This window comes from Mycobacterium appelbergii (genome assembly GCF_032883035.1).
In the GTDB taxonomy this organism is placed as follows: Bacteria; Actinomycetota; Actinomycetes; order Mycobacteriales; family Mycobacteriaceae; genus Mycobacterium; species Mycobacterium appelbergii.
The window spans coordinates 1-57,671 of sequence record NZ_JAMQTH010000010.1 but is presented as its reverse complement, the minus strand read 5'-3'; the positions used below and the strand labels follow the sequence as shown (position 1 = coordinate 57,671).

50 protein-coding genes, 3 tRNA genes and 1 riboswitch (1 of these 54 running past the window's edge) are annotated in these 57,671 nt (G+C 66.3%); of the genes, 37 read left to right on the top strand and 16 right to left on the bottom strand.

Annotation, left to right across the window (positions count from 1 at the left end; all coding sequences use genetic code 11):
* From M1247_RS22715 to M1247_RS22685, 7 genes are all read left to right on the top strand, one after another.
* Window positions 1-578: the final stretch of an ATP-binding protein gene (locus M1247_RS22715; RefSeq protein ID WP_317158653.1), read on the top strand. 1,408 nt of this gene lie to the left of the window's left edge; only the last 578 of its 1,986 coding nucleotides appear in the window; its start codon lies off the left edge, out of view; it ends in the stop codon at window positions 576-578.
* The gene (locus M1247_RS22710) at window positions 575-1,735 is read left to right on the top strand and encodes an acyl-CoA dehydrogenase family protein (RefSeq protein ID WP_317158652.1); all 1,161 of its coding nucleotides are present in this window, start codon (window positions 575-577) and stop codon (window positions 1,733-1,735) included. Before M1247_RS22715 ends, M1247_RS22710 begins: the two co-directional genes overlap by 4 nt.
* A complete protein-coding gene (locus tag M1247_RS22705) occupies window positions 1,732-2,226 on the top strand; it encodes a MaoC family dehydratase (RefSeq protein ID WP_317158651.1) in 495 nt (164 codons plus the stop codon). The genes M1247_RS22710 and M1247_RS22705 overlap by 4 nt, the downstream gene beginning before the upstream one ends.
* Complete coding sequence (locus tag M1247_RS22700; protein ID WP_317158650.1) at window positions 2,226-3,041, top strand: HpcH/HpaI aldolase/citrate lyase family protein; 816 nt, start codon at window positions 2,226-2,228, stop codon at window positions 3,039-3,041. Before M1247_RS22705 ends, M1247_RS22700 begins: the two co-directional genes overlap by 1 nt.
* A gap of 95 nt (window positions 3,042-3,136) precedes the next feature.
* Entirely contained in the window at window positions 3,137-4,216 is a 1,080-nt protein-coding gene (gene pdhA / locus M1247_RS22695; RefSeq protein WP_317158649.1) for a pyruvate dehydrogenase (acetyl-transferring) E1 component subunit alpha, read from the top strand.
* A gap of 1 nt (window position 4,217) precedes the next feature.
* Window positions 4,218-5,276, top strand: coding sequence for an alpha-ketoacid dehydrogenase subunit beta (locus tag M1247_RS22690; protein ID WP_410506922.1), 1,059 nt, complete (start codon window positions 4,218-4,220; stop codon window positions 5,274-5,276).
* Window positions 5,273-6,454: a dihydrolipoamide acetyltransferase family protein gene (locus M1247_RS22685; RefSeq protein ID WP_317158648.1), complete on the top strand. Its 1,182-nt coding sequence runs from the start codon at window positions 5,273-5,275 to the stop codon at window positions 6,452-6,454. The genes M1247_RS22690 and M1247_RS22685 overlap by 4 nt, the downstream gene beginning before the upstream one ends.
* Here M1247_RS22685 and M1247_RS22680 read toward each other — a convergent pair whose 3' ends face one another.
* Complete coding sequence (locus M1247_RS22680) at window positions 6,455-7,207, bottom strand: enoyl-CoA hydratase (RefSeq protein WP_317158647.1); 753 nt, start codon at window positions 7,205-7,207, stop codon at window positions 6,455-6,457.
* 67 nt (window positions 7,208-7,274) lie between these two features.
* A riboswitch (cobalamin riboswitch) is annotated at window positions 7,275-7,497 on the top strand.
* Window positions 7,498-7,632: 135 nt separating this feature from the next.
* Between M1247_RS22680 and metE the strand changes: the two genes are divergently transcribed.
* Both metE and M1247_RS22670 read left to right on the top strand, forming a co-directional pair.
* Window positions 7,633-9,912 (top strand): 5-methyltetrahydropteroyltriglutamate--homocysteine S-methyltransferase, encoded by a 2,280-nt coding sequence (gene metE, locus M1247_RS22675; RefSeq protein ID WP_317158646.1) that lies wholly within the window; start codon window positions 7,633-7,635, stop codon window positions 9,910-9,912.
* An 86-nt stretch (window positions 9,913-9,998) separates the two neighbouring features.
* Window positions 9,999-11,630: an FAD-dependent monooxygenase gene (locus M1247_RS22670; RefSeq protein WP_317158645.1), complete on the top strand. Its 1,632-nt coding sequence runs from the start codon at window positions 9,999-10,001 to the stop codon at window positions 11,628-11,630.
* Between the two features lie 28 nt (window positions 11,631-11,658).
* On the opposite strand, the gene M1247_RS22665 is transcribed toward M1247_RS22670, so the two are convergent.
* The 3 genes from M1247_RS22665 to M1247_RS22655 all read right to left on the bottom strand — a co-directional run bounded on the left by M1247_RS22665 (window position 11,659) and on the right by M1247_RS22655 (window position 14,082).
* Window positions 11,659-13,113 (bottom strand): SDR family NAD(P)-dependent oxidoreductase, encoded by a 1,455-nt coding sequence (locus M1247_RS22665; protein WP_317158644.1) that lies wholly within the window; start codon window positions 13,111-13,113, stop codon window positions 11,659-11,661.
* 53 nt (window positions 13,114-13,166) lie between these two features.
* Entirely contained in the window at window positions 13,167-13,922 is a 756-nt protein-coding gene (locus tag M1247_RS22660) for a hypothetical protein (protein WP_317158643.1), read from the bottom strand.
* 87 nt (window positions 13,923-14,009) lie between these two features.
* Window positions 14,010-14,082: transfer RNA gene (locus tag M1247_RS22655), tRNA-Arg, on the bottom strand.
* Between the two features lie 141 nt (window positions 14,083-14,223).
* Here M1247_RS22655 and M1247_RS22650 point away from each other — a divergent pair.
* The 9 genes from M1247_RS22650 to M1247_RS22610 all read left to right on the top strand — a co-directional run bounded on the left by M1247_RS22650 (window position 14,224) and on the right by M1247_RS22610 (window position 30,200).
* Window positions 14,224-15,693: a wax ester/triacylglycerol synthase family O-acyltransferase gene (locus M1247_RS22650; protein WP_317158642.1), complete on the top strand. Its 1,470-nt coding sequence runs from the start codon at window positions 14,224-14,226 to the stop codon at window positions 15,691-15,693.
* Between the two features lie 26 nt (window positions 15,694-15,719).
* On the top strand, window positions 15,720-17,288 hold the full coding sequence (locus M1247_RS22645; RefSeq protein WP_317158856.1) for an HAD-IB family hydrolase/lysophospholipid acyltransferase family protein: 1,569 nt from the start codon (window positions 15,720-15,722) through the stop codon (window positions 17,286-17,288).
* Window positions 17,285-19,711 (top strand): glycerol-3-phosphate 1-O-acyltransferase, encoded by a 2,427-nt coding sequence (locus tag M1247_RS22640; RefSeq protein WP_317158641.1) that lies wholly within the window; start codon window positions 17,285-17,287, stop codon window positions 19,709-19,711. Before M1247_RS22645 ends, M1247_RS22640 begins: the two co-directional genes overlap by 4 nt.
* A gap of 40 nt (window positions 19,712-19,751) precedes the next feature.
* Window positions 19,752-21,767: a bifunctional copper resistance protein CopD/cytochrome c oxidase assembly protein gene (locus tag M1247_RS22635; protein ID WP_317158640.1), complete on the top strand. Its 2,016-nt coding sequence runs from the start codon at window positions 19,752-19,754 to the stop codon at window positions 21,765-21,767.
* Between the two features lie 151 nt (window positions 21,768-21,918).
* Window positions 21,919-22,425 (top strand): single-stranded DNA-binding protein, encoded by a 507-nt coding sequence (locus M1247_RS22630; protein WP_317158639.1) that lies wholly within the window; start codon window positions 21,919-21,921, stop codon window positions 22,423-22,425.
* 110 nt (window positions 22,426-22,535) lie between these two features.
* The gene (gene ettA, locus M1247_RS22625) at window positions 22,536-24,209 is read left to right on the top strand and encodes an energy-dependent translational throttle protein EttA (RefSeq protein WP_317158638.1); all 1,674 of its coding nucleotides are present in this window, start codon (window positions 22,536-22,538) and stop codon (window positions 24,207-24,209) included.
* Window positions 24,210-24,298: 89 nt separating this feature from the next.
* Window positions 24,299-29,131, top strand: a complete 4,833-nt coding sequence (locus tag M1247_RS22620; RefSeq protein WP_317158637.1) for an NAD-glutamate dehydrogenase — start codon at window positions 24,299-24,301, stop codon at window positions 29,129-29,131.
* Complete coding sequence (locus M1247_RS22615; protein ID WP_317158636.1) at window positions 29,128-29,541, top strand: acyl-CoA thioesterase; 414 nt, start codon at window positions 29,128-29,130, stop codon at window positions 29,539-29,541. The genes M1247_RS22620 and M1247_RS22615 overlap by 4 nt, the downstream gene beginning before the upstream one ends.
* The gene (locus M1247_RS22610) at window positions 29,538-30,200 is read left to right on the top strand and encodes a DUF8010 domain-containing protein (RefSeq protein ID WP_317158635.1); all 663 of its coding nucleotides are present in this window, start codon (window positions 29,538-29,540) and stop codon (window positions 30,198-30,200) included. Before M1247_RS22615 ends, M1247_RS22610 begins: the two co-directional genes overlap by 4 nt.
* Before the next feature lie 76 nt (window positions 30,201-30,276).
* On the opposite strand, the gene M1247_RS22605 is transcribed toward M1247_RS22610, so the two are convergent.
* The gene (locus tag M1247_RS22605; protein ID WP_317158634.1) at window positions 30,277-31,806 is read right to left on the bottom strand and encodes a glycoside hydrolase family 13 protein; all 1,530 of its coding nucleotides are present in this window, start codon (window positions 31,804-31,806) and stop codon (window positions 30,277-30,279) included.
* A complete protein-coding gene (locus tag M1247_RS22600) occupies window positions 31,806-32,201 on the bottom strand; it encodes a globin (protein WP_317158633.1) in 396 nt (131 codons plus the stop codon). Before M1247_RS22600 ends, M1247_RS22605 begins: the two co-directional genes overlap by 1 nt.
* A gap of 142 nt (window positions 32,202-32,343) precedes the next feature.
* Here M1247_RS22600 and M1247_RS22595 point away from each other — a divergent pair, with 142 nt between their 5' ends.
* The 3 genes from M1247_RS22595 to M1247_RS22585 are packed head-to-tail and all read left to right on the top strand — an operon-like array spanning window position 32,344 to window position 33,739.
* The gene (locus M1247_RS22595) at window positions 32,344-32,988 is read left to right on the top strand and encodes an HNH endonuclease (protein ID WP_317158632.1); all 645 of its coding nucleotides are present in this window, start codon (window positions 32,344-32,346) and stop codon (window positions 32,986-32,988) included.
* Between the two features lie 54 nt (window positions 32,989-33,042).
* Window positions 33,043-33,276: an aa3-type cytochrome oxidase subunit CtaJ gene (gene ctaJ / locus M1247_RS22590; protein ID WP_317158631.1), complete on the top strand. Its 234-nt coding sequence runs from the start codon at window positions 33,043-33,045 to the stop codon at window positions 33,274-33,276.
* Window positions 33,263-33,739: a DUF5130 domain-containing protein gene (locus M1247_RS22585; RefSeq protein WP_317158630.1), complete on the top strand. Its 477-nt coding sequence runs from the start codon at window positions 33,263-33,265 to the stop codon at window positions 33,737-33,739. The genes ctaJ and M1247_RS22585 overlap by 14 nt, the downstream gene beginning before the upstream one ends.
* Window positions 33,740-33,778: 39 nt before the next feature.
* Here the strand turns inward: M1247_RS22585 and M1247_RS22580 are convergent, their stop codons facing one another.
* The 3 genes from M1247_RS22580 to M1247_RS22570 all read right to left on the bottom strand — a co-directional run bounded on the left by M1247_RS22580 (window position 33,779) and on the right by M1247_RS22570 (window position 37,288).
* Window positions 33,779-34,126 (bottom strand): HNH endonuclease, encoded by a 348-nt coding sequence (locus M1247_RS22580; protein WP_317158629.1) that lies wholly within the window; start codon window positions 34,124-34,126, stop codon window positions 33,779-33,781.
* Between the two features lie 94 nt (window positions 34,127-34,220).
* Window positions 34,221-36,803, bottom strand: coding sequence for an aminopeptidase N (pepN, locus tag M1247_RS22575; protein WP_317158628.1), 2,583 nt, complete (start codon window positions 36,801-36,803; stop codon window positions 34,221-34,223).
* A gap of 38 nt (window positions 36,804-36,841) precedes the next feature.
* On the bottom strand, window positions 36,842-37,288 hold the full coding sequence (locus M1247_RS22570; protein ID WP_317158627.1) for a DUF732 domain-containing protein: 447 nt from the start codon (window positions 37,286-37,288) through the stop codon (window positions 36,842-36,844).
* Between the two features lie 235 nt (window positions 37,289-37,523).
* On the opposite strand from M1247_RS22570, the gene M1247_RS22565 reads away from it, so the two are divergent.
* From M1247_RS22565 to M1247_RS22550, 4 genes are all read left to right on the top strand, one after another.
* Window positions 37,524-38,132, top strand: a complete 609-nt coding sequence (locus M1247_RS22565; RefSeq protein WP_317158626.1) for a mycothiol-dependent nitroreductase Rv2466c family protein — start codon at window positions 37,524-37,526, stop codon at window positions 38,130-38,132.
* Between the two features lie 62 nt (window positions 38,133-38,194).
* Entirely contained in the window at window positions 38,195-39,589 is a 1,395-nt protein-coding gene (locus tag M1247_RS22560) for a purine-cytosine permease family protein (RefSeq protein WP_317158625.1), read from the top strand.
* Complete coding sequence (locus tag M1247_RS22555) at window positions 39,586-40,026, top strand: nucleoside deaminase (protein WP_317158624.1); 441 nt, start codon at window positions 39,586-39,588, stop codon at window positions 40,024-40,026. Before M1247_RS22560 ends, M1247_RS22555 begins: the two co-directional genes overlap by 4 nt.
* Window positions 40,023-40,982 (top strand): isopenicillin N synthase family dioxygenase, encoded by a 960-nt coding sequence (locus tag M1247_RS22550; RefSeq protein ID WP_317158623.1) that lies wholly within the window; start codon window positions 40,023-40,025, stop codon window positions 40,980-40,982. The genes M1247_RS22555 and M1247_RS22550 overlap by 4 nt, the downstream gene beginning before the upstream one ends.
* On the opposite strand, the gene M1247_RS22545 is transcribed toward M1247_RS22550, so the two are convergent.
* Entirely contained in the window at window positions 40,935-41,861 is a 927-nt protein-coding gene (locus M1247_RS22545; RefSeq protein ID WP_317158622.1) for an aldo/keto reductase, read from the bottom strand. The genes M1247_RS22550 and M1247_RS22545 overlap by 48 nt on opposite strands.
* Before the next feature lie 84 nt (window positions 41,862-41,945).
* Here M1247_RS22545 and M1247_RS22540 point away from each other — a divergent pair, with 84 nt between their 5' ends.
* Genes M1247_RS22540 through M1247_RS22530 form a run of 3 tightly spaced genes read left to right on the top strand, consistent with a single transcriptional unit; the run spans window position 41,946 to window position 43,799 of the window.
* Window positions 41,946-42,503 (top strand): TetR/AcrR family transcriptional regulator, encoded by a 558-nt coding sequence (locus M1247_RS22540; protein ID WP_317158621.1) that lies wholly within the window; start codon window positions 41,946-41,948, stop codon window positions 42,501-42,503.
* An 18-nt stretch (window positions 42,504-42,521) separates the two neighbouring features.
* Window positions 42,522-43,001 (top strand): ribose-5-phosphate isomerase, encoded by a 480-nt coding sequence (locus M1247_RS22535; RefSeq protein ID WP_317158620.1) that lies wholly within the window; start codon window positions 42,522-42,524, stop codon window positions 42,999-43,001.
* Between the two features lie 3 nt (window positions 43,002-43,004).
* Window positions 43,005-43,799 carry an Fpg/Nei family DNA glycosylase gene (locus M1247_RS22530; RefSeq protein WP_317158619.1) on the top strand — a complete coding sequence of 265 codons (795 nt, stop codon included), beginning with the start codon at window positions 43,005-43,007 and terminating at the stop codon, window positions 43,797-43,799.
* A 13-nt stretch (window positions 43,800-43,812) separates the two neighbouring features.
* Here M1247_RS22530 and M1247_RS22525 read toward each other — a convergent pair whose 3' ends face one another.
* Both M1247_RS22525 and M1247_RS22520 read right to left on the bottom strand, forming a co-directional pair.
* Complete coding sequence (locus M1247_RS22525; protein WP_317158618.1) at window positions 43,813-44,634, bottom strand: DUF1542 domain-containing protein; 822 nt, start codon at window positions 44,632-44,634, stop codon at window positions 43,813-43,815.
* Between the two features lie 49 nt (window positions 44,635-44,683).
* Window positions 44,684-45,865, bottom strand: a complete 1,182-nt coding sequence (locus M1247_RS22520) for a serine hydrolase domain-containing protein (protein ID WP_317158617.1) — start codon at window positions 45,863-45,865, stop codon at window positions 44,684-44,686.
* Window positions 45,866-46,003: 138 nt separating this feature from the next.
* Between M1247_RS22520 and M1247_RS36540 the strand changes: the two genes are divergently transcribed.
* Together M1247_RS36540 and M1247_RS36535 are read left to right on the top strand one after the other, a co-directional pair.
* On the top strand, window positions 46,004-46,402 hold the full coding sequence (locus tag M1247_RS36540; protein WP_458695247.1) for an Rv2253/PknI dimerization domain-containing protein: 399 nt from the start codon (window positions 46,004-46,006) through the stop codon (window positions 46,400-46,402).
* Window positions 46,329-46,613 (top strand): MBOE_33420 family protein, encoded by a 285-nt coding sequence (locus tag M1247_RS36535; protein ID WP_458695249.1) that lies wholly within the window; start codon window positions 46,329-46,331, stop codon window positions 46,611-46,613. The genes M1247_RS36540 and M1247_RS36535 overlap by 74 nt, the downstream gene beginning before the upstream one ends.
* Window positions 46,614-46,654: 41 nt before the next feature.
* Here M1247_RS36535 and M1247_RS22510 read toward each other — a convergent pair.
* Window positions 46,655-46,728 (bottom strand) — tRNA-Gly (locus tag M1247_RS22510).
* Between the two features lie 124 nt (window positions 46,729-46,852).
* Between M1247_RS22510 and M1247_RS22505 the strand changes: the two genes are divergently transcribed.
* The 5 genes from M1247_RS22505 to clpX all read left to right on the top strand — a co-directional run bounded on the left by M1247_RS22505 (window position 46,853) and on the right by clpX (window position 51,251).
* Window positions 46,853-46,929, top strand: a tRNA-Pro gene (locus tag M1247_RS22505).
* Between the two features lie 48 nt (window positions 46,930-46,977).
* Complete coding sequence (tig, locus tag M1247_RS22500; RefSeq protein ID WP_317158615.1) at window positions 46,978-48,384, top strand: trigger factor; 1,407 nt, start codon at window positions 46,978-46,980, stop codon at window positions 48,382-48,384.
* 106 nt (window positions 48,385-48,490) lie between these two features.
* Window positions 48,491-49,093 (top strand): ATP-dependent Clp protease proteolytic subunit, encoded by a 603-nt coding sequence (locus M1247_RS22495; RefSeq protein WP_317158855.1) that lies wholly within the window; start codon window positions 48,491-48,493, stop codon window positions 49,091-49,093.
* Window positions 49,090-49,737 (top strand): ATP-dependent CLP protease proteolytic subunit ClpP2, encoded by a 648-nt coding sequence (clpP2, locus tag M1247_RS22490; protein ID WP_317158614.1) that lies wholly within the window; start codon window positions 49,090-49,092, stop codon window positions 49,735-49,737. The genes M1247_RS22495 and clpP2 overlap by 4 nt, the downstream gene beginning before the upstream one ends.
* Window positions 49,738-49,970: 233 nt before the next feature.
* On the top strand, window positions 49,971-51,251 hold the full coding sequence (clpX, locus tag M1247_RS22485; RefSeq protein ID WP_317158613.1) for an ATP-dependent Clp protease ATP-binding subunit ClpX: 1,281 nt from the start codon (window positions 49,971-49,973) through the stop codon (window positions 51,249-51,251).
* Window positions 51,252-51,270: 19 nt separating this feature from the next.
* On the opposite strand, the gene M1247_RS22480 is transcribed toward clpX, so the two are convergent.
* Window positions 51,271-51,900, bottom strand: a complete 630-nt coding sequence (locus M1247_RS22480) for a TetR/AcrR family transcriptional regulator C-terminal domain-containing protein (RefSeq protein WP_317158612.1) — start codon at window positions 51,898-51,900, stop codon at window positions 51,271-51,273.
* A gap of 55 nt (window positions 51,901-51,955) precedes the next feature.
* Between M1247_RS22480 and M1247_RS22475 the strand changes: the two genes are divergently transcribed.
* Window positions 51,956-53,485 carry an FAD-dependent monooxygenase gene (locus M1247_RS22475; protein ID WP_317158611.1) on the top strand — a complete coding sequence of 510 codons (1,530 nt, stop codon included), beginning with the start codon at window positions 51,956-51,958 and terminating at the stop codon, window positions 53,483-53,485.
* Here M1247_RS22475 and fdhD read toward each other — a convergent pair.
* A complete protein-coding gene (gene fdhD / locus M1247_RS22470; protein WP_317158610.1) occupies window positions 53,408-54,232 on the bottom strand; it encodes a formate dehydrogenase accessory sulfurtransferase FdhD in 825 nt (274 codons plus the stop codon). The two genes, M1247_RS22475 and fdhD, sit on opposite strands and share 78 nt — an antisense overlap.
* A complete protein-coding gene (locus M1247_RS22465; RefSeq protein WP_317158609.1) occupies window positions 54,232-56,523 on the bottom strand; it encodes an FdhF/YdeP family oxidoreductase in 2,292 nt (763 codons plus the stop codon). Before M1247_RS22465 ends, fdhD begins: the two co-directional genes overlap by 1 nt.
* 116 nt (window positions 56,524-56,639) lie before the next feature.
* Between M1247_RS22465 and M1247_RS22460 the strand changes: the two genes are divergently transcribed.
* The gene (locus M1247_RS22460; RefSeq protein WP_317158608.1) at window positions 56,640-57,593 is read left to right on the top strand and encodes a LysR family transcriptional regulator; all 954 of its coding nucleotides are present in this window, start codon (window positions 56,640-56,642) and stop codon (window positions 57,591-57,593) included.
* Window positions 57,594-57,671 lie beyond the last annotated feature (78 nt).

Sequence of the window (57,671 nt, the reverse complement as noted above, 5' to 3'; positions counted from 1 at the left end):
AGACCTGGGACGCCGCAGGCGACAGCCTCTGGGATATGCCCTCGGGGTGGCGGGTCGGCCTGCGGGCACCGACAACGCTGCGTCTGCGTGCCGGCGATCGTATCGATCACGTGTACCTGACCGGTAACCCGCAACGCGCCACCGCGATCGTCGAAGACGGCGAAACACACACGGTGGCTGCCACTTTCACTGACGAACGCTTCACGGTGACCCTCGACGGCCTGCGCACGGAGTACCTCGTGGCTACCACGGACGGGCAGATCTGGTTGTCCGGCGGTGGACGCAGCTGCCTCGTCGAAGAGGTGCGCGAGGCACCTGTGCGTCCCGACGACGAGCACAGCGGTGACGCCGAACTGGTCAGCCCGATGCCGGGATCCGTGGTGGCCGTGGGCGTCAACAGCGGCGACGACGTCACCGTAGGCGTGGTGGTCGTCACCGTGGAGGCCATGAAGATGGAGCACGCACTGACCGCACCGGTCGACGGTGTGGCCGAACTACTCGTCGCCACAGGCGATCAGGTCAAGGTGGGCCAGCCGCTGGCCCGAATCACCGCTCACACACAGGAGAGCCGATCATGACTGACTTCTTGTCCACCGGCACATTGCCGGACGACTACGCGCAACTGGCCAAGACGGTCCGCGACTTCGCCCAGGGCGTGGTGGCGCCCGTGGCGGCCAAACACGATGAGGAACATTCGTTCCCCTACGAGGTCGTCGCGGGCATGGCCGACATGGGGTTGTTCGGGCTGCCGTTCCCCGAGGAGTTCGGCGGCATGGGCGGTGATTACTTCGCGCTGTGCCTGGCACTGGAGGAACTCGGCAAGGTCGATCAGAGCGTGGCGATCACGCTGGAAGCGGGCGTTTCGCTGGGGGCGATGCCGGTGTACCGCTTCGGCAACGACGCCCAGAAGCAGGAATGGCTACCACTGCTGGCCAGTGGTAAAGCACTCGGCGCATTCGGTCTGACCGAGGCGGGCGGCGGCAGCGACGCGGGCGCCACCAAGACCACTGCCAAACTCGATGACGGGCACTGGCTTATCAACGGCTCCAAGCAGTTCATCACCAACTCGGGCACCGACATCACCAAGCTGGTCACGGTCACTGCCGTCACCGGCGAAATTGAGGGCAAAAAGCAGATCTCGTCGATTCTGGTACCGGTGCCGATCGAGGGATTCACCGCCGAACCCGCGTACAACAAGGTCGGCTGGAACGCCTCGGACACCCACCCGTTGAGTTTCGACGACGTGCGGGTGCCGCAGGAGAATCTGCTCGGTGAGCTGGGCCGTGGCTACGCGAACTTCCTGCGCATCCTCGACGAGGGCCGCATCGCGATCGCCGCGCTGTCGGTCGGTGTCGCGCAGGGTTGTGTGGACGAATGTGTCCGTTATGCCAAGGAACGTCAGGCGTTCGGCGCGGCCATCGGTACCTATCAGGCGATCGCGTTCAAGATCGCGCGGATGGAAACCCGGGCCCATGTCGCCCGCACCGCCTATTACGATGCGGCGGCGCTCATGCTGGCAGGCAAGCCGTTCAAGAAGGCTGCGTCGGTGGCCAAGCTGGTCTCCAGTGAGGCCGCGATGGACAACGCCCGCGATGCCACGCAGATCTTCGGCGGCTACGGCTTCATGAATGAGTACCCCGTGGCCCGCCACTACCGGGACAGCAAGATCCTCGAAATCGGCGAAGGCACAACCGAAGTACAGCTGATGCTGATCGCCAGGGAGGCCGGCCTGTGACCGAGGCGAACAAGGTGATCGAACAGCGCGGGCTGTGGTTCGAGGAGTTCGAGACCGGTGTGCGTTACCTGCACCGCCCCGGCCGCACGATCACCGAGGCCGACAACGTCCTGTTCACCACGCTGACCATGAACACCCAGGCGCTGCACCTGGATGCGGCGTTCTCCGACGCGCTGCCGCCGTTCAATGCGCGCCTGGTCAATTCGATGCTCACCCTCTCGACCCTGGTGGGTCTGTCGGTGGCCCAGCTGACCCAGGGCACCATCGTCGGAAATCTCGGATTCTCCGAGATCGCTTTCCCCAAGCCACTGTTCCACGGCGACACGCTCTACGCCGAGACCGAGATCACCGAGAAACGGGCATCCAAGAGTCGTCCGGGTGAGGGCATCGTGACGTTCGCGCATACCGGCCGCAACCAGCACGGCGACGTCGTCGCGACAGCGTCGCGCAAGACGATGGTGCGCATGCGCCCGGAAGGGCAGGAGCAGTGATGTTGACCGCAACCGGGCCGGGTTGGCTGTTCTGCCCGGCAGATCGACCGGAACGCTTCGCGAAGGCCGCCGCGGCAGCCGATGTGGTGATTCTCGATCTCGAGGACGGGGTGGCTGCCAAGGATCGCGAGGCCGCGCGTCAGGCGCTGATCGACACTCGGCTCGACCCCGGCCGTACCGTCGTGCGCGTCAACCCGAGCGGCACCGCCGATCACGAACTGGACCTCAAGGCCGTGGCGGCCACGGACTACACCACGGTGATGCTGGCCAAGTCGGAACACCCCGGACAGGTGGCCGCTTTGGCGCCGCTGCAGGTCGTGGTGCTCATCGAGACACCGCTGGCGGCTCTCAACGTCGTGCAGTTGGTGCAGCCCGACAACGCGTTCGCGGTGATGTGGGGCGCCGAGGATCTGTTTGCGGTCACCGGCGGCACCGCCAACCGGCGCGCTGACGGCAGCTACCGCGACGTCGCACAACATGTGCGTTCGCAGACCCTGCTCGCAGCCAAGGCCTACGGACGCATGGCGCTGGACTCGGTGTACCTGGACATCGTGGACCTCGCCGGCCTGCGTACCGAGGCCGACGATGCGGTCGCGGTCGGCTTCGACGCCAAAGTGGCCATTCATCCCACGCAGGTTTCGGTGATCCGGGCGGCCTATGAACCAACTGATGAACAGGTGCAGTGGGCGCGACACGTGCTCGCCGAGGCCCGCGTTCAGCGGGGCGTTTTCCAGTTCGCTGGCATAATGGTGGATGCCCCAGTGCTGCGACGAGCAGAGCGGATCGTCCAGCTAGCGCCTCACCCCGGCGACTAGCAGGCAACCCCTCACCAGGGGTTTGCTCGTACCGCCGCCGCGCTGAGCACCTCGCGGACTGACGGCCGAACATGCCGTCACCGGAAGGAGGCGGTATGGTTCTGAGCTCTGCTATCGAGCTGGATCCGGTGCGGCTGGTCAACGCCGACGGATCCCCCACCACCGAGACGCGGTACAGCCGCGATCTGCCACCCGAGACGCTCGGCTGGCTGTATGAGTCGATGGTGGTCACCCGCGACCTGGACATCGAGTTCGTCAACCTGCAACGACAGGGTGAGTTGGCGCTGTTCGCCTCGTGCCGCGGTCAGGAGGCCGCGCAGATCGGTGCGGCAGCCTGCCTGCGCAAAACGGACTGGCTGTTCCCGCAGTACCGGGAGATCGGTGCGTTCCTGCTGCGCGGGATCACCCCGGCACAGATGGGTGCGGTGTGGCGGGGCAAGTGGCACGGCGGGTTGGAGTTCACCAGCCGCTGCGTCGCCCCGATCGCCATTCCGATCGGCACCCACGGGTTGCACGCGGTCGGCGCCGCGATGGCCGCGCAACGGCTCGGCGAGGACTCAGTTACGGTCGCTTTCCTGGGTGACGGCGCCACCAGCGAAGGTGATGCCCACGAGGCACTGAACCTGGCTTCGGTGTTCGATGCGCCGTGCGTGTTCTTCGTGCAGAACAACCAGTGGGCCATCTCGGTGCCGGTGGCCCGTCAGATGGCCGGGCCGTCGCTGGCGCACCGGGCCATCGGCTACGGCATGCCGGGTGTGCGGGTCGACGGCAATGATGTGCTGGCCTGCTACGCCGTGATGGCCGAGGCGGCCGAACGGGCCCGCCACGGTGGCGGTCCGACGCTCATCGAGGCGATCACCTACCGGATGGGCCCCCACACCACCTCTGACGACCCGACCAGATATCAGCCGGCCGACGAGGTCGATGACTGGCGGGCGCGTGATCCCATTGCGCGCTACCGCACCTATCTCGAGGCAGTGGGGGTGTGGTCGGAACGCCTGCAGGAGCGGGTGGCCGCCCGATCCGCCCGGTTGTGCGCCGATCTGCGCGATGCCGCGGTCGGCGCTGCCGATTTCGACCCCGCTGAGATGTTCGACCATGTGTACGCCGAGATCACCCCGGATCTGGTGCGGCAACGGGATCAGCTGATCGCGGAACTGGCGAAGGAGGCGTGACATGACCCAGATCATCGATCGGCCCACTGCACAAGGTGATTCGCCGGAGCCGTGGGGGCCGATACTCCGATCGATGCCTGTTGCCACGGAGCTGACCATGGTGCAGGCGATCAACCGGGCACTGCATGACGCGATGGCTGCCGATGACCGGGTGCTGGTCTTCGGAGAGGATGTCGCGACGCTTGGCGGCGTGTTCCGCGTGACGGAAGGATTGAGCGAAACCTTCGGAACTGAAAGGTGTTTCGACACTCCACTGGCAGAGTCGGCGATCATCGGGATCGCGATCGGGATGGCAATCCGGGGTTTGATCCCGGTCCCCGAGATGCAGTTCGACGGCTTCAGCTATCCGGCGTTCGATCAGATCGTCAGCCATCTGGCCAAGTACCGGATGCGGACCCACGGTGACGTCGACATGCCGGTCACGGTGCGCATCCCGTCGTTCGGCGGGATCGGCGCGGTCGAGCATCATTCGGAATCCACGGAGAGCTACTGGCTGCACACCGCCGGGCTCAAGGTGGTGGTGCCATCGACCCCGTCGGATGCGTACTGGCTGCTCCGGCAATCGATCATCCATCCGGACCCGGTGATCTTCCTTGAACCGAAACGCCGGTACTGGGCGCGCGAGGTGGTCGACACCGGCGTGCCTGCGCTGCCGATCGGCCGGGCCGCGGTGCGGCGCACCGGAACCGATGTCACGGTGCTGACGTACGGCGGACTGGTCGCCACGGCGCTGAACGCGGCCGAGTTGGCAGCAGAGCGGGGCTGGAGCCTGGAGGTCGTCGACCTCCGCTCGCTCAATCCGCTCGATTTCGACACGGTCACCGAGTCGGTGCGGCGCACCGGGCGTGCGGTGGTGATGCACGAAGGCCCACGGACCCTGGGTTTCGGCGCCGAGTTGGCGGCCCGGATATCCGAGGATCTGTTCTACGACCTGGAGGCGCCGGTGTTGCGTGCCACCGGTTTTGACACGCCGTATCCGCCTGCGCGGTTGGAGAAGCTGTGGCTGCCCGGCGTCGACCGATTATTGGATTGCGTCGAGCGCGCCATGGGGCAGCCGTGAATCGCGAGTTTCTGGTCCCCGATCTCGGTGAGGGGCTCCAGGATGCCACCATCACCAGTTGGAGTGTCGCGGTGGGGGACACCGTCGCGTTGAACCAGACGTTGTGCACAGTGGAGACCAACAAAGCCGAGGTGGAGATCCCCAGTCCCTACCCGGGTCGGATACTCGAACTCGGCGGCTCTGCCGGTGACACGCTCGCGGTCGGGGCGGTGCTGGCACGGATCGCCACCGAGGAGACCGCACCGGTCACCAACGCCGGCAACGGCCACGGCACACCGCGCAAACCGGTTCTGGTCGGTTACGGCGCCGACGAGGCCATGGACACCAGCAGACGTTCAGCGCCCGCCGAGCGCCCCCGGGCCAAACCCATGGTGCGCAAACTGGCCGCCGACCTGCATGTCGAACTGGCGGGCCTGTCGGGTTCGGGACCGGACGGCATCGTCACCCGCGAGGACGTACTGGCCGCGGCAGGCGACGGCGGTTCGGAGCTGCTCGACGTGCGAGGCGTCCAGGCGGAGATGGCCCGCCGGATGACGTTGTCGCGTAAGGAGATCCCGGACGCGCACGCCCGCGTTGATGTGGACTGCTCGGCGCTGCTGCGGTTGCGCGACCGGATCCGGGTGATCGACGACGAGCTGGCGGTGACGCCGTTCGTGCTGACGCTGCGACTGCTGGCGTTGGCGCTGGTGCGTCACCCGATACTCAATTCCACCTGGGTGGTGAACGAGGACGAGCCGCGCATCCATCAGCATCCGGCAGTACACCTGGGTTTCGGTGTCGCGGCACCGCGTGGCCTGCTGGTCCCCGTCGTCACCGATGCCCACCACCGCACCACACGCGAGCTTGCGCAGGAGGTTTCGCGGCTCACCGAGGCGGCCCGCGCCGGCAGGCTGACGCCCGCGGAGTTGGCCGGGTCGACGTTCACGGTGTCGAACTTCGGTGCGCTCGGCCTCGACGACGGGGTGCCGGTGATCAACTATCCGGAGGCGGCGATCCTCGGCATGGGGTCGGTCAAACCTCGTCCGGTGGTGGTCGACGGCGCGGTTGCGGCCCGCCCGACCATGTCGCTGACATGCGCTTTCGATCACCGCATCGCGGATGGTGCGCAGGCCGCCGCATTCCTCGTGGAGCTGCGGGACCTGATCGAGGCGCCGGAATCGGCCCTGCTCGAGCTGTAACTAGCTGCGTTTGGCGGCAGCCAGCCGGCGCGCGAACTCAGGAGATTCGATCGACGCGGCCTGCGGGCCCAATTCGATGTCGACAGCGATCCGGTGTTGGTCCGCGTCGACGGTCCCGGGATTGGCGGTGGCCCGCATCGACGCCTTGGTGGCGATGACCACCTCGCGTGGCGCGGCCGCGGGACCGGCGGCCAGGTCACGCGCCGCCGCCACCGGATCCTCGGCCACACTCAATGCCAATCCGTGTCGCACCGCCGCCTCGGCGTCGAACCGCATGCCGAACAGCAACGAGGCGCGGGCCACCTGTGGCCCCACGGCACGCTGCATCATCCAGGTGGCACCGCCACCGGGATGGATGCCGAGCTTCTGGAACCGCGGATCGAACAAGGCAGCGGGGCCGGCGACGCGGACATCGGCGGCCAGCGCCAGATTCAGGCCCGCACCCACTGCGGCACCGTTGACGGCGGCGATCGTGGGCAGCGCGCAGTTCGCGATGGCCAGGAATCCGTCGTAGATCGCGCGCAGGCCGTCTTCGGTGGCTTCGCCGAGCGCGGTGAGATTCGCTCCCGCACAGAAGGCTTTGCCTGCACCGGTGACGATCACGGCGTGCACGTCGGCGTTGGCCTCGGCCTCGTCGACCGCGGCGCGCAGCGCGGTCGATATCTCCAGCGTCACCGCATTGCGGTGGTCGGGATCGTTGATGGTGATGAGGGCGACGTGGTCTGCGACGTCGCTGAGAACAGATTCGGCCACGGGTCGAGACTAGCCGTGCCGGTGTTTCGTCACGGGTAGTCTGGGCATCGCAGCTGGTTCGTCGGCGCGGATTTCGGTTCGTGTCGGCGTCGAACGCCGCATGCCGATTGCGGTGTGGCGTGAGAGGGAACCCGGTGGGAATCCGGGACTGTCCCGCAGCGGTGTGCAGGAACGACCGCCGTCATCAGCACTGGCGCGCAGATCTCTGCAGCTGGGAAGCGACGGCCATTAGGTGTACGACAACGTGCGTGCCTGCGAGTCCGAAGACCTGCCGGCTGTACCGGGCGCGCCGCGCCCGGTGGTTCATCGCCTCGCGGAATGGGCGCGTGACCGACGTCGTCGCTGCACGCAATGGCGCGCCGCGTCAGCGATCGGTCAGGTCCCTGGTGGCGGTGACCATCCCCGTCGCAGTTGAAGGACGTCATATGAGGACAACCGCCACACCGTTCACCGCCACGATCACCGGCTCTCCGCGGATCGGCCCCAACCGCGAGCTCAAGTGGGCCGTCGAAAAGTACTGGGCCGGCCGCATCGACCGCGCCGAACTCGAATCTGTTGCGGCGGCATTGCGAAGCGACACCTGGAAGTCGCTGTCCGCGGCCGGGTTGGATTCCGTACCGGTCAACACCTTCTCCTACTACGACCAGATGCTCGACACGGCTGTCCTGGTCGGCGCGCTACCACCCCGGGTGACCGGTATCGGCGATGAGTTGGAGCGCTACTTCGTGGCGGCGCGCGGCAACGACGAGATCGCGCCGTTGGAAATGACGAAGTGGTTCGACACCAACTACCACTACCTGGTGCCCGAGATCGGCACCGAGACTCGATTCTCGCTCAATCCGGCCAAGGTCCTCGCCGAGCTGGAGGAGACTCGCGCACAAGACATCACGTCGCGCCCGGTGATCATCGGCCCGATCACGTTCCTTACGCTGTCCAAGGCGGTCGACGGTGGTCCGGCTCCGATCGAGCGCCTCGACGAACTTCTCGACTCGTATGCCGCGCTGCTCGATCTGCTCGCCGAACGCGGCGTGCAGTGGGTGCAACTCGACGAACCGGTACTGGTCACCGACATGCTCGACACCACCGCGGAACTGGCCGAGCGAACCTATGCCCGGCTCGGTGGTCTGGCCAAGCGGCCCCCTATCTTCGTCGCGACCTACTTCGGCGAATTGACCGATGCGCTCCCTGCACTGGCTCGCACGCCCGTCGAGGCCATCGGCGTGGACCTGGCCGCGGGCGGCATCTCAACCGTTGCAGCAGTACCGGAGCTGCAGGACAAGACCGTCGTCGCGGGCATCGTCGACGGCCGCAACATCTGGCGGACCGACCTGGAAGCCGCGTTGGGAACACTGGCCACCCTGTCGGGATCGGCGGGGGCCGTGGCGGTGTCGACATCCTGCTCGACGCTGCATGTTCCGTACACGCTGGAAGCCGAGCCGGATCTGGACGCGGCGCTGCGCAGCTGGCTGGCGTTCGGGTTTGAGAAGGTCACCGAGGTGGTCGCGTTGGCACGGGGCCTCAAAGAGGGTCGTGAAGCGATTGCGGGACAGGTGGCCGCCTCCAATGCGGCGATCGCGTCACGTCGGTCCGATCCACGGCTGAACAACAACCGCGTCCGTTCCCGCATCGCCTCGATCATCGCGTCGGGCACCGAGCGCGGCCCGGCCGCCGGACGTCGCAAGGCACAGAACGAGCGCCTGCACCTTCCTGACCTGCCGACCACGACCATCGGCTCGTATCCGCAGACGTCTGCCATCCGGGTGGCGCGCGCGGCCCTGCGATCCGGGGAGATCGACGCTGCCGAGTACGAGCGGCGGATGAAGTCCGAGATCGCCGATGTCATTGCGCTGCAGGAAAAGCTCGGCCTGGATGTGCTCGTGCATGGGGAACCGGAACGCAACGACATGGTGCAGTACTTCGCCGAGCAACTCGAGGGGTTCTTCGCCACCCAGAACGGTTGGGTGCAGTCCTACGGCAGCCGGTGCGTGCGCCCGCCGATCCTGTACGGCGATGTCCACCGGCCCCGCCCCATGACCGTCGACTGGATCACCTACGCGCAATCACTGACCGACAAGCCGGTCAAGGGCATGCTCACCGGTCCGGTGACGATCCTGGCGTGGTCGTTCGTCCGCAATGACCAGCCCCTGGCCGACACCGCCGCGCAGGTGGCCCTGGCCATCCGCGACGAGACGATCGATCTGCAGTCCGCGGGGATCGCAATCATCCAGGTCGATGAGCCCGCGCTGCGTGAGTTGCTGCCGCTGCGATCGAAAGACAAAGAGGCTTACCTGCGTTGGGCTGTTGACGCGTTCCGGCTGTCCACCTCCGGCGTCGCCGACTCCACCCAGATCCACACGCACCTGTGCTATTCGGAGTTCGGCGAGGTGATCGGGGCGATCGCCGATCTGGATGCCGATGTGACATCGATCGAGGCAGCCCGCTCGCACATGGAGGTGCTCGGCGACCTCAACGAAGCCGGGTTCGCCAACAGCGTCGGCCCGGGTGTCTATGACATCCACTCGCCACGGGTTCCCGGGGTGGACGAGATCACGTCATCGCTGCGGGAGGCACTGGAATCCGTTCCTGCCGATCGGCTCTGGGTCAACCCCGACTGCGGCCTGAAGACGCGCAGCACCGAGGAGGTGACGGCGTCGCTGCAACACCTGGTGGCCGCCGCGGCGGCAGTGCGCTCCGACACAACGTAACCGTCGACCGTGGCGCCGGTGCACGCGATCAGGCTGGTTCCCGCGCATAAGCCCCACACTCGGCCGCATTGCCGCATAATCGCGGAGTGACTGACACGGATGTGCTCATCGCGGGAGCCGGGCCGATCGGGCTGACCGCAGCCATCGAACTGGCGCGAAACGGTGTCGCATGCCGTATCGTCGACCCGCTCCTGGAACCGCCGCAGTATGCCAAAGCGGTTGGTGTGCAACCGCGCACCCTGGAACTGTTCGAGCGGATGGGCATCGTGCGGCAGGTGCTGGACGCTGCGGTGCAGATGCGCGGACAGTTGGTCTATGTGAACGGTGAGCAGGCCGGGCGGATGGAATTGGCGCTGCCCGACGACGTTCCCTTCGAGTTCATCGGGTTGCCGCAGTACGCCACCGAACGCATCCTGCGGCAGGAGGCGACGGCGCGCGGAGTGGTGATCGAGCGCGGGTTGCGGCTCACCGGGTTCGAGCAGAACACCGACGGGGTCACCGCGACGCTGGCAACCGGCGACGGTGAGCAGCAGACCGTGCATGCCGGCTATCTGATCGGCGCGGACGGCGCCCATTCGGTGGTGCGCAAGACGCTCGGGCTTACCTTCGAGGGCGCTGCGTTCGAAGAGCAGTACATGCTGGGCGATCTCGACGTCGACTGGTCGTTACCACCGGGCTACGCGATTCGGGCGATGCACCAGACCGACGGGAAGACCGACGACCTGCTGGTCTGCATTCCGCTGCCGGGACGCGGTCGCTACCGGATGTCGATGCTGGTGCCTGCAGAACTGGACGCCGCCACAGGCGCCGCACCGTCCGGTGACGGCGTGCAACACGGCTTCGAAAGCGGCAGGAAGCCGGAGCTGTCACACATCCAGGCGGTTCTGGACCGGCTGTCCCCGGAGCCAACGACTGCGCGCAACCTGCGGTGGGCATCGGTGTTCCGGATCAGCCACCGCATCGTCAACGCCTACGGCAGGGGCCGCGTGTTCGTGGCGGGCGATGCGGCACATATTCATCCACCCACCGGTGCGCAGGGCATGAACACCGGCATCCAGGATGCGCAGAACCTGGCCTGGAAGCTCGCGCTCGCGGTGTCCGGTCAGGCCGCTGACGGGCTGCTGGACAGCTACGACGCGGAGCGCAGGCCGGTAGGTGAGGAGGTCGTGGGCCGAACCGTGCGCAGCGCAAGGGAAGGCATCGGAGCGGATTCCACCGACCCCGGCTACATCGCGCGCCGCGAGGCCCAGCTGCTGATCGACTATGCGGGCAGCCCGATCGTCGCCCCGACGGTCGATGCGGTGCCGGGGCCCCGTGCGGGTGCCAGGGCGCCCGACGCGCGGACGCTGACGCGGGACGCGGTGACGGCACCGGCGCGCCTGTTCACGCTGTTGACCGGTCCGCACCACACATTGCTGTGTTATGCGGGTCCTGATTGCGGTCCCGAAGCGGTGGAGCGTCTGGAGCAGGCGGCCGCCGCGGCCGTGCAGGCCGCGCATGACCGGTTGGACGTCTACGTCGTCGCCCATCCCGATGCGAAGGTGGACGCGACCGTGCTGCCGCTGCTTCGCGACCGCGACGGCAATTTTGCTCATGCCTATGCCGCGGAAGGAGTTTCGGCGTTCGTCGTCCGCCCCGACGGGTATCTCGGTTATGCCGCCCGCGGAGCGCTCGATCCTGACGAACTCGGCGCGCACCTGAAGCTGACGTTCCGTTGATCGGGCAAGGGGCCGCGCTGAGGCTGCTCTACCAGTTGCTTGGGGCGTAGTCCTTCAGGAAGCATCCGTGCAGGTCTTCGCCGGACTCCCCGCGCACGATCGGGTCGTACACCCGCGCGGCACCGTCGACGAGATCGAGCGGGGCGTGGAAGCCCTCTTCGGCCAGGCGCAACTTGGTCGGGTGCGGACGCTCGTCGGTGATCCAGCCGGTGTCGACGGCGGTCATGAGAATGCCGTCGCGCTCGAGCATCTCGGCGGAGCTGGTGCGGGTCAGCATGTTCAGCGCAGCCTTGGCCATGTTGGTGTGCGGGTGCCCCGGCCCCTTGTATCCACGGCTGAACTGACCCTCCATCGCCGACACGTTGACGACGTACTTGCGGCGGGCGGTCGAGGCGGCCATCGCCGGGCGCAGGCGGCTCACCAGGATGAAGGGTGCGGTCTGGTTGCAGAGCTGCACCTCGAGCAGCTCCATCGGATCGACCTCGTGCACGCGCTGAGTCCAGCTGTTGACCGCAGCGGTGTCGGGCAGCAGGCCACCCGCGTCGATGGCGGTTCCGGCGGCGATCCGTTCCGGTGACGCGCTGCGGGCGGTCAGGGCCAGCTCGGTGACCGGAGGGCAGGAGGCAAGCGACCCGCGAGATGACGGCGCGTGCGGCCTCTGGTGGTCGGCGAGGCTTCCGGCCAGTGCGGCCGGGTGGGCGTCACTGATGTGGTCGAACGTGATCACGTCCACGAGTTCTGACAGCGGGGTGCGTTCCGCCTCGACCAGGGCCGCATAGGAGCCGGGAGACCGTCGCACGGTCTGGGCGGCGTTGTTGATCAGAATGTCCAGCGGACCGCGGGCGGCGACCGTGTCCGCGAGCGCGACGACCTGAGCCGGGTCGCGGAGGTCGATGCCCACCACCCGCAGCCGGTGTAGCCAGTCCGCACTGTCAGGCATGGCGGCGAAGCGGCGTACGGCGTCGTTCGGAAAGCGGGTGGTGATTGTCGTGTGCGCACCGTCACGCAGCAGCCGCAGCGCGATGTACATGCCGATTTTGGCGCGCCCGCCGGTGAGCAGGGCACTGCGGCCGCTCAGATCGGTACGGGCGTCGCGCTTGGCCCGGTTGAATGCGGCGCACTGCGGGCAGAGTTGGTGATAGAACGCATCGACCACGGTGTAGCGGAGCTTGCACGTGTAGCAGGCCCGCGAGCGCTGCAGCGTGCCCGCGCTCACCCCGACCGCGGTGGATACCAGCGGCAGACCCTGCGTCTCATCGTCGATGCGCCCCGGGGCGCCGGTGGCGGTGGCCGCGGTGACGGCGTGATCCGCGGCAGCCACCGCATCCCGCTTGGCGTGGCGGCGGGCCTGCTTGACCGACTTCCACAATGCGGCCGTCGCCCGGCGTACCGCCACCGCGTCGGGGTGCTCGGGAGGCAGCGCCTCGACCTCGGACAGCACCTTGAGGCACGTGCTGAGCTGCTGCGGATCGATCTCGGTCACCGTCGAAGAGTACGGGGACACCGGTGCGTCTCCGTAATCGTTCTGCGTCGCCGTCAGGCTCCGACGTACTCGGCGATCCAGGCTTCCCCCTGCTCGGCAGCCCGCCGCAGGGCGCCGTATTCACCGAGGTAGTCGGCGATCGCGCCGACCGCGGGCAGCATGCCGAAATAGTGGAAGATGCGTTGCGGGTGCGGCCGCTTGGCGAGTTCCGCACTGATCGCTCGCATGACGGCGGCGAGCTCCCACAGCTTCTTGGCCAGCGCCAACGGCGTCGGGTCGGAGGAGGATTCCGGTTGCGGGAGCGGGGTCGCCCCACCATCGGCACCGTCGGCGGTGAGATCGCGCTCACACAACACCGCGCCCAACAGCCGCACCTGCGAATCGCGGTCGGTGACGCCGTGCTCGCGGGCGACCGCACACAGCACCATCGCCTGGTTGGAGAACCCGAGGAAGTCCTGGATCGGCAAGCGGTCCGCGATCGCACCATAGACCCCGGGGAAGGCGACCAGCACCGTGTCCAGCGCACCCACGCGCCGAACCCACCAGTTGATGCGCTCCGACCGGTCCATACGATCCCACGACCGGGTCCCGGGTACATCGGCGATGTCGAGCACGGCGGCCGCGGCGTCGAGCACCTTGCCCGCTACACCGCCGGAAGAATTCCGGTGGTGGGTCCGTCCCCGCAACCCGAGCGGATCGAAACCGGACAGCGCATCGAGTAACAGATCGATGAGACCCACCGTCCGCTCCAGCGCCGCCGCAACATCCTCGTCAGACAGCTGGGTGCTCGGCAACGCAACAAAGCTCATGTGTCCGAGTCTCACCGATCGGCTCGCGGTGTCGGACGTCGGGTTGGTGCGGCGTGCACAAAAGTCACGGTGACACACCACCGAAAGCGCCCCCGGCAGGGATCGAACCTGCGACCAACCGCTTAGAAGGCGGCTGCTCTATCCGCTGAGCTACGGAGGCAAGCGCCGGAGGAGTCTATCGTGTCGTGCCCGCGCGCCCGGCGAGCTGGGACACCCCGGCAAAGGTGACCCGTGGGTAGCGGTGTCGGACTAGCGTGGACGCTGCACTGAGTCGTCTGGGTGAGGGGAGAGGGACCACGCTATGAGCGACGTGCCGGAGTTGGATGCGTCCGGACTCCCAGAGGAACTGAGTGCGGTGGATCAACTGTTGCATCGCGGCGAAGCCAACCCGCGCACCCGTTCAGGCATCATGGGTGTCGAGATCCTCGACAGCACACCGGATTGGGAGCATTTTCGGAACCGTTTCGAGCAGGCCTCGCGCAAAGTTCTGCGGCTGCGGCAGAAGGTGGTGATGCCCACATTGCCGACGGCAGCGCCGCGCTGGGTGGTCGATCCGGATTTCAACCTGGACTATCACGTGCGCCGGGTGCGTGTTCCCGAGCCGGGCACGGTGCGCGAATTGCTCGACCTGGCCGAGGTCGCGGTTCAGTCCCCGATGGACATTTCGCGCCCGTTGTGGAGCGCGACCTTGGTCGAAGGCCTGGCAGGGGGGCGGGCAGGCACCATCCTCCATCTGAGCCACGCCGTGACCGACGGCGTGGGCGGGGTCGAGATGTTCGCCAGCATCTACGACCTGGAACCTGAGCCGGAGGCCACGGCGACGCCACCGCTGCCGATTCCGCAGGATCTCTCACCCAACGACCTGATGCGCCAAGGGCTCAACCGGCTTCCCGGCTCGATCGCGGGCGGGGTGCTCGGCGCGCTCGGCGGCGCGGCGCGCGTCGCGACCCGGGTTGTTCGGGATCCCGTCTCGGCGGTCAGCGGTGTCGTGGATTACGCCATGTCGGGTGCCAGGGTGATGGGCCCGGCCGCCGATCCGTCGCCGCTGTTGCGCCGGCGCAGCCTCGCTTCGCGCAGCGAGGCGATCGACATCCCGTTCGGCGATCTGCATCGTGCGGCCAAAGCCGCAGGCGGTTCGATCAACGACGCGTATCTGGCCGGGCTGTGCGGCGCGCTGCGGCTCTACCACGAAGCGATGGGCATACCGGTGCAGAATCTGCCGATGGCGGTGCCGGTGAATCTGCGCTCGCAGGACGACCCGGCCGGTGGCAACCGGTTCGCGGGAATCAATCTCGCGGCGCCGATCGGTATCAGCGATCCGGAAACCCGCATCAAGGCGATCAGATCGCAGATGACGAGCAAACGTGAAGAACGAGCGATCGACATGGTCGGGGCCATCGCACCGGTGTTGAGTCTGCTGCCCGACACGTTCCTGGAGTCCATGGCGGGCTCGGTGGTCAACTCCGATGTGCAGGCGAGCAATGTGCCGGTATTCGCCGGCGACACCTATATCGCGGGGGCGAAGATACTGCGGCACTACGGGTTGGGGCCGTTGCCGGGGGTGGCGATGATGGTCGTGCTGATCTCGCGATCCGGGTATGTCACCGTCACCGCCCGTTACGACCGCGCCGCGGTCACCGATGAACCGCTGTTCGCCCGGTGCCTGCAGGCGGGATTTGACGAGGTGCTCGCGCTGGGCGGCGACGCGCGCTGTACTCCTGCGTCGTTCACCGCCGACGAGTCTGCGACGAACGGGAGTGCTACACAGTGACTTCAGCGCCTGGCAATCCCAAGCCCATGCGGCTACCAGGGACACTGGCCGAGATCGAGATGAGTCCCGAAGGCCCGCAGATCGGTGCGTTCTTCGATCTGGACGGCACCCTGGTGGCCGGGTTCACCGGGGTGATCATGACCCGTGATCGGTTGCGTCGTCGCCAGATGGGTATCGGGGAGTTCATCGGCATGGTGCAGGCCGGACTGAACCATCAGCTGGGCCGTTCGGAATTCGAGGATCTCATTGGCAGGGGCGCCCGGATGCTGCGCGGTAATTCGCTCAGCGATCTCGACGAACTGGGGGAGCGGCTGTTCGCCCAGCACGTCCAGGGCAGGATCTATCCGGAGATGCGGGCGATGGTCCGCGCGCACATGGCCCGCGGGCACACCGTGGTGCTCAGCTCATCGGCACTGACGGTGCAGGTGGAGCCCGTTGCCCGGTTCCTGGGAATCAACAACGTGTTGAGCAACAAGTTCGAGACCGATGACGACGGCCTGATCACCGGCGAGGTGCAGACACCGATCATCTGGGGGCCTGGCAAAGCCCGTGCGGTGCAGGCATTCTCGTCGGCCAACGGGGTTGATCTCAGCAAGAGCTATTTCTACGCCGACGGTGACGAGGACGTCGCGCTGATGTATCTGGTGGGCAACCCACGCCCCACCAACCCGGCCGGAAAACTGGCGGCGGTCGCCGGCAAACGCGGGTGGCCGATCCTGAAGTTCAGCAGCCGCAGCGGGAGCAGCCCGATCTCGCAACTACGGACCGCGGCCGGGGTGGCGTCCCTGATGCCCGTGGCGGCCGGCGCCATCGGCTGGGGTCTGCTCAACCGCAACCGGCGCTCCGGCGTCAACTTCTTCACCTCCGCCTGGAGCCGGGTGTTGTTGGCCACCACCGGTGTCCACCTCAATGTGCTCGGTGAGGAGAACCTCACCGCAGCGCGGCCTGCGGTGTTCATCTTCAACCACCGCAATCAAGCCGACCCGATCATCGCTGGCACACTCGTGCGGGACAACTTCACCGGCGTCGCCAAGAAGGAACTGGCCAACGATCCACTGGTCGGAACGCTCGGCAGGGTCATGGACGCGGCGTTCATCGACCGCGAAGACCCACAGCAAGCCGTCGAAGGCCTACGCAAGGTGGAAGAGCTTGCCCGCAAAGGCCTGTCGATCCTCATCGCCCCCGAGGGCACCCGGCTGGACACCACCGCGGTGGGGCCGTTCAAGAAGGGGCCGTTCCGCATCGCCATGGCCGCGGGCATCCCGATCGTGCCCATCGTGATCCGCAATGCGGAAGTGATCGCGGCCCGCGATTCCAGCACGTTCAACCCGGGCACGGTGGACATCGCTGTGTACCCGCCGATCCCGGTCGAGGACTGGACCGCCGATACGCTGTCCGACCGGATCGCCGAGGTACGCCAGCTCTACCTCGACACGTTGCTGTCCTGGCCGCAGGACGAACTACCGGAGCTCGCGCCCTATACGCGTCCCAAACCGGCGCGCAAGGCTCCCGCCCGTAAGGCGGCGAAGAAGGCGCCCGCGAAAACCGCTGCGGCGAAGAAAGACAAACCGAACACCGCGAAGGGCCGCCCGTGACGGCGCCCACCGACTACTTCGCCAGCTTCAGCACCGCTGACGATGCGTTGGTGCTCGCGTCGGTGTCCTCACCCGCTGAACTGGAACTGCTCAACGACTGGCTGAAAACCCACCGGCGCGACCATCCCGAATCCAAGATCGAGGTGTTACAGCTGCCCACCGGTGGCGATCCGGCACCGGGCGTGCTGGCCCGGCTCGTCGAGGAGCTGGAGGCCGACGAAGATCGACAGGTCGTGCCGGTGCGGGTGTTCTGGGTGCCGGGCGGACTGCCGACCCGGCTGAAGGTGGTGGCGCTGATCTCCGGGCGCGACACCTACCGCCCGCCGGACATGCTGCAGCGGCGCATCCTGCGTAAGGATCGGTCCCGCGCCCGGGTGGTGGCAGGCGAACCGGCCAAGGTGTCCGAGCTGCGTCAGCAGTGGAGCGATACCACCGTCGCCGAAAACCCCAGGGAATTCGCGCGGTTCGTGCTGCGACGGGCGGTGCTGGCGATCGAACGCGTCGAGCTGCGACTGCTGGGTCCCGAATACAAGTCGCCGCGGCTGGTCAAGCCGGAGATGTTGGACTCGACCCGGTTCCGTCAAGGTCTCGAACAGATCCCCGGTGCCACCGTGGAGAAGGCCGGCGAGATGCTCGACGAGCTGGCCACCGGCTGGAGCCGATTCTCCGTCGACCTGATCCCGTCGCTGGGCCGCGCGATCTTCAGCCGGGGATTCGATCCGCGCATCGACTACGACCGTGCCGAGATCGAAGCGATGCGGCATGCCCTGGAACTGCATCCGGCGGTGCTGCTGTTCTCGCACCGGTCCTATCTCGATGGCGCGATCGTCCCGGTGGCCATGCAGGAGAACCGGCTGCCGCCCGTGCACACGTTCGCCGGAATCAACCTGTCCTTCGGCTTCATGGGGCCGTTGATGCGGCATTCCGGGGTCATCTTCATCCGCCGCCGGCTCGACGATCCGCTCTACAAGTACGTGCTGCGGCAGTACGTCGGGTACATCGTCGAGAAGCGGTTCAATCTGAACTGGTCCATCGAGGGAACCCGGTCACGTACCGGAAAGATGTTGCCGCCCAAGCTCGGTCTGCTCGCCTACGTCGCCGATGCCTACCTGGACGGCCGCAGCGAGGACATCCTGCTGCAGCCCGTGTCGATCAGCTTCGACCAGTTGCACGAGACCGCGGAGTACGCGGCGTACGCGCGCGGCGGGGAGAAGACGCCCGAAGGCCTGTCGTGGCTGTACAACTTCATCAAGGCCCAGGGCGAGCGCAACTACGGCAAGATCTATGTCCGCTTCCCCGAGGCGGTTTCGATGCGCCAGTACCTCGGTGATCCGCACGGTGAGACGGCACAGGACCGGGACGCCAAACGGCTGGCGATGCAGAAGATGGCATTCGAGGTGGCCTGGCGGATCCTGCGGGCCAGCCCGGTCAACGCCACCGGATTGGTGTCGGCTCTGTTGCTGGCCGCCCGCGGAGTCGCGTTGACCCTCGATCAGTTGCACCACACGTTGCAGGACTCGCTGGACTACCTGGAACGTAAGAACACTCCGATGACCAACAGCGCGCTGCGCCTGCGCACGCCGGACGGTGTGCGCTCGGCCGTGGACGCGCTGTCCAATGGTCACCCGGTGACGATGGTGGACAGCGGCCGGGAGCCGGTGTGGCGGATCGATCCCGATGACGAGCTCGAGGCCTCCTTTTACCGCAACTCGCTGATCCACGCTTTTCTGGAGACCTCGATCGTCGAACTGGCGCTGGCTCACGCCGCCCGTACTGCGGAGGCGAGGAGCAAAACGGGTACTGCGGACGCGAGGAGCAAAACCGGTACTGCGGCGGACCCGCTGCAGGCGTTCTGGGCTCAGGTGATGCGACTGCGGGACCTGCTGAAGTTCGACTTCTACTTCGCTGATTCGGCGACATTCCGGGACAACGTCGCCGAGGAGATGTCCTGGCATGACCGGACGCGAGGAGGACAGGCGGCGAATTGGGAATCACACATCCAGGGCGGCGGCGAAGAGATCCGCCAATTGCTGGGAGTCAAACAGCCGCTACTCGCGGGTGCGATGTTGCGGCCGTTCTTCGAGGCGTACGAGATCGTCGCCGACGTGTTGCGGGATGCACCGGCCGACATCTCCGAAAAGGACCTGACGAAGCTGGCATTGGGGGTAGGGCGGCAGTACGCCGCGCAGGGACGCATCCGCAGCAACGAGTCTGTATCGGCGCTGTTGTTCGCCACCGCACGGCAGGTGGTTGCCGATCAGCACCTACTGGCGCCCGGCCCCGACCTCAAGAGCCGCCGCGTGGCATTCCGCGACGAATTGCGGGGCGTGCTGGCCGACATGGACATGGTCGATCGGATCGCCAGGGAACAGTTCGTCGCCAGGGAGAGGCAGCGGCGCGTTCTGCGCGATGAATCCACATAGCGGCCGTGGTGTGTGCTCGGCCACGCCATACGCTGGGACCATGAATTCTCCCGGCCGGCTGACCGCGTCGAGCGTGCGCGGCAGCACGGTGTGGCCCGTGTTGTTCGGCGTCGGGGTGCTGGCCGGGATGGTTGCGGCGGGTATCGGGGCGCTGGCGCTGGCTGACGCACTGAGCGCGACCGGCCTGCCCGACCCGGGTCCGGTCACCACCTACGGTCTGCCGTTCGTGCGGGCGGCAGGCGAGATCGCGGCCGTCGTCGCGGTGGGGGCGTTCCTGTTCGCAGCGTTCCTGGTCCCGCCACAGACCAACGGCGTGCTGGACGTAGCCGGATACCGCGCGCTGCGCCTCGGATCCGCCGCGTCGGCGGTGTGGACGGTGTGCGCGGCGTTGTTGGTTCCGCTGACCATTTCCGACGTTTCGGGCCAGCCGTTCTTTTCCCACCTCAATCCCGTCGAGGTGTGGTCGGCTACCGGCCTGGTGGACATCGCGGGTGCGTGGCGCTGGACCGCCATCCTGGCCGCAGCGGTGACAGTGGCCAGCCTGCCCGTCCTGCGGTGGGGCTGGACGCCCGCGCTGGTGGCCGGGTCCATGCTGACGCTGATCCCGCTGGCGCTGACCGGGCACTCGTCGTCGGGAGGGTCTCACGACCTGGCCACCAACAGCCTGCTGATCCACCTGATGGCGGCGGCACTGTGGGCGGGCGGGTTGCTGGCGCTGCTGGTGCACGCGCTGCGAGGCGGTGAGCATGCCGATGTGGCGGCCCGCCGGTTCTCCGCGCTGGCGTTGTGGTGCTTCGTCGCGATGGCCGCCAGCGGTGTCCTCAACGCCCTGGTGCGGATCCAACTGCCCGACCTGGTGGACACGCCGTACGGCTGGTTGGTGGTGGGCAAAGCGGTGGCGCTGGCACTGCTCGGTGTGCTCGGCTGGCGCCAGCGTCGCAGCGGGGTGGCGGCGCTGCAGGCCGATCCGGGCGCGCGCCGGCCACTGATCCAATTGGCGATGCTGGAGGCAGCGCTGTTCGGCGCGACATTCGGGATCGCGGTGGGCCTGGGCCGCACCCCGCCGCCACCCATCCCGACCGAACCCAGCGCGACCGAGGTGGCCATCGGATACGACTTCGCCGGTCCGCCGACCGTGGCGCGGGTGCTGTTCGACTGGCGCTTCGATCTGTTGTTCGGCACCGTCGCGATCATCGGCGCTGTCGTGTATCTCGCCGGCGTCTACCGGCTGCGTCACCGGGGCGACCCCTGGCCGGTGGGGCGGACCGTGGCCTGGCTGCTGGGCTGCGCGGCGCTGCTGTTCACCACGTCGTCGGGTCTGGGCAGATATATGCCCGCGATGTTCAGCATGCACATGATCGCGCACATGATGCTCTCGATGCTGGTGCCGGTTCTGCTGGTGCTGGGAGCGCCGGTCACCCTCGCATTACGTGCGTTGCCCACGGCGGGCCGCGACGCGCCGCCCGGCCCGCGGGAATGGCTCCTGGCTGCCCTGCATTCCCGGGTCTCTCAGTTTCTGACCAACCCGATCGTGGCGACGGTGCTGTTCGTGGTCGGGTTCTACGGGCTGTACTTCAGCGGACTCTTCAACGCCGCGGTCAGCGACCACGGCGCCCACGTGCTGATGAACGTCCACTTCCTGCTGTCGGGGTATCTGTTCTACTGGGTGGTGATCGGCATCGATCCGACACCACGCCCGATACCGCACCTCGCCAAGATCGCGATGGTGTTCTCCTCGCTGCCGCTGCATGCCTTCTTCGGCGTGGTGATGATGGGCATGCAGACCGTGCTCGGTGCGACGTTCTATCGGTCACTGCAGTTGAGTTGGCATACCGATCTGCTCGGCGATCAGAAGCTGGGTGGTGGGATCGCTTGGGCAGCAGGGGAAGTCCCACTCGTGATCGTCATGCTTGCCCTGTTGATCCAGTGGCGCCGCAGCGACCAGCGCACCGCAAAACGGCTTGACCGTGCCGCCGATCGTGACGACGACGCCGACCTGGCCGCCTACAACAACATGCTGGCCGAGATGGCACGCCGCGACAATCAGCCGCGCTGAGGGTTATCCCCAAACCCCATTTCATCCACAGGTCTCCCTTTCCCACCGGTTCGTGCCAACCACCGGTGTCGGTGCACCGACGGTCAATGGTCGCTGAGGTGGCCGCGACTTCGGGCGGCGCCGCAACCAGTGAAGCGAAAGGGAATCAGAAATGTTCGAGACACCGTTCACCGTCGTGGGCAACATCGTCACCAATCCGGTCCGGCTCCGTTTCGGCGACCAGGAGCTCTTCAAGTTCCGCGTCGCCAGTAACTCGCGGCGGCGGACCGCGGAGGGCAGCTGGGAGCCGGGGAACTCGCTGTACGTGACCGTCAACTGCTGGGGAAACCTCGCCCGCGGTGTCAGCGCCTCACTCGGGAAGGGCGACGCCGTCGTCGTGGTCGGACACGTTTACACCAGTGAGTACGACGACAAAGAGGGCGTGCGCCGGTCGTCGGTGGAGGTGCGGGCGTCGGCGGTCGGGCCGGACCTGTCGCGCTGCATCGCACGGGTGGAGCAGCTGCAGAAGGCCAGCGGCGGCACGCCGGCACCGGGGTCGACCACCGGATCGGATCAGTCGGCACCGGTCGGTGACGAGCAGGTGGACCGGCCCGATGACGATGTCGACGAGCCCGCCGATGACCTGCTCGATTCCGGGGCACTGCCACTGTCGGCTTGACCACATCCGATCACGCCTAGGATGGGCCGCGAGTAAGAAGGGCTTGTCGCGATTGCGCGCGAGCGCTCGTCAGACAACCCCCGAGTGGCTTCAGAAAGGCACATCACGGCATGGCCGAATTCATCTACACCATGCGGAAGGTCCGCAAGGCGCACGGCGACAAGGTCATTCTTGACGACGTCAACCTGAATTTCCTTCCTGGCGCGAAGATCGGCGTCGTCGGACCCAACGGGGCCGGTAAGTCGAGCGTCTTGCGGATCATGGCGGGTCTCGACCACGCCAACAACGGTGACGCCTACCTGGCGCCCGGCGCATCCGTCGGCATTCTCATGCAGGAACCTCAGCTCGACGAGACCAAGACGGTCCGCGAGAACGTCGAGGACGGCGTGGCCATCAAGGGCAAGCTCAACCGGTACAACGAGGTCGCCGAGCTGATGGCCACCGACTACACCGACGAGCTGATGGAGGAGATGGGCAAGCTCCAGGAGGAGCTCGACGCCGCCGATGCGTGGGACATCGATTCCCAGTTGGAGCAGGCGATGGACGCGCTGCGCTGCCCGCCGCCCGACGAGCCGGTGACCCACCTGTCCGGCGGTGAGCGCCGCCGCGTCGCGTTGTGCAAGCTGCTGCTGTCCAAGCCGGACCTGCTGCTGCTCGACGAACCGACCAACCACCTCGACGCCGAGAGCGTGCTGTGGCTCGAACAGCACCTCGCCGCATACAAGGGCGCCATCCTGGCCGTCACCCACGACCGGTACTTCCTGGACAACGTCGCGGAATGGATCCTGGAGCTCGACCGCGGCCACGCCTACCCGTACGAGGGCAACTACTCGACCTACCTGGAGAAAAAGGCCGAACGCCTCGAGGTCCAGGGCAAGAAGGACCAGAAGCTGCAGAAGCGGCTCAAGGATGAGCTGGCCTGGGTCCGTTCCGGCGCCAAGGCGCGGCAGGCCAAGAACAAGGCACGTCTCGGTCGGTACGAGGAGATGGTGGCCGAAGCGGAGAAGACGCGGAAGCTCGACTTCGAGGAGATCCAGATCCCCGCCCCGCCGCGGCTGGGCAACGTCGTTGTCGAGGTCGAACACCTCGACAAGGGTTTCGAGGGCCGCACCCTGATCAAGGACCTGTCGTTCACGCTGCCGCGTAACGGCATCGTCGGCGTCATCGGCCCTAACGGTGTCGGTAAGACGACCTTGTTCAAGACGATCGTCGGACTGGAACAGCCGGACAGCGGCATAGTGCGGGTCGGCGACACCGTCAAGCTCAGTTACGTCGATCAGAACCGCGCAGGCATCGACCCGAAGAAGAACGTGTGGCAGGTGGTCTCCGACGGCCTGGACTACATCGAGGTCGGTCACAACGAGATTCCGTCGCGGGCGTACGTGTCGGCGTTCGGGTTCAAGGGCCCGGATCAGCAGAAGCCGGCCGGGGTGCTCTCGGGTGGTGAACGCAACCGCCTCAACCTCGCGTTGACGCTCAAGGAGGGCGGCAACCTGATCCTGCTGGACGAGCCGACCAACGATCTCGACGTCGAGACGCTGAGCTCGCTGGAGAATGCGCTGGAGAACTTCCCCGGCTGCGCGGTCGTCATCTCGCACGACCGGTGGTTCCTCGACCGCACGTGTACCCACATCCTGGCCTGGGAGGGTGACGACGACAACGAGGCCAAGTGGTTCTGGTTCGAGGGCAACTTCGGTGCCTACGAGGAGAACAAGATCCAGCGAATGGGCGCCGAGGCGGCACGTCCACACCGGGTGACCCATCGCAAGCTCACGCGCGACTGATCGGGCGTAGAGCGCACAGATTCAGTGACGACTAATGTCGCATCTGCGCACCAGTGCCGGTGCGCATGCGTGAGTCAGGAGTGATCCGTATGACGGCGTGGCCGGGAGCGACTTCAGGGCAGCAGCACAGCGACCGGGAAGAGCCGTCACCGGACGTCATCCAGCGGCTTGCCGTGGCGTTCCTCGCCACCTACCGGGCCCCTCAGGCCGGTGCGCCGGGCACGGCCACCACCGGCCCGATCGCGGCGAATGCGGCCGAGCGGCTCAACTCCGACCACGCGGTGGCAGCCCACTACCGGCTGGGTGGCCGGCGGGCGCCGGGGCAGACCAACGTCGCGGTGTATCCGGGGGACGCCGATACCGGGGCAGAGCTTCAGATCGTCACCGATCAGGCGCCGATGCTGGTCGACTCGGTCACCGTGCTGCTGCACCGGTTGGGGCTGGCCTACACGGCCATCATGAACCCGGTGTTCCGCGTGCGGCGCGGGCCGGACGGGGAACTGCTGGAGATTCACCCCATCGCGGAAGCGCCGGGTGACGGTGCCGACGAGTGCTGGATCCGCATCCCGGTGACTGGGGCCGCGGACGGCAGTTCGCTGACGGAGGCGACGCGGTTGCTGCCAGGCATCCTCGCCGATGCCCGCCAGATCGGACTGGATTCTGGCGCCATGGCTGCCGCTCTGCACGGGCTGGCCAACGATCTGGCGACCGACACCGAGGGCCGGTTTCCCAACGCCGACCGCAAGGACGTCGCGGCGCTGCTGCGGTGGCTGTCCGACGGGCACTTCGTGCTGCTGGGGTACCAGCAGTGCACGGTCAGCGACGGGAACGCATCGGTCGACCGCGCGAGCCGGCTCGGCGTGCTGCGGTTGCGCCAGGACGCGTTTCCGCCGTTGACCAACCAGGATGATCTGCTGGTGCTGGCGCAGGCCACGATGCCGAGCTACCTGCGTTACGGCGCATACCCGTACATCGTCGTGGTCCGGGAGAGTGCCGGTCCGGCAGAAGCGATCGAGCACCGCTTCGTCGGATTGTTCACGGTCGCCGCGACCAACGCCAACGTGCTGGAGATCCCGCTGATCGCCCGGCGGGTCGACGAAGCGCTGGCCATGGCGCGGCGTGACCCGAGCCATCCCGGCCAGCTCCTGCGCGACATCATCGAGACCATCCCGCGCCCGGAGTTGTTCGCGCTCAGCTCCAAGGAGCTGTTGGAGATGGCCATGGCCGTCGTGGACATGGGGTCGCGCCGCCGGACCCTGCTGTTCCTGCGTGCCGATCAGCTCGCACATTTCGTCTCATGCCTGGTCTACCTGCCGCGCGACCGCTACACCACTGCCGTGCGCCTGGAAATGCAGGACATCCTGGTGCGCGAGCTCGGCGGGGTCAGCATCGACTATTCCGCACGCGTCAGCGAATCACCTTGGGCTGTTGTGCATTTCACTGTCCGACTGCCCGACGGATCGCAGGCGGGGAACGTCGACACCTCGTCTGCCAACGAGACCCGTATTCAGAATCTGCTGACCGAGGCCACCCGCAACTGGGGTGACCGGATGACCAGTGCCGCCCCGGCCGCGATCACCCCCGCAGCCATCGAGCACTACGCCACCGCGTTCCCTGCCGACTACCGGCAGGCGGTCGCCCCGGCCGACGCCATCGCCGACATTGCGATCATCGAAGAGCTGCAGGACAATTCGGTCAAGCTGGTGTTCACCGAGGGCGAGGACAGGATCGCCCAGCTGACCTGGTACCTGGGTGGACGGTCCGCGTCGCTGAGCCAGCTGCTCCCGATGCTGCAGTCCATGGGCGTGGTGGTGCTCGAGGAACGACCGTTCACCGTCACCAAGCCCGACGGATTACCCGTCTGGATCTACCAGTTCAAGATCGCGCCGCACCGCAGCATCCCCGATGCGCCGGACGCCGCGGCACAACAGGCCACCGCGCAGCGGTTCGCCGACGCGGTGACCGCGATCTGGTACGGCCGGATGGAGGTCGACCGGTTCAATGAGCTGGTGCTGCGGGCCGCACTGACCTGGCAACAGGTGACCATCCTGAGGGCATACGCAAAGTACTTGCGCCAGGCTGGTTTTCCGTACAGTCAATCGCACATCGAGTCGGTGCTGAACGACAATCCGCACACCGCCCGCTCACTGGTCGAGCTGTTCGAAGCGCTCTTCGATCCGGCGGAGGACGCCGCGACGACCCGGGACGCCCAGAGTGCCGCTGCGGCTGTGTCCGCCGACATCGATGCGCTGGTCAGCCTGGACACCGACCGGGTACTGCGGGCCTTCGCCAGCTTGATCGAGGCCACGCTGCGCACCAACTACTTTGTGGAGAGCCCTGATTCGGCCCGGCATCGCAATGTGTTGTCGATGAAGCTGAATCCGAGTCTGATCAACGAGCTTCCGCTGCCGCGTCCGAAGTTCGAGATCTTCGTGTACTCGCCACGTGTCGAAGGCGTACACCTGCGGTTCGGGTTCGTAGCACGCGGCGGCCTGCGGTGGTCGGATCGCCGGGAGGACTTCCGCACCGAGATTCTGGGCCTGGTCAAAGCGCAGGCGGTGAAGAACGCCGTCATCGTCCCGGTCGGGGCCAAGGGTGGCTTCGTCGTCAAGCACCCCCCGGTGCTCACCGGGGATGCCGCGGCGGACCGGGAGGCCACCCGGGCCGAAGGCGTCGCGTGCTACGAGCTGTTCATCTCCGGATTGCTCGACGTCACCGACAATGTCGATACGGCCAGCGGCGCCGTGGTCACCCCGCCGCAGGTGGTGCGCCGCGACGGCGAGGACGCCTACCTCGTGGTGGCCGCCGACAAGGGCACGGCGACGTTCTCCGATATCGCCAACGAGGTCGCCAAGTCGTACGGCTTCTGGCTGGGTGACGCGTTCGCCTCCGGCGGATCCATCGGCTACGACCACAAGGCGATGGGCATCACCGCCAAGGGCGCATGGGAATCGGTCAAGCGTCACTTCCGGGAGATGGGTGTCGACACCCAGAGCGAAGACTTCACCGTGGTCGGTGTGGGCGATATGAGCGGGGACGTGTTCGGCAACGGCATGTTGCTGTCCAAGCACATCCGGTTGGTGGCAGCCTTCGACCACCGGCACATCTTCGTCGACCCCGACCCGGACGCCGCGACTTCCTGGACGGAGCGCAAGCGGCTCTTCGAGCTGCCCAGGTCCAGCTGGGAGGACTACGACCGTTCGCTGATCAGTGCGGGCGGCGGGGTGTACAGCCGTCAGCAGAAGTCGATTCCGATCAGTCCGGAGATGCGTGCCGCGCTGGGTCTGGACGCCGGTGTCGAGAAGTTGCCGCCGCCTGCGCTGATGAAGGCGATCCTCAAGGCGCCGGTGGATCTGCTGTGGAACGGTGGCATCGGCACCTACGTGAAAGCCGAGACCGAGGCCGACGCCGAGGTCGGCGACCGGGCCAATGATCAGATTCGCGTATGCGGAAACCAGGTGCGGGCCAAGGTCATCGGCGAGGGCGGCAACCTGGGCGTGACTTCCCTGGGCCGCATCGAATTCGATCTCGCAGGCGGCCGCATCAACACCGACGCGTTGGACAACTCCGCGGGTGTCGACTGCTCGGACCACGAGGTCAACATCAAGATCCTCATCGACGCCCTGGTCACCGCGGGCAAGGTCAGTCCCGAGGAGCGCACCGAGTTGCTGTTGTCGATGACCGACGAGGTCGGACAACTGGTGCTGTCCGACAACGAGGATCAGAACGATCTGATGGGCACCAGCCGTGCCAACGCCTCCAGCATGTTGTCGGTGCACGCCCGGATGATCAAGGATTTCGTGACCAACCGCGGCCTCAACCGCGAATTGGAGGCGCTCCCGTCTGAGAAGGAGATCCGGCGCCGCACCGACGCCGGAATCGGCCTGACCTCACCGGAACTCGCCACCCTGATGGCCCATGTCAAACTCGTGCTCAAGGACGAGTTGTTGTCAGGCGACCTGCCCGATCAGGAGGTGTTCGCCTCGCGGCTGCCGGAGTACTTCCCGGCCAAGCTCGCGGCGGCGTTCCGCAGCGAGATCCGGTCGCACCAGCTTCGTCGGGAGATCGTCACCACGATGCTGGTCAACGATCTCGTCGACACCAGCGGAATCTCTTATGCCTACCGCATCACCGAGGACGTCGGCGTCGGACCGGTGGACGCGGTCCGGAGCTACGTCGCCACCAACGCCATTTTCGGGATCGGCGATGTCTGGCGGCAGATCCGCGCGGCGAACCTGCCGGTGGCGGCTTCGGACCGGATGACGCTGGACTTGCGCCGGCTTGTCGACCGGGCCGGGCGCTGGCTGCTCAACTACCGTCCGCAGCCCCTGGCGGTCGGCGCCGAGATCAACCGGTTCGCCGAGAAAGTGGCCGCGCTGACGCCACACATGTCGGAGTGGCTGCGCGGTGACGACAAGGCGATCGTCGCCAAGGAGGCGGGGGAGTTCGTCGCCTACGGCGCCTCCGAGGAGTTGGCCTACTCGGTGGCCACGGGCCTGTACCGGTACAGCCTGCTCGACGTGATCGACATCGCCGACATCGTCGACCGCGATGTCGCCGAGGTCGCCGACACCTACTTCGCGCTGATGGATCACCTCGGCGCCGACGGGCTGCTCACCGCGATTTCGCGGCTGGGCCGTGACGACCGTTGGCACTCGTTGGCACGGTTGGCGATTCGTGATGACATCTACGGATCATTGCGGGCGCTGTGTATGGATGTGCTCGCCGTCGGTGAACCGGACGAAACCGGCGAGCAGAAGATCACCGAATGGGAGATGACGAACAGCTCCAGGGTGACCCGTGCGCGCCGAACTCTGGCCGAGATCTATCAAGATGAAGAGCAGGATCTGGCAACGTTGTCGGTCGCGGCCCGTCAGATCCGCAGCATGACGCGAACGAGCGGAACGGGAACAGCGGGTTGACACAAGGGTTTACGGCGGCCGTGCCGGTGCGCTGGTCGGACATCGACATGTACCAGCACATCAACCACGCCACCATGGTGACGATCCTCGAAGAGGCCCGGATCCCGTTTCTGCGTGAGCCTTTCGGCGCCGACATCACGACCATCGGTCTGCTCATCGCCGAGGTGAAGATCGTCTACAAGGGGCAGTTGCGACTGATGGACTCACCGCTGCAGGTGACGATGTGGTCCAAGCGCGTACGCGCGGTGGACTTCACGGTGGGTTATGAGGTGCGGCCGGTGAACGCCGCGCCCGATGTCAAGCCGTCGGTGATCGCCGAGACGCAGCTGGCCGCCGTCCACATCCAAGAACAGCGGCTGGAACGGCTGACTCCCGTACAACGGGAGTACCTGCAGCGCTATCTGCGATGACCGGCACCGAGCGCGGTCTGTGGTTCGACGATCCGGCACACCGGGCTGACCTGTCGACATTCGTCGAGCGTGCCCTGCGGCTCGATGACGCCAGTGTGGTCCGGCTCCGCGAGCGTGCGGGTGGGCAGGACCAGATCGTGGCCTGGGTGGCAACGGGATTCGACGTGCTGGCCAGCCGGGTGGTCGGCGGACGGGTTCGCCCCGGCGATCTGTCGGCGGGTGCGGACATGCTGGCGGCCGGGCTGGCCGCCCCCGACGGCGAGTACGTCGATCCCGGATTTCCCATGGATTCGGCATGGCGTGGCGGGCTACCGCCTGCGTCCGGTTTCACCCATCTCGACGACGTACCGGCGCGGGTGATGCTGGACCTCGCGCATCAGGGAGCCGCGGTGGCAAGGGAGCACAGCAGTGCTCATGGTCCGCCGGTGTCCCTACTGGATCAGGAGGTCATTGCCGTCAGCGCGGGCGATGTCACCGTAGGTGTGCCGATGCGGTGTGTATTCGCCTTGACCGCAATGGGTTTCCTGCCGCAGACCGGCAACGAGGTGGCGGCCGAGGAGATCGTGCGGGTGCGTGCGCACCCAGCCTGGCTGCGGGTCGACGCGCGCTTCGGCTCGGTCTATCGGCGCCGCGGCGACCCCACCATGGTCCTGGGCTGATTCCTCCCCGCGAGCAGACACTTATGTCCCCTTTTTCTCGGTGTGCGGGGTACCTAACTGTCTGTTCGCGGAGAAACTAGACCAGCCAGACGGCGGTATCGGGCGGCAACATGGCGTCGGGGAGTGGTCCGCTGGCATACAGGACCTCTCCCTCGGGCAAGGGCAGCGGATCGGCGCCCGCATTGAGCGCACACAGCAGGCCGCCGGGAAGCCGAAAGCTCAGCTCATCGACCCAGTCGATTTTCTCACCGCTGAATTCGGCTCGGCTGCTGCGTAATTCGATCGCACGACGGTAGAACGCCAGCATGGAATCCGGCGCATCGAGTTGGTGGACAACGGTCAACGATGCCCACTGTGCCGGCATCGGCAACCATGTATCGGCGGTGGCGGAGAACCCGAACGGCGGCGCGTCACCGGACCACGGCATCGGCACGCGGCAGCCGTCGCGGCCCCGCTCGGTGTGACCGGAGCGTTCCCACACCGGATCCTGTAGCACCTCGTCGGGCAGATCCACGTTGGGTAGCCCGAGTTCCTCACCGTTGTAGACGAATACCGCACCGGGCAGTGCCAGCATCACCAGCGCCATCGCGCGGGCGCGCGCCGTGCCGCGCGCGCCGCCGCCGTAACGGGTGACCTCGCGTTCCACGTCGTGGTTGGACAACGTCCACGTCGGCGTCGCCCCCGCGAGCGTCGCCGCGGCCATCGCGTTGTCGATCGCTTCACGAACCTCAGCGGCATCGTAATCCGCCTGTACCAGACGGAAATTGAACCCCAGATGCAGTTCGTCAGGCCGCAGGTACTTGGCGAACTGCTCGTTGCCGTGGACCCACACCTCACCGATGGCCACCGCGTCGGGATAGTCGTCGAGCACGGTGCGGATGAACCGGTGAACATCGTGCACGGCGTCGTTGTCGAACCGCGGATCGTCCTCGCTGTTGCGCAGCAGCGCGGTGTCGGTCACCGACATGTCAGGCAGCCCGGCCGGTTTGGCCATGCCGTGTGCGACATCGATGCGAAACCCGTCCACGCCGCGGTCCAGCCAGAACCGAAGGGTCTTCTCCAGATCCTCGAATACCTCGGGGTTGTCCCAGTTCAGATCCGGCTGCGCGGCGTCGAACAGGTGCAGATACCACTGCCCGGGTGTGCCGTCGGGCTCGGTGACCCGGGTCCAGGCCGGGCCGCCGAAGACCGACACCCAGTTGTTGGGCGGGGCATCCCCGATGCCGTCGCGGAAGATGTAGCGGTCGCGACGGTCGGTGTTTGCCAGCGCTTCGGCAAACCACGGATGCGCCGAACTCGTGTGGTTGGGGACCAGGTCCATGATGATGCGGATCCCGCGGGCATGTGCCGAGGCGATGAGCCGATCCAGGGCGCCGATGCCGCCGAACAGCGGGTCCACATCGCGTGGGTCGGCGACGTCGTATCCGTGATCGGCCATCGGCGACACCATGACCGGGTTGAGCCACAGCGCCTGCACGCCCAGCGCCGACAGGTAATCCAAGTGTGCGCGGACCCCGTCGAGGTCGCCGACCCCGTCGCCGTTGCTGTCGGCGAACGAGCGTGGGTAGACCTGATAGAAGACCGCGCGTGACCACCAGGGCGTCATCAGAATGTGGAATTCACCATCGAGTCAGCGGCCATGTTCAGGTAGTCCAGGAGGGCCTGGCGGTGGGCGTCGTCGAGCGTCGCCGAATCGATCGAGGCCACGGCGGTGTGCATGCAGCGCAGCCAGGCGTCGCGTTCGAGGAGCCCGATACGAAACGGTGCGTGACGCATTCTCAGCCTCGGATGGCCACGCCGATCGGAGTAGGTCCGCGGTCCGCCCCAGTACTGCTCGAGGAACATCCGCAGCCGGTCTTCAGCACCGTCGATATCGTCCTCGGGGTACAGCGGCAGCAGGATTTCGTCGTCCCGGACAAGCTCGTAGAACCGCGACACGATCGCGGCGAATGTGGCGTGGCCACCAACTTCGTCGTAGAACGAGTGCTGAGGTTGGGTCACGGCTCCATTGTGGCCGATCGCGGGTAATCCACCGCCGCGGCGGTCTCTTCACCCGGTGTTCATCGGACTGACCAGCGGACACACAAAAAATTTTCGTAGCGGTGAGGCTCAATCCGTGGTGAACTGTCTCCTCGGAGGCTCCATGGCACACAGCAAAAAAGGCCATACACGACGGACCGGTCACGTTTCCGGTCCATCGGGACCCCGCGCGCCGGATCGCCCTCTGCACAGCGTCGAAACGCTGGCTCCGACCGGTTCCGAAGCGTCTCTGTGGGGGCGCAGGCGCGTCCTGTTGTTGAATTCGACCTACGAACCGCTCACCGCGCTGCCGATGCGGCGCGCTGTCGTCATGCTCATGTGCGGCAAGGCCGACGTCGTCCACGACGATCCCGGTGGCCCGGTCATCCATTCGGCGACCCGCACGGTCGTGGTGCCCTCGGTGATCAGACTGCGGTCCTTCGTGCGGGTGCCGTTCCGGGCACGCATCCCGATGACCCGCGCCGCACTGATGCACCGCGACCGTTTCCGCTGTGCGTACTGCGGCGGCCGGGCCGACACCGTCGACCACGTGGTGCCACGCAGTCGTGGCGGCGAGCACTCCTGGGAGAATTGCGTCGCGGCCTGCGCGACGTGCAACCACCGCAAGGCAGACCGCCTGCTGACCGAGCTGGGCTGGGCGCTGCGTTGCGTGCCGATGCCACCAAAAGGCCAGCACTGGCGGCTGTTGTCGACCATCAAGGAACTCGATCCGGCCTGGGTGCGGTATCTGGGCGAGGGTGCTGCGTAGCCGACTCGCTTCACCGTTGGCACGGGCGCCCGGCGCTACTGATAAGTTTGCGTCGTGAGCACAGCACTTACGCATTCCCTCATCGGAGGGGTTCCGCTGTTGTTGTTCCTGGTCCTGGCGGTGATGATCTACCGCCACAAGGGGCCGCACCCGGCCACCTACAAGATGTCCGACCCGTGGACACACGAGCCGATCTTGTGGGCCGCCGAGGAGCCGCGCGATCACGGCCACGGTGGGCATGACGCGCATGGAGTCACCATTGGAGGGGGCGCAAGTGGCAAGTGGTGAAATCGCGACCGCCGCGCCAGGAGCGGTCGCCGAGTTGCCGTACGGCTCCGCCCTCACCAGTAGCGGGCGCATCTCCGCGGTCACCGAGCCCGGTGAGCTGTCGGTGCACTACCCGTTCCCGACGATGGATCTCGTCGTTCTCGACAATGCGCTGAAGTACGGCTCACGTGCCAGCAAGGCCCGGTTCGCCGTCTACATCGGGCCGCTCGGCGCGGACACCGCTGCGACGGCCCGCGAGTTGCTCGCGCAGGTGCCCACTCCCGACAACGCGGTGCTGCTCGCGGTCTCACCCGACCAGCACGCGATCGAGGTGGTGTACGGCGCCGACGTCAAGGGCCGTGGCATCGAGGAAGCCGCGCCCCTGGGTGTCTCGGCGGCTGCGGCGTCCTTCAAGGAAGGCAATCTGATCGACGGGCTGATCAGCGCGGTGCGCGTGTTGTCCGCCGGTGTTTCGGCTGCCTGACGTCGTTTTGGCGAGCGTGCGCGTCTGCTGCACGCCGCGTTACGGTGCGGCGGCCAATTGTGTGCTGATCTCCACGTAACGCGTCAAAAACCTGCGCTCGTCGAGGCGTTTCCGGCGCAGCCACCCGGTGACTTCGTCGTTGCATTTGCTCGCATTGCACGACGCGCATGCGGGCACCACGTTGCCGATCGTGTATCGCCCGCCCCGCGAGATCGCCATCACGCAGTCCCGCTGAAATGGGCCGTCCGTTGCGCAGCAGTAGGCGCACCCGCCCCAGGCGGCCTTGATCGCTTCCCACTGGGCGTCGGTGAGGTCGTTGATGACCGCATCGAGCCGACGCTTACGCCTGCGGGCATACCGTGCGCCTCGGGTCCGACTGACCGCCACCGAGTAAGGGTATGGCCTGCGAGCGTGCGCCAACTGCTGCTGGTCGACGGCGTGTCGGGCAGCAGAAGCGCACGCTCGCGCGGCAAAGGCAAGGTCAGGCGTCGAACGCGCGGGCCTTCAGCGCCCGTTCCACACCGGCGCGGCCTTCGATCACGAGCCGGCGCAGGGCGGGCGGCAGCTCGGGGTCGGACAGGAACACGTCGGCGGCATCGATTCCGGCCTGGCTGATGTCCCACGACGGGTAGAGACCGATCACGACCGTCTGGGCGACCTCACTGGACCGTCGTTCCCACACTCCGAGGATCGCGTCGAAATAGCGGTCGCGGAAGGGGGCGAGCAACTCGGCCTGCCCGGGCTGGACGAAGCCGCCGACAATCGCGCGGGTGGTGATATTGGCCAGGGTGTCGTCCTCGATGACCTGAGTCCAGGCCGAATCCTTGACCGCGACCTGTGGGCGTGCCGCCGACGCCGCGGCGGCCTGGCGCTTGCCTGCCGCCGTCGGGTCACGTTGCGCCTCGGCATCGATGAACGGGGTCTGTGCTCCGTCGGAGTCGATCTGCCCGGTACGGGCCAGCGCGGTGACGATCCGCCAGCGCAGATCGGTGTCGACGACAAGACCGGGCAGCCCCAGCGTCACCGGGTCATTCTCGAGGAGGTCGGCGAGGACCGTCGCATGGTGCGGCGAGAGCACCGAGCCGCACACCGCGTTGACGAACGCCAGTTGATGGTCCGATCCGGGCTCGGCGCCGCGGGCCAGTTCCAGCAGCCGGTCGACGAAGGACGGCCAGCCCTGCGCGCGTGACCATTCCGGATCCGCGTACGAGATCAGTGCGGTCTGCGCCTGCAGCAGCAGTCGCTGTGCCACGCCGACCTCGGTCTCGGCGTGCACCCCGGATGACACCAGCGTCACGAAGTCGCGGGCCTTCATCTCGGCCTCGCGGGTCATCTCCCAGGCTGCCGACCAGGCCAGCGTGCGGGGGAGTGGATCGGCGATGTCGGCGATGCGGGTCAGCACCGTCGACAGCGAGTCGGGGTCGAGCCGCAATGAGCAGTAGGTCAGGTCGTCATCGTTGACGAGGATCAACTTGCCCCGTGAAACACCCACCAGCGCAGGTACTTCCGTCAGTTCGCCGTCGACGTCGAGTTCCTCGCGATGGGTGCGCACGAGCTTGCCCGACCCGTCGTCGTCATATACGCCGACGGCCAGCCGGTGCACCCGCGTCTCACCGGCGCCGGGTGCGGCACCGGACTGTGCGATCGCGAACCGGCTGAACGCCCCGGAATCGTCGACGTCGAAATCGGCGCGCAGGGTGTTCAGCCCCGTGGTCTTGAGCCACTGCCTGCCCCATCCGGACAGGTCACGCCCGGACGCCTTCTCCAGCGCACCCAACAGGTCGCCGAAGGTCGCGTTGGCGAAAGCGTGATCGCGGAAGTAGTCGCGCAGGCCGGCGAGGAACTCTTCCAGCCCGACGTAGGCCACCAGTTGCTTGAGCACCGACGCGCCCTTGGCGTAGGTGATGCCGTCGAAGTTGACTTCGACGGCGGCCAGGTCGGGGATGTCCGCTGCCACCGGGTGGGTCGAGGGCAGCTGATCCTGCCGGTATGCCCAGGACTTCTCCACGTTGGCGAACGTGGTCCAGGCCTGCTTGTATTCGGTGGCCTCGGCCTGGCACAGCACCGAGGCGAACGTCGCGAAGGATTCGTTGAGCCACAAGTCGTCCCACCATGTCATGGTGACGAGGTCGCCGAACCACATGTGGGCCATCTCGTGCAGCACGGTCTCGCAGCGGCGTTCGTAGGATGCGCGGGTCACCTTCGACCGGAAGACGTAATCCTCCAGGAATGTCACCGCACCGGCGTTCTCCATGGCGCCGGCGTTGAACTCCGGAACGAACAACTGGTCGTACTTGCCGAACGCGTACGGGGTGCCGAAGTTGGCGTGGTAGAAGCCGAAACCCTGCTTGGTCTCGGTGAACAGCCGGTCGGCGTCCATGTACTCGGCCAGCGACTTGCGGCAGAACAGCCCGAGCGGGATCTTGCCGTGTTCGTCGGAGTATTCGTCGCGCCACACCGCGTACGGTCCGGCGATCAATGCGACCAGGTAGGTGCTCATCCGCGGGGTGGTGGCGAAGATGTGAACGGTCTCGTTGGTCGATGTTTCGGCCGAGATGGTCGCCCCGTTGGAGATGACCTCCCAATGCGAGGGCGCAGTGACGTGGATGTCGAAGGTGGCCTTGAGATCGGGTTGGTCGAAACAGGCGAATTTCCGCTTGGCGTCGGCGGTTTCGAACTGCGAGTACAGGTACACCTCGTTGTCGACGGGGTCGACGAAGCGGTGCAGCCCCTCACCGGTGTTGGAGTACAGGCAGTCGGCGTCGACCACGAGGACGTTGTGCTCCGCCAGCCCGGACAGCGCGATTCCGGCGGATTCGTCGTACGTCGAAACATCGAGTGCGACGCCGTTGAGCGTCGCGCTGTGAATCTTGTCGGCCGCGAGGTCGATGACCGTATCGGAGCCAGGCAGTGCGTCGAATTCCACGGTCGTGGTCGACCGGAAGGTGCGTTCGCTCGGCCTGCCTTGGCCGTCGGTGAGGTCGAGGATGATCCGGTAGTTGTCGACGGTGACCAGAGCTGCGCGCTCGACGGCCTGGTCGCGAGTCAGATTGGGAAGTACCACCCGTCCAACTTATCGGCTGGCCGCGCGGTTGGCGTCCGCTACCGGGGGAAGCCGGCGATCCCGCTGAGTGCGTTCAGTGCGCCCAAGTTGTTCAGAATCGATCCATCGCTGATGGAGGACATCATCTGCGGGCAGTACATCGAGATCGCGATCCCGGTGAAGAACGACGCCATTTCCGGGGACATGCCGTTGTTACCCCGCATCTGCGAGGCGACAGAGGCGAAGTTCTTACCCGGCTCGACCAGCATCGGGCAGACGTCCTGGCCCATCTGGACGGCGGCGCCCGGGTCGTTGTACCCCACACCTGCGTTGTTCAACGCATTCAGGAACGAGCCATCGTTCGGGTTGGCCGGGTTGGCCGGGTAGCCCGGAACAGTCGGAATTGCCGGAATGGGCGGGATAACCGGGTCGGCCTGGGCGGGCGCCGCGAGCACCAGGCCGGCGGTGAGAGCGGCGATGGACGCCACGATGGTGCGAGCGGTCATGTAGGGGCTCCTCAGCTGCCACGGGGAGCACTCACAGCGCTCTGTTCCCTCCCGTAACTTTGGTTCACTAGGGTCACATTCACAGCACGGTTTGATAAAAGTTCGCACACTATGCGTTTCCTGTGCCGCCGCGACGTCATCGCTGTGCAATGGGCCGCGCCGGGAACAGTCCTATCGTATGCGCAGTTGTGCTGAACGGAATTCTGGCCCAGATCACACCGAGAGGATGAGTTTGATGGCTCAAAAGGATGTCGCAGGTTTTTGGTTCGACCCGCTGTGCCCGTGGTGCTGGATCACGTCGCGTTGGATCCTGGAAGTGGAGAAGGTCCGCGATATCGAGGTCCAGTTCCATGTGATGAGCCTTGCGGTGCTCAACGAGGGTCGTGACCTGCCCGAGGAGTACCAGGAGGCCATGAAGAAGGCGTGGGGCCCGGTGCGGGTCGCCATCGCCGCCGAGCAGCTGAAGGGCCAGGAGATCCTCTCGCCGCTCTACACCGCGATGGGTTTCCGCATCCACAATCAGGAGAACCAGGACTTCGACGAGGTGATCGCCCAGTCCCTCGACGAGGTCGGCCTGCCCGCCGAGCTGGCCGAGGCGGCCACCACCGACAAGTACGACGAGGCGTTGCGCAAGAGCCACCACGCCGGCATGGACGCCGTCGGCGACGATGTCGGTACCCCGACGATCCACGTCAACGGGGTGGCATTCTTCGGTCCGGTGCTGTCGCGGATCCCGCGCGGCGAGGAGGCCGGCAAGCTGTGGGACGCCTCGGTGACCTTCGCGTCGTACCCGCATTTCTGGGAGCTCAAGCGCAGCCGCACCGAGCGTCCCGAATTTAATTAGCCATTCCAGTTGCGTTACACCGTGGTTCACGCCACGGTGTAACGCATGATTGTGGATCACCCATGACGGGGGCCGAGCCCAGCACCGACGGTTCCTATCGGGATCGGATCGCGGCCGTAGAGCCCGGTGGCAACGAGGTCATCGCGGAGGCCGACCGACACGGCAAGCCCAGCCAGCTGTTCTGGACCTGGACATCGCCCAACCTGGAGTTCGCCACGATCTTCGTCGGCGTGCTATCCGTCGCCTATTACGGCATGACGTTCTGGCAGGCCGTGGCCGGTCTGGTGCTCGGTACCGCGCTCGGTGCCACCGCGCACTACGTGCTGTCGGCCCGGGGGCCGCTCCACGGCGTACCGCAGATGGTGTTGGGCCGGTTGCCCTTCGGATTCAAGGGCAACGCCGTACCCGCCGTCTTGATGTCGGTGACCGCAGGTATCGGCTGGTTCGCCACCAACAGCGTCAGCGGCGCCTTCGCCCTGTCCTCGCTGTTCGGGGTGGGCCCCTTGGTGGCGCTGATGATCATCGTGCTGGTGCAGACCTCGCTGGCGTTCTTCGGCCACAACCTGGTCCAGGCATTCGAACGTTGGGCATTCCCGGTGCTGGCGGTCATCTTCGCGATCACCTCGGTGGCGATCCTGGCCCGAGCCGATCTCGGCGCTCCCGCCGTCGACGGCGGCGTCGGGGGGATCGGTGGCTTCCTGCTCACCGTGGGAACCGCGTTCGGTTACGTCGCCGGATGGACGCCGTACGCCGCGGACTACACCCGTTACCTGCCCAGTACGGTGTCGGGACCGCGGACCGGGTTCTTCGCCGCCGCAGGGCTGTTCGTGTCCTGCGTGACGCTTTCGGCCGTCGGTGCTGCTTCGGTCACGATCGCCACCGCGGTCTCCGACAACCCCGCCGAGGCGTTCACCTCCGCGCTGAGTCCGTGGCTGGCCGGCCTCACGTTGCTGGCCATCGCCATCGGCGCCGTGGCCGCCAATGCCATCAACGTCTACTCCGGAGCCATGGCTTTCGTGACGATCGGCATCAAGCTGCCGCAGCATGTGGCCCGCGCATTGGTGACGGTGTTCTTCGGAGTCGCAGGTTTCCTGATCGCCTGGTGGGCGCTGGCCGATGCCGCCGCCAGCTATGAGGCGTTCCTGCTGATCATCGCCTACTGGATCGGGCCGTGGCTGGGTGTGGTGTTCGCCGACCAGTATCTGCGCCGTGGGCAGCCGGTCGCCGGGTTGCTCTATGACCGGTCCTACTCCAACTGGCCCGGCCTGCTGGCGTTCGGCATCGGGCTGGTGGTGTCGGTGCTGCTGTTCTGCAATCAGGTGAATTTTGTCGGCTACGTGGCCAGGTCGGTCCCGCAGTTGGGTGACATCACGTTCTTTGTGGGCTTCCTCATCGCGGGTGCCGGTTACCTGCTGTTGTGCCGGTCCAAAATCGAATCGGAAAGGGTAGTGGGATGACTCCGGAGCAGATGCTCGACGTCGCCGTCGAGGAGGCGCGAAAAGGCTTGGCCGAAGGCGGGGTTCCGATCGGGGCCGCACTCTTCAGCAGCGATGGAAAGCTGCTCGGGTCGGGGCGCAACCGGCGCGTGCAGAACGACGATCCGTCTGTGCATGCCGAGACCGACGCGTTCCGGGCAGCGGGCCGCCAGCGCGGCTACCGTTCCACGACCATGGTGACGACGTTGTCGCCGTGCTGGTACTGCAGTGGACTGGTCCGCCAGTTCAACATCGGGGCGCTGGTGATCGGCGAGGCCAGTACCTTCCACGGCGGACACGACTGGGTCGCCGAGCACGGGGTGAAGGTGACAGTGCTCGACGACAAGCGGTGCGTGGCCATGATGGAAGAGTTCATCACTGCCAAGCCTGAGGTGTGGGCGGAGGACATCGGCGAATGAGTGCCATTGTGACAGTGGATATTTCCCGTTGGTACGCCGGCGGGCCGGATGCCGACGCGCTCGCGGCCGAGGTCGACGCGGGGTTGCAGCGCGCAGGCTTCATCGTGGTCACCGGCCACGGCGTCGACACCGCTCTCGCGGCGCGGGTGCGGGCAGCCAGCCGGGAATTCTTCGCGCTGCCCGACGACGTCAAGCAGACCTACTCGGTACCTGTCGGCGGGCACGGCTGGATCGGCCCCGGCGCGGAGGCCAACGGCTACGCCGAGGGCACCGAAACCCCACCGGATCTCAAGGAGAGTTACAGCCTGGGCGCCGAAACCGCCACGGGTGATCCCGAGGTGGACCGGATCTGGTTCGCGCCCAACGTGTGGCCTGCCGAGGTCCCGACCATGCAGCCGCTGGTGGCCGAGTACACCGCCGCGATGCGGCGGCTGGCCGACGACCTTCTCGCACTTTTCGCCCACGCACTCGGCCTGCCGGCGAATCCTTTTGGCGCGCTCGCTGATCGCCCGACCTGGACGATGAACATCAATCACTACCCGCCGGTGAGCGTGGTGGGCGAACCCGAGCCCGGCCAATTCCGCATCGGCCCGCACACCGACTTCGGAACGGTGACGATCCTGGACCGCGAACCAGGCGCCGGTGGCCTGCAGGTGTACTCCGAGGCCGAAGGCTGGGAGGACGCGCCGTGGGAACCGGGCGCGTTGACCGTCAACATCGGAGATCTGCTGGAGTACTGGAGTGGGCGCCGATGGCCGTCAGGGCGCCACCGCGTGCTGCCGCCCCAGCCTCACGCCCCCGAAGAGGACCTGGTCTCGCTGATCTATTTCTACGAGGCAAACCACGATGCCCTCGTCATCCCACTGGAGCCACCGATCGGCCAGGTGTCGGGGCTGGAGCCGGTGACGTCATCGGGTTTCATCAAGGAGCGCCTCGACGCCATCACCATCGGGTAGCCCCGAGGCCACCGCGTCGAGCGCGGCGAGTTGCTCTGCGGTGAAAGCGATCTCACCCACGGCCAGGTTCTCCTGCAGATGCGCGACCGACGTGGTGCCGGCGATGAGCAGCACGTTGGGCGCGTGTGCCAGCAGCCACGCCAGCCCGACCTGCGCACCCGTAACGCCGATCTCGGCGGCAATCCGCTGTACCACAGCGTTTTCGGCGACCTTCGGTAAACCAGGGCAGGCCGAGCCGAGCGGGAAGAACGGTACCCACGCGATGCCCTGTTCGACGCACAGCGCCAGTTCGTCCTCGTGGGTGCGGGTGAGCAGGCTGTAAGCGTTCTGTACGCACACGATTCCCGCGGGCAGGGCACGGCGCAGCGTGTCCAGGCCGACATGGCTCAGACCGATCGCGCCGATCTTCCCTTCCTCGCGCAGGGCGATCATCTCGGCGATCTGATCATCGAGGTCGACGATCTGATCCCTCTCGGCGATCAGGCCCGGCCCGAAGTCGGCGCGGCGCAGGTTCACCACGGGGATCTGCTCCAGGCTCAGGTCGGCGAGGTCTGATTCGACGGCCGCGCGCAGGTCGTCCGGATGCTGGGCAAGGGCAAGCGGAACCGGTCCGGTGGCGTGCCGGGCGCCGACCTTGCTCACGATCGTCAGCTTGTCGGGATAGGGGGAGAGGGCGTCGCGGATGCGCTGGTTGACAAGGCCGCCGTCGTAGAAGGACGCGGTGTCGATGTGGTCGACGCCGAGGTCGACCGCACGGCGCAGCACCGCCACGGCATCGTCATGGGGAAGTTCGTGCCCGAGCCCCATGGCGCCGTAGCCGATCCGTGCGACGGGGTGCCCGCCGAGGCTGCCGGTGCCGCCTGGGTGCGATGTCGTCATGGTGCGCTCCTGTGATGTCATAATCGAGAATGATGCGGAGGGTTCTCCGCTTCTGCACACTAGCAAAACGGAGGAGCCTCCGCTATGGCTGAACGTGCCGACGCGCGTCGAAACCGGGAACGGCTGCTCGCGACCGCCGCGGCAGCCTTCGCCGAATCCGACGGCCCGGTCTCACTGGAAGGCATCGCTCGCGACGCCGGCGTCGGCATCGGGACGCTCTACCGCCACTTCCCGAATCGGGAAGCCCTCATCGAAGCCGTCTACCGCAGTGAGCTCGCGGAGGTTTCGGCCACGGCCGCCGACCTGGTCGGCCGATACCCGCCACCGGCGGCGCTACGCCGCTGGATGGACCGTTATGCAACGTTCGTCGCCGCCAAGAAGGGGATGGCCGAATCCCTGCGCACCATCTTCGAATCCGGTGCGGTCGACCACTGCGACAGCAGAGCCAGTGTCTTCGCGGCGGTGCAGACGCTGCTGGATGCCGGTGCCGCCGACGGCAGCCTGCGCGCCGACGTGCGGGCCGACGATGTGGTGTTCAGCTTGCTCGGAATCCTCTTGGTCAGCGGCTCGGGCGAGCAGTCTCAGCGGATGCTCGACCTGCTCGTGGCGGGCGTCCAAGCCGGTGCTGTGGCGAAGCATTGACGCGTTAGGGTTACCGCCATGCGCGTCTACCTCGGTGCCGACCACGCCGGACTCGAATTCAAGAAAACGATCAGCGAGCATTTGAAGAAGAACGGCCACGAGCCGATCGACTGCGGGGCATACAGCTACGACGCAGAAGATGACTACCCGGCCTTCTGTATCGCCACAGCACTGAAGACCGTCGCGGATCCCGACAGCCTCGGCATCGTGCTGGGTGGCTCGGGCAACGGCGAGCAGATCGCCGCGAACAAGGTGCCTGGCGCCCGCTGTGCGTTGGCCTGGAGCGTGGAGACCGCACAGTTGGCCCGCCAGCACAACAATGCGCAGCTGATCGGCATCGGCGGCCGCCTGCACACCACCGAGGAGGCGCTCGCGATCGTCGACGCGTTCCTGTCCACGCCGTGGTCAGAGGCGGAGCGTCATCAGCGCCGCATCGACATCATGGCCGAGTACGAGCGCACGCACATCGCTCCTGCGGTCCCCGGCGCCCCGGCCTGACCCGTGCCTGAGGGGCACACCCTGCACCGGCTGGCCCGGCTGCACCAACGGCGGTTCGGCCGTGCCCCGGTGACGGTCTCCAGCCCCCAGGGCCGGTTCACCGATGGGGCTGCGGCGGTCAACGGCCACACCTTCAAACGCGCCAGCGCGTGGGGCAAGCATCTGTTTCATCACTACGACGGCGGCCGGGTGGTGCACATCCATCTCGGTTTGTACGGCGCGTTCACCGAGGCGCCGGTGCCGCTGGGGTTGCCTGTCGGCCAGGTGCGGATGCGGATACTGGGCACCGAGTACGGCACGGATCTGCGCGGGCCAACGGTGTGTGAGTTGATCGCCGAACCTGAGATCGCCGAGGTCCTTGCCAGGCTCGGCCCCGATCCGTTACGTCGCGACGCCGATCCGGGATTGGCGTGGGCGCGAATCAGCAAGTCGCGCAGGGCCATCGGTGCCCTGCTCATGGACCAGATGGTGATCGCCGGTGTCGGCAACGTCTACCGCAGCGAACTGCTGTTCCGGCATCGGATCGACCCGTACCGGGCGGGCACCCACCTGCAGCAGAGCGATTTCAGTGCGATGTGGGCCGATCTGGTGGAGCTCATGAAGGTAGGGGTGCGACGCGGCAAGATCGTGGTGGTGCGTCCCGAACATGACCACGGTGCCCCGTCATACGGGCCCGGGCGGCCGCGCACCTATGTCTACCGCAGGGCGGGGGACCCGTGCCGGGTCTGCGGGACGACCGTGCGCACCAAGCAGTTGGAGGCGCGCAACCTGTTCTGGTGTCCCAGCTGCCAGGTGTGACGAGGGCAGGCCGTCAGAAGCCGCCGAAATCCCCGAAGTCGCCGCCGAAGTCGAAGCCACCGCCGTCGGATCCGCCACCGTCCCAGCCGCCGGCATCCGTGCCGCCCCAGTCGCCGGCACTGTCACCACCACCACCGCCGTCGACTCCGCCGCCGTCCTGGCCCGCGGCCAGGCCATCGGAGTAGCCGTCACCGTATCCGCTCTCGAAACCCTGTGCGCCGTAGTCGACTCCATGCATTCCGCTGAACATCGCATCGAACAGCAGCACCGAACCCAGGCCCCACGCCCCGGCCACCAGCGCCGGCTTCCACCACGGCTCGGAGTACCACCCCGCGGGTACCGGACGCCCGGCCACCCGTCCGCCGGGGTAGTAATTCGGGGTCCGCTGCGACGGTGACGGTGACGCCTCGATCTCGCGCCCCTCGTAATTGATCCGCCGGTCCTCGGTGACCGCCCCCGCCGAGCGTTGACCGCTGAGCGCTTCCAGTTCGGGGCCGGGATCCATGCCCATCGCGGTCCGGGCGGCGCGCACGTAGTACAGCCCCTCCACGGCGCTGTCCTTGGCCAGCGCGGCCTGTTTGACCGTGGTGGCCTGGTCGATCTGCGAGGACGCTGCGGTGTAGCGCTCCGAGGCGTCGACCAGTGCCTGCTTGGACGCCTCGTCGTTGCCGGTCAGATTCAGCACCTGGCCACCGAGCCGTTCGATGAGGCGACGGGCGTCAGCCTTGGCGTCGGCCAGCGATTCGGCGGCCCGGCGTCCCGACGAGGAGCTGTAGACGGCGAAGCCGACCGCGGCAATGACCAGGATGATGAGCACCAGCACAACGCCGTTCATGACGTTCAGCGTACCGACAGAAAACGGCGATTCCGGGCCACGGCGAAGGTCAGATCACGCCCAGAGCGGAATACACCGCGTCGGACAACGCCACTGCGCGCGGGTCCGCGTTGCACTTGGTCGCGTCGAAGTGGTTCATGACGTAGGAGTAGCCGATCCGGTGCTCCAGGTCGGCGAACGCGAACGAGCCGCCCGAGCCGCCATGGCCGAAGGTGCGCCGGTTGGGCCCCGCCACGCCGCGCTGATTGAGCATGTAGCCCAGACCCCAGCCGTGGTCGGCGACCCGCGGGCCCAGCACCACATCGGTGTCGAATCCGCCCTGGGACACCCGGCACCGCTCCAACTGCTCGCGGCTGAGCAGCTTCTCCTGCGCCAGGGCGTTGTAGAACGTAGCCATGCCCAGCGCGGACACGTGCCCGTTGGTGCTGGGGAATTCTGCTGACCGCCAGGCGTCGATGGCACGCACGCCCAATTCGTCGTCGGGCACGAAGTTCATCGATACGGCCCAGCCGGCCATTGGATGGTCTGTCAGTGTGGTCGGCGGAGCGGTGACCCCGTTGTCGGCCAGCAGGCCCCGCACGGTGGGCTTGTTCACCATTTCCGCGCACCGGTGGTGCTCGGCGGCGGGCAGACCGATATGCACGTCGATGCCCAGCGGCTCGGCGATCTCGGTGCGCAGATACTGCCCCAGGGTGCGACCGGTGACGCGTCGCACCACCTCACCGAGGATGAACCCGAACGTCACCACGTGGTAGCCCTGCAAGCTGCCCGGTGTCCACCACGGCGCCGCGGCCGCGATCTGTGCGCACACCCCGTCCCAGTCGGTCACCTGCCGCCAGTCCATGGGTTCGCGCGGGCCGATCACCCCCGAGCGGTGGCCCAGCACCATTGCGATCGTGATGTCCTGTTTTCCTGCCTGTGCGAACTCCGGCCAATACCGCGCCACAGGGGCGTCCAGGTCGATCTCACCGCGATCGGCCAACAGGTGGATGCACGTGCTCAACAGTCCTTTGGATCCCGAAAACACGCTGGCCAGGGTGTCCTGCCGCCAAGGCCGGGTGCCTGCCGCGTCGGCGTGCCCACCCCACAGATTGACCACCAGGTCGCCCTCGACCCAGACCGCGACTGCGGCGCCCACTTCGCCACGGTGGGCGAAGTTGTCCTCGAAGGCGCCGCGGACACTGTCGAATTCCGGTGCGCATGTGCCTGCGATGCGGCTCATTACGGACATGCGACTCCTGCACGGGTGCGGCGGTATTACGGCAGCGGTGCGCGAAACCTGTCTCGGCGCGCAGCCGTTCCATCTTCAAGATCGGTCGGTGGTCCCCACCTGTTACTCACGGTAAGGGCACCACCACACCGACGCACCATGCCGATACGGATCGCAAGCCATTCGAGACAGGGCCGTGATCGTCGGGCGAGGCCGCTGCGTCCCGGCGATCGGGCGTCGCTTTCGACACCAGGGTCGCCGATCGTGTCAGGTCACGACCCCCAGGTAGAAAGCGGCGAAAAGTTCGGCCAACCGGCTCGACCTGAACCGCCGCCGCTCTATGGGCGCTACAACCTGGTCATCGACTTCTCGAAGCAGACGTTCAACGGCATGCCGACACCGATGAATCCGGTGACGGTTCCCACCGGATTCAGCACCCAATGCGACGTGAACGGTTGCCTCGCACGCATGGACAACACGGACGATCACACGGAACCCAGGTGCCCCCATCGCGTACGAGTACCGATGGAGCAACGACCGTTGGGAGACGAGCGGTGAGTACCCGTACTTCTGTGATCGCAGCAACCCTGACAGTGCGGTGAGGGCCCAGCGCACGGACTACTGGATCCCGAACCCTGATGGCAGCTTCTTCAGGGAGCGCTCCCTCGTCATCGGGGGAGTTGGGTGCCCAGGTGAGGGGCCAGGCACTCATACGGTGCCGATATCACTGACACCCGTCGATCCACCGCTTGGCGGGCCGGCACGGTAGTGGCCTGAAAGACAAAAACCGCCCTGGTAGGGCGGTCTTCGTGGAGCGGGCGACGGGAATCGAACCCGCGTAGCTAGTTTGGAAGACTAGGGCTCTACCATTGAGCTACGCCCGCATGTGCAGCATCAGCACTGTACAGGTGCGCCCGGAATCAAATCCAATTGAATGCTCCGTGTCGTCAGCACGTAGTATCTCGCGTGGTCGTTTCGCAGGTTTCGCCTGCGGGTCGGCCACGGACACGGGGTGTAGCGCAGCTTGGTAGCGCATCCGCTTTGGGAGCGGAAGGCCGCAGGTTCAAATCCTGTCACCCCGACCAGAGCGCGTCACCCGTCCCACCGATTACAGACATTCCAAGGAGTACCCCGTGAAGAGCACCGTCGAGCAGCTGAGCCCCACCCGGGTGCGCATCAATGTGGAGGTGCCCTTCACCGAGCTGGAGCCTGACTTCGACCGTGCGTTCAAGGAGCTGGCCAAGCAGATCCGGCTGCCCGGGTTCCGTCCCGGCAAAGCGCCGCGCAAGCTGCTGGAAGCCCGCATCGGCCGTGGCGCGGTGCTCGAGCAGGTCGTCAACGACGCCCTGCCCAGCCGCTACAGCGAGGCGGTGTCGACCCAGGACGTCAAGCCGCTGGGCCAGCCCGACATCGAGATCACCAAGCTCGAGGACAACGAGGAGCTGGTGTTCACCGCCGAGGTGGACATCCGCCCGGAGATCAACCTGCCCGATCTGGAGTCGCTGAAGATCACGGTCGACCCGATCGAGGTCACCGATGACGAGGTCGACGCCGAACTGCAGTCACTGCGGGCCCGGTTCGGCACCCTGACCGGTGTCGAGCGCGCCGCGGCCGAAGGGGACTTCGTCTCGATCGACCTGTCGGCCACCGTTGACGGCAAGGACGTGCCCGAGGCGGCGACCGAGGGTCTGTCACACGAGGTCGGTTCCGGTCAGCTGATCGAGGGTCTCGACGACGCGATCACCGGACTGAAGGCCGGGGAGAGCAAGGTCTTCACCACCAAGCTGGCCGCCGGTGAGTACGCCGGCCAGGACGCCGAGGTCACCGTGACCGTCAAGTCGGTCAAAGAGCGTGAGCTGCCTGAGCCGGACGACGACTTCGCCCAGCTGGCAAGCGAATTCGATACGTTCGATGAGCTCAAGGAGAGTCTCATCGGCCAGGTGCGCCAGGCGAAGGGTGTGCAGCAGGCCGAGCAGATCCGGGACAAGGCCATCGAGGAACTGCTGGAGCAGACCGAGGTTCCGCTGCCGGAGAAGATCGTGCAGGCCCAGGTCGACGACACTCTGCACAACGCGATCCACGGCCTCGACCATGATGAAGAGCGCTTCGCCGAGTCGCTGACCGAGCAGGGCAGCAGCCGCGAAGAGTTCGACGCGGACAACCTCTCGAACGCCGAGAAGGCCGTCAAGACTCAGCTGCTGATGGACGCGGTTGCCGACAAGCTCGACATCCAGGTGGGGCAGAACGAGCTCACCGAGCGGCTGGTGCTGATGTCGCGCCAGTACGGCATGGAGCCTCAGCAGCTGATCCAGATCCTGCAGCAGAACAACCAGCTGCCGGCCATGTTCGCCGATGTGCGCCGCGGTCTGACCGTCGCCGCGGTGGTGCAGGCCGCCACCGTCACCGATTCCGACGGCAATGTGATCGACACCACGGAGTTCTTCGGGCCGTCGGGTGAGGCGGAAGCTGAAGCTGATGACGAAGCCCCAGAAGCCGACGCTGAAGCTGAAGCCCCCGAAGCCGACGACACCGCCAAGTGACGCTGTGAGCGAACGCGCGCCTTTACGGGAGTGCGGGGCAGCTCAGTTTGGTTAGTGTCGTCAGTACCAAGACGTAAGAGAAAGCAGGTATTCAGTCGTGACTGACATGCGTGGCGCCGGGCAGGGGCTCAACCTTGTCGACTCGGTGTACGAGCGGCTGCTCTCCGAGCGGATCATCTTCCTGGGTTCCCAAGTTGACGACGACATCGCGAACAAACTGTGCGCGCAGATTCTGCTGTTGTCCGCGGAGGATCCCACCAAGGACATTCACCTTTACATCAACTCTCCCGGCGGCTCGATCAGCGCCGGCATGGCGGTCTACGACACCATGGTGTTGGCACCGTGCGATATCGCCACCTACGCCATGGGTATGGCCGCCTCGATGGGTGAGTTCCTGCTCGCCGCGGGCACCAAGGGCAAGCGCTTCGCCCTGCCGCACGCGCGGATCCTGATGCACCAGCCGCTGGGTGGTGTGACGGGTAGCGCGGCCGATATCGCCATCCAGGCCGAGCAGTTCGCCGTCATCAAGAAAGAGATGTTCCGGCTCAACGCCGAATTCACCGGGCAGACCGTCGAGCGCATCGAGGCCGACTCCGACCGCGACCGCTGGTTCACCGCTCAGGAAGCCCTGGAGTACGGGTTCGTTGATCACATCATCACCAGCGCCTCTGTCAACGGCGAAGGACCAGGAGCAGGACTAGACAAATGACCGATCACACGGACCCCCGTCTACAACCGCAGGCCCGCTACATCCTGCCGTCGTTCATCGAGCACTCCAGCTTCGGTGTCAAGGAATCCAACCCGTACAACAAGCTGTTCGAGGAACGCATCATCTTCCTCGGTGTGCAGGTGGACGACGCTTCGGCGAACGACATCATGGCTCAGTTGCTGGTGCTCGAGTCGCTCGATCCCGACCGCGACATCACCATGTACATCAACTCGCCCGGTGGCTCGTTCACCTCGCTGATGGCGATCTACGACACCATGCAGTACGTCCGGGCTGACATTCAGACGGTCTGCCTGGGCCAGGCGGCGTCGGCGGCCGCGGTGCTGCTCGCCGCCGGAACGCCCGGAAAGCGCATGGCATTGCCGAATGCCCGTGTGCTCATCCACCAGCCTGCGCTGGGCGGCGTCATCCAGGGGCAGTTCTCCGACCTGGAGATCCAGGCTGCCGAGATCGAGCGGATGCGCACCCTGATGGAGACCACCCTGGCCCGCCACACCGGCAAGGATCCGGAGGTAATCCGTAAGGACACCGACCGCGACAAGATCCTGACCGCCGAGGCGGCCAAGGAGTACGGGATCATCGACACGGTCCTCGAATACCGCAAACTTTCTGCGCAAACCGCCTGACAGGATGCGGTATCGGCAGGCGTCGGGTGTGCGACACGCCAAAGACTTGGTTGGCCGTACACACGGCGGCGGGCCGGGTCAGGCGATATGTTGTCGCGAACACAGTTAAATACCACCGACGCGATTCGGCTTTATCGGTCGCCTCGCGCCGGAGCAAGCGGGTAGCGTCGGGATCACACCCGGGGTACCACCCGATCACACCGACTGCGAACAGGGAGTAGGGCCTCACCACCATGGCGCGCATAGGAGACGGCGGTGACCTGCTGAAGTGCTCGTTCTGCGGCAAGAGCCAAAAGCAGGTTAAAAAGCTCATTGCCGGTCCTGGCGTGTACATCTGCGATGAGTGCATCGACCTCTGCAACGAGATCATCGAGGAGGAGCTCGCCGACGCTGACGATGTCAAACTCGACGAGCTGCCCAAGCCCGCCGAGATCCGCGATTTCCTCGAGGGTTACGTCATCGGCCAGGACACCGCGAAGCGGACCCTGGCGGTGGCGGTGTACAACCACTACAAGCGAATTCAGGCGCAGGAGAAGTCCCGTGATTCGCGTGCCGAGCCGGTCGAGCTGACCAAGTCGAACATCCTCATGCTGGGCCCCACCGGCTGCGGTAAGACCTATCTGGCGCAGACGTTGGCGAAGATGCTCAACGTGCCGTTCGCCATCGCCGACGCCACCGCGCTGACCGAGGCGGGCTATGTGGGTGAGGATGTCGAGAACATCCTGCTGAAGCTGATCCAGGCCGCTGACTACGACGTGAAGCGCGCCGAGACCGGCATCATCTACATCGATGAGGTCGACAAGATCGCCCGTAAGAGTGAGAACCCGTCGATCACCCGCGATGTCTCCGGTGAGGGTGTGCAGCAGGCGCTGCTGAAGATCCTCGAAGGCACCCAGGCTTCGGTGCCGCCGCAGGGTGGGCGCAAGCATCCCCACCAGGAGTTCATCCAGATCGACACCACCAACGTGCTGTTCATCGTCGCCGGCGCCTTCGCCGGTCTGGAGCGGATTGTCTCCGACCGGATTGGCAAGCGCGGCTTGGGATTCGGTGCCGAGGTGCGCTCCAAGGCGGAGATCGACACGCAGGACCACTTCGCCGAGGTGATGCCGGAGGACCTGATCAAGTTCGGTCTGATCCCCGAATTCATCGGCCGGTTGCCGGTGGTGGCCTCGGTGACCAACTTGGACAAGGATTCACTGGTCAAGATCTTGTCGGAGCCCAAGAACGCTCTGGTCAAGCAGTACGTGCGGCTGTTCGACATGGATAACGTCGAGTTGGAGTTCACCGAGGACGCCCTGGACGCCATCGCCGACCAGGCCATCCACCGTGGCACCGGCGCACGCGGGCTGCGCGCGATCATGGAAGAAGTGCTGCTGCCGGTGATGTACGACATCCCCAGCCGCGACGACGTCGCCAAAGTCGTCGTGACGAAGGAGACCGTGCAGGACAACGTGCTGCCGACGATCGTGCCGCGCAAGCCGTCCCGTTCCGAGCGCCGCGACAAGAGCGCGTAGCTCTCTGCGAGCGCACTGCTCAGCTTGAGAAGCTGGCCGTGATCCCGGCCAGCACGACCGCGAGGCCTGCCTCGAACGACGCGTCCGCGTCAGGATTGAACATCACGCGACGTACCTGCGTGGCAAGCGGAAAATCTTGGCTGTTGATCGATTCGGCGTTGGCGTACGGATTGTTCTCGTAGTCGACACCACTTCGGGCCTGTTCCTCGATCGCGCTACCGGTGACGTAGTGCAACACCGTCAGAAGCGCGACGGCAGCGGCGTCGGGGCGCACGCCTGCGGCCTGTAGTTCCGTCAGCACCAACTCGGTGCTGGGCCGGGCGGACGGCGTCGCCGAGCCGACGAACACGCGGGCGCCATCGCGGTACTGCAACATCGCCGATCGCAGCGCCCGTGCGACCTCGCCGAGCCAGTCGGGGACGGATTCGCCGGCGCGGCGGGGACGCAGCATGTGGTGGGCCTCGACGGCGATGACGTCGGCCATCTCGTCGAGCAGTTCCCGTTTGTTCTTCACATGCCAGTACAGCGTGGGGGCCTGCACGTCGAGCGCGGTGGCCAGCGTCCGCATCGACAAGCCGTCAAGTCCATGTTCGGCGAGGAGTCCCAGCCCGGTGCGGGCGATGACCTCGCGGTTAAGTTTGGGCGCCACCACTGCACTCTAACAGTGTTAGAGTGGTCTCTAACACTGTTAGAGAGGATTGACGATGTCAGATGTGATCGTGGTCGGCGCAGGGCCGACGGGACTGATGCTGGCCGCCGAGCTCGTCAGAGCCGGCGTCGATGTCGAACTCTTCGACCGTGCCAAGCAGCGTTCAGAGGCCTCGCGTGCCGCCGGAATGAATGCCCGCACCATGGAGGTCCTGGACCAACGGGGCATGCTCCACGCGTTCGAGGCGGTGGGCCGGCCCATGGCTGCCGGGCATTTCTCGGGAATTGCCCTCGATACCGGGAGTCTCCCGACGCGGCGGCCCTACACGCTGGGCATCATGCAGGCCGACACCGAACGCGTGCTCGAACAGTTCGCGGTGCCTGTTCAGTGGGATTCCGAGGCGACCGCCGTCGAGCAGGACGACACCGGTGTATGGGTGACGATCGTTGGTGCCGAAGGGGTTACCCGTCGGCGCGCCCGTTACGTGGTGGGGTGCGACGGCGGGCGCAGCGCGGTGCGCCGCCTGGCGGGCATCCCGTTCGACGGGACGCCCGCCAGGCGCATCACGCTGCTCGGCGATGTGGAGGTCGACAGCCCACCGGCCGAACGCACCTTCTTGTCGCGACATGACGCAGGCATCGTGACGTTCCTGCCGTTCGGCGAATTGTCCGGCGGTGGCTGGAAGCGGGTGATGGTCACCGAATATGGTGCGTCGCTCGATGATTCGAATCCGGTGACGCTCGACGGGATGCGGGGTGCGCTACGGCGCGTCGCCGGCACGGACTTCGGTATCCACTCAGCGCGATGGCTGTCGCGATTCGCCGATGCCAGCCGGCAGGCCGGCCGATACCACTCCGGACGGATCTTCCTCGCCGGCGACGCCGCACACATCCATCCGCCGCTGGGCGGGCAGGGCATGAATATGGGCATGCAGGACGCGGTCAACCTCGGTTGGAAGCTGGCGGCGGTACTGCGCGGTGCGGATGACGGTCTGCTGGACAGCTATCACGAGGAACGGCATCCCGTTGCCGCGCGGGTGATGATCAACACCCGCGCGCAGACCGGCCTCCTCGACGGCGGCGCCGACGTCACTGCCATGCGGCAGACCTTAGAGGAGATACTGCGCGTCGACGCGGCCAACGAACGACTGAGCGCGGAGATCTCGGGTCTCGACACCTGCTACGGAACCGGTGGGCATCCGCTGGTGGGCCGTCGAATACCGGATGGCGACATCGTGATCGGTACCCGGCCGAGCCGGATCTACGAGCTGCTGCATCCGGCGCGGCCGGTGCTGCTCGACCTTGGCGCCGGGATCGAGACGGCCCTCGATGAGCAGATCCTGGTCGTGCGAGCCGACTGTCCGGTCCGCCGGTGGCGGCTGCCGGTGGTTGGTTGGGTGACTGTTCCCGCCGCGCTGCTCATCCGCCCCGACGGTCACGTGGCCTGGGTGTCGACCGACGGATCCGAGGACGGACTGCGGCGGTCGGCCGAACAGATCGGCGTGCCGTCAGCGCTGGATCCGGTCGGGCCGGGTGTAGACGTTCATCGACTCGCCGCGCAGGAAAGCCACCAAGGTCAGGCCTGACTGGCCGGCCAGGTCCACCGCCAGTGACGACGGCGCGGACACGGCGGCCAGCACCGGTATCCCTGCCATCACTGCCTTCTGGGTGAGTTCGAAGGAGGCCCGGCCGCTGACCAGCAGCACAGTTCCGGTCAACGGGACCCGATTCTGTTCCAGTGCCCAGCCGATCACCTTGTCGACCGCGTTGTGCCTGCCGATGTCTTCACGCGCCGCCAGCATGGTGCCGTCGGCGCTGAACAGTGCGGCTCCGTGCAGGCCACCGGTGCTGGCAAAAACCTTCTGTGCGTTGCGAAGTTGCGCGGGCATCGAGGCCAGGGTGTCGGAGGATACGGTCGCTGGATCATCACCGGGGCAGTGGCGGCTGATCAGGCGCACCGCTTCCAGTGATGCCTTGCCGCACACGCCACACGATGATGTGGTGTAAAAGTTGCGGGTGACATCGACGGCGGGCGGCGGCACCCCCTCGGCAAGGGACACGTCGAGCACGTTGTAGGTGTTCATGCCGTCCTCGCCGGCACCGCGACAGTACTGAACGCGTGCGACGTCGTCGCGCTGGGAGATGACACCCTCGGTCAGCAGGAATCCCTGCGCCAGTTCCACATCCGATCCGGGGGTGCGCATGGTGACAGTCAGCGCACTGCCATTGACACGGATCTCCAGTGGTTCCTCGACGACCAGCGTCTCCGGTCGCGTCACGGTGTGATCCGCGGTCAGATGGTGTGCAGGCCGGCGTGCGGTCACCCTGCCCATCAGATTTTCTCCAGCCGGATCACCACCGCCTTGGACACCGGCGTGTTCGACTTCTTGGCGGTGTGGTCCAACGGCACCAGAGCATTGGTCTCGGGATAATAGGCGGCGGCGTTACCCATCGGCGTCGAATAGGGCACCACCAGAAAATCTTTCGCGCGCCGTTCCTGGCCTTCGAACTCCGACACCAGGTCGACGCGGTCACCCTCGGCCAATTCGAACGCGGCCAGATCCGCGGGATTGACGAACACCACCCGCCGGCCACCCTTCACACCGCGGTAACGGTCGTCGAGTCCGTAGATGGTGGTGTTGTACTGATCGTGGCTGCGCAGGGTCTGCAAAACCAATCGACCAGGAGGCACTGGCACCCACTCCAAGGGATACGCCGCGAAGTTGGCTTTGCCTGTGGTGGTATGGAATTCGCGAGCATCGCGCGGCGGGTGGGGCAGTTGGAAGCCGTCGGGTTGCCGGACGCGGCGGTTGTAGTCGGCGCAACCGGGAACCACGTCGGCGATCGCATCGCGGATGCGGTCATAGTCGGCGTTGAACTGCTCCCACGGCACCGGATGGTCCGGGCCGAGAAGCGTGCGGGCCAGCTGGCAGACGATGGCGACCTCGCTGCGCAGATGTTCGCTGGGCGGGGTCAGGCTGCCGCGTGACAGGTGCACCATCGACATCGAATCCTCTACGGAAACCAGTTGTTTCCCACTGGCCTGGAAGTCCTTATCGGTGCGGCCCAGGGTCGGCAGGATCAGTGCGGTACGTCCGTGCACCACGTGGCTGCGGTTGAGTTTCGTCGAGATCTGTACCGTCAGAGCGCAACTGCGCAGAGCCGCTTCGGTGACCTCGGTGTCCGGGGTGGCGGAGACAAAATTGCCGCCCATGCTGATGAACACCTTGGCCCGCCCGTCGCGCATGGCGCGGATCGCGTCGACCGTGTCATGGCCGTGTTTCCGGGGGGTGGTGATGCCGAACCGCCTGTCCAGCGCGACATGGAAGGCCTCCGGCATCTTCTCCCAGATGCCCATGGTGCGGTCACCCTGCACATTCGAGTGCCCACGCACCGGACACACACCCGCACCGGGCTTTCCGATCATGCCGCGCATCAGCAGCAGGTTGGTGGCCTCGCCGATGGTGGCGACGGCGTGACGATGCTGGGTCAGGCCCATGGCCCAGCACACCACCGTGCGCTGTGAGGCGATCAGCATGTCGGCGACGCGCTTCAACTGGCCCGCATCTACGCCGCTGGCCTCGGTCACGGTGTCCAGGTCGACCCCGCGGGTCCGGGATGCGTACTCGTCGAATCCGGCGCAGTGCTCACCGATGAACGCGCGGTCGAGCACTGTGCCAGGAGCGGCGTCCTCCGCCTCCAGCAGCAGCCGTCCCAAACCCGCGAACAAGGCCATGTCACCGCCGATGCGGATTTGCACGAATTCGTCGGCGATGGGGACGCCGTCGCCCACCACGCCGTGCACCTTCTGCGGATCCTTGAACCGGATGAGACCTGCCTCGGGCAGCGGGTTGATCGCAATGATTTTGGCGCCCTTGGCCTTCGCCTTCTCCAGCACCGACAGCATGCGGGGATGGTTGGTGCCCGGGTTCTGCCCGGCAATGAGGATGAGGTCGGCTTCGGTCACGTCCTCGACGGTGACCGAACCCTTCCCGATACCGATGGCGTCGGTCAGCGCGGTGCCCGAGGACTCATGGCACATGTTCGAACAGTCCGGCAGGTTGTTGGTGCCGTAACTGCGGACGAGCAGCTGGTAGAGGAACGCAGCCTCGTTGCTGGTGCGTCCCGAGGTGTAGAACAGTGCCTCGTCGGGGGAGTCCAGGGCTTTGAGCTCGTCGGCGATGAGCCGGTAGGCGTCGTCCCAGGAGATCGGGCGGTAGTGGCTGTCCCCGTCTCTGCACACCATCGGCTCTGTGAGCCGGCCCTGCTGCGACAGCCAGTACTCGGGCTGCGCGTCAAGGTCAGCCACGCTGTGCCTGGCGAAGAACTCGGGGGTGACGCGGCGTTTCGTTGCTTCCTCGGCGACGGCTTTGGCGCCGTTCTCGCAGAACTCTGCCAGCTTGCGGCCACCGTGTTCTTCCGGCCAGGCGCAGCCGGGGCAGTCGAAACCGTGCCGTTGATTGAGCCGGGTCAGGGTGGCCGCGGTGCGCAGCGGCCCCATCTGCTCGAGCCCGCGCTGCATCGACACCATGACGGCCTTGACACCTGCAGCCTCATGTTCGGCGCCGGAGATGATGACGTCATGGTCGTCGTAACTGGCGTCAACATCTTTGGCCCTCGTCATGATTCCAATCTAGTCGCCCAGATCCTCGGGACGCGCCGGTTGGCGGGCGTCCGCATTCGATATTTCACATGCAGTGATAGATGCTGACTATCGAGCGTCGACGAATATGGGGAGTCATGGCGAGTGACGTGCTACTGCAGCAGCTCGACTATCTGCTGGCCCTCTCGACCGAGCGCCACTTCGGGCGGGCGGCGGCGCGTTGTCATGTGAGTCAGCCGACGCTGTCAGTGGCGATCCGCCGGCTGGAGCACGAGTTGGGCATCGTCATCGTCCAGCGGGGGCAACGCTTCGAGGGCTTCACCGAAGAGGGTCATCGGGTTGTGGCGTGGGCCCAGCGGATCGTCGCGGAACGCGATGACATGCTCGCCGACATCGACCGTATGCGGGGACGGCTGACGGTCACGGCCCGGATCGGTGCGATACCGACCGCAGTACCCGCGGGCCCGTTCATCACCACCGAGTTTCTTCGGCGCAATCCGGCGGCGTCGATGCGTATCGAGGCCTTGTCGTCACGCGAGATCGCGCGGCGGTTGGCCGATTTCGAGATCGACGCCGGACTCACCTACCTCGATGACGAAACCCCGCCCGGGACCAGGTCGGTGCCGTTGTACCGGGAGCAGTACGTCCTCGTGGCACCGGCGGACCATGCACTGATGCGGGAACCGGAGGTCACCTGGTCCGATGCCGCCGATCTCGAGCTCTGTGTGCTGACGACCACGATGCGCAACCGGCGCATCATCGACGCCAATATGGCCGCCGAAGGGGTGCGCTACCGCCCGGTGGTGGAAGCTGACTCGGTCGATGCGCTGTATGCGCACCTGACGAACTCGCCGCGGGCCACCATCGCCTCCACGGCATGGTTGCCACAGCTCGGTGTACCGCCGGGTTTCGCTGCCCGGCCAATGGTGCAGCATGGTCCGCGTCCGTCGATCGGGCTGGTGGTGCTCGACCGTGCGCCTGCGTCGATCGTTGCGGCGGCGCTCGTTGAGGTGGCTACCGGGTTGGATCTGGGTAGCGTCATCGACAGCTGGTGGGATGCGGCGTCGGGGGCAAGCCCCGGGCTTGCGTAGGTCTCAGGGTCCGCGTATTCCTTTGCCGCCGTGGGCATAATCGTTGCCGATGCTCTGCCAGGGGTCGGGGTACTCGTC

Coding starts and splice junctions, on each gene's coding strand:
- M1247_RS22495 (WP_317158855.1), top strand. CDS start 48,491: ATGCGTGGCGCCGGGCAGGGGCTCAACCTTGTCGACTCGGTGTACGAG.
- M1247_RS22595 (WP_317158632.1), top strand. CDS start 32,344: ATGGCACACAGCAAAAAAGGCCATACACGACGGACCGGTCACGTTTCC.
- M1247_RS22475 (WP_317158611.1), top strand. CDS start 51,956: ATGTCAGATGTGATCGTGGTCGGCGCAGGGCCGACGGGACTGATGCTG.
- M1247_RS22610 (WP_317158635.1), top strand. CDS start 29,538: ATGACCGGCACCGAGCGCGGTCTGTGGTTCGACGATCCGGCACACCGG.
- clpP2 (WP_317158614.1), top strand. CDS start 49,090: ATGACCGATCACACGGACCCCCGTCTACAACCGCAGGCCCGCTACATC.
- M1247_RS22630 (WP_317158639.1), top strand. CDS start 21,919: ATGTTCGAGACACCGTTCACCGTCGTGGGCAACATCGTCACCAATCCG.
- M1247_RS22525 (WP_317158618.1), bottom strand. CDS start 44,634: ATGAACGGCGTTGTGCTGGTGCTCATCATCCTGGTCATTGCCGCGGTC.
- ettA (WP_317158638.1), top strand. CDS start 22,536: ATGGCCGAATTCATCTACACCATGCGGAAGGTCCGCAAGGCGCACGGC.
- M1247_RS22700 (WP_317158650.1), top strand. CDS start 2,226: ATGTTGACCGCAACCGGGCCGGGTTGGCTGTTCTGCCCGGCAGATCGA.
- M1247_RS22555 (WP_317158624.1), top strand. CDS start 39,586: ATGACTCCGGAGCAGATGCTCGACGTCGCCGTCGAGGAGGCGCGAAAA.
- M1247_RS22710 (WP_317158652.1), top strand. CDS start 575: ATGACTGACTTCTTGTCCACCGGCACATTGCCGGACGACTACGCGCAA.
- metE (WP_317158646.1), top strand. CDS start 7,633: ATGAGGACAACCGCCACACCGTTCACCGCCACGATCACCGGCTCTCCG.
- M1247_RS22605 (WP_317158634.1), bottom strand. CDS start 31,806: ATGACGCCCTGGTGGTCACGCGCGGTCTTCTATCAGGTCTACCCACGC.
- pdhA (WP_317158649.1), top strand. CDS start 3,137: ATGGTTCTGAGCTCTGCTATCGAGCTGGATCCGGTGCGGCTGGTCAAC.
- M1247_RS22540 (WP_317158621.1), top strand. CDS start 41,946: ATGGCTGAACGTGCCGACGCGCGTCGAAACCGGGAACGGCTGCTCGCG.
- M1247_RS22520 (WP_317158617.1), bottom strand. CDS start 45,865: ATGTCCGTAATGAGCCGCATCGCAGGCACATGCGCACCGGAATTCGAC.
- M1247_RS22690 (WP_410506922.1), top strand. CDS start 4,218: ATGACCCAGATCATCGATCGGCCCACTGCACAAGGTGATTCGCCGGAG.
- M1247_RS22660 (WP_317158643.1), bottom strand. CDS start 13,922: ATGAGCTTTGTTGCGTTGCCGAGCACCCAGCTGTCTGACGAGGATGTT.
- M1247_RS22535 (WP_317158620.1), top strand. CDS start 42,522: ATGCGCGTCTACCTCGGTGCCGACCACGCCGGACTCGAATTCAAGAAA.
- M1247_RS22650 (WP_317158642.1), top strand. CDS start 14,224: ATGAGCGACGTGCCGGAGTTGGATGCGTCCGGACTCCCAGAGGAACTG.
- M1247_RS22550 (WP_317158623.1), top strand. CDS start 40,023: ATGAGTGCCATTGTGACAGTGGATATTTCCCGTTGGTACGCCGGCGGG.
- M1247_RS22465 (WP_317158609.1), bottom strand. CDS start 56,523: ATGACGAGGGCCAAAGATGTTGACGCCAGTTACGACGACCATGACGTC.
- M1247_RS22460 (WP_317158608.1), top strand. CDS start 56,640: ATGGCGAGTGACGTGCTACTGCAGCAGCTCGACTATCTGCTGGCCCTC.
- M1247_RS22560 (WP_317158625.1), top strand. CDS start 38,195: ATGACGGGGGCCGAGCCCAGCACCGACGGTTCCTATCGGGATCGGATC.
- fdhD (WP_317158610.1), bottom strand. CDS start 54,232: ATGGGCAGGGTGACCGCACGCCGGCCTGCACACCATCTGACCGCGGAT.
- M1247_RS22645 (WP_317158856.1), top strand. CDS start 15,720: ATGCGGCTACCAGGGACACTGGCCGAGATCGAGATGAGTCCCGAAGGC.
- M1247_RS22545 (WP_317158622.1), bottom strand. CDS start 41,861: ATGACGACATCGCACCCAGGCGGCACCGGCAGCCTCGGCGGGCACCCC.
- M1247_RS36540 (WP_458695247.1), top strand. CDS start 46,004: ATGCCGATACGGATCGCAAGCCATTCGAGACAGGGCCGTGATCGTCGG.
- clpX (WP_317158613.1), top strand. CDS start 49,971: ATGGCGCGCATAGGAGACGGCGGTGACCTGCTGAAGTGCTCGTTCTGC.
- M1247_RS22565 (WP_317158626.1), top strand. CDS start 37,524: ATGGCTCAAAAGGATGTCGCAGGTTTTTGGTTCGACCCGCTGTGCCCG.
- M1247_RS22570 (WP_317158627.1), bottom strand. CDS start 37,288: ATGACCGCTCGCACCATCGTGGCGTCCATCGCCGCTCTCACCGCCGGC.
- M1247_RS22620 (WP_317158637.1), top strand. CDS start 24,299: ATGACGGCGTGGCCGGGAGCGACTTCAGGGCAGCAGCACAGCGACCGG.
- M1247_RS22635 (WP_317158640.1), top strand. CDS start 19,752: ATGAATTCTCCCGGCCGGCTGACCGCGTCGAGCGTGCGCGGCAGCACG.